The 42,130-nt window shown below is 48.9% G+C and carries 48 protein-coding genes and 1 pseudogene (1 of these 49 running past the window's edge); 11 read left to right on the forward strand and 38 right to left on the reverse strand.

The window, feature by feature from the left end; genetic code table 11:
* From ACO5JD_RS03975 to ACO5JD_RS03990, 4 genes are all read right to left on the reverse strand, one after another.
* Window positions 1-132, reverse strand: the beginning of a protein-coding gene (locus ACO5JD_RS03975) for a vWA domain-containing protein (protein ID WP_021625105.1). 1,629 nt of this gene lie to the left of the window's left edge; the window shows 132 of its 1,761 coding nt (coding positions 1-132); it begins with the start codon at window positions 130-132; its stop codon lies off the left edge, out of view.
* Window positions 133-307: 175 nt separating this feature from the next.
* Window positions 308-931: a response regulator transcription factor gene (locus ACO5JD_RS03980; RefSeq protein WP_021625106.1), complete on the reverse strand. Its 624-nt coding sequence runs from the start codon at window positions 929-931 to the stop codon at window positions 308-310.
* Window positions 924-1,937: a hypothetical protein gene (locus tag ACO5JD_RS03985; protein WP_484987784.1), complete on the reverse strand. Its 1,014-nt coding sequence runs from the start codon at window positions 1,935-1,937 to the stop codon at window positions 924-926. Before ACO5JD_RS03985 ends, ACO5JD_RS03980 begins: the two co-directional genes overlap by 8 nt.
* Window positions 1,937-3,577: a histidine kinase N-terminal 7TM domain-containing protein gene (locus ACO5JD_RS03990; RefSeq protein WP_484987786.1), complete on the reverse strand. Its 1,641-nt coding sequence runs from the start codon at window positions 3,575-3,577 to the stop codon at window positions 1,937-1,939. The genes ACO5JD_RS03985 and ACO5JD_RS03990 overlap by 1 nt, the downstream gene beginning before the upstream one ends.
* Before the next feature lie 136 nt (window positions 3,578-3,713).
* On the opposite strand from ACO5JD_RS03990, the gene ACO5JD_RS03995 reads away from it, so the two are divergent.
* Window positions 3,714-4,445, forward strand: a complete 732-nt coding sequence (locus ACO5JD_RS03995) for a DUF4428 domain-containing protein (protein ID WP_484987788.1) — start codon at window positions 3,714-3,716, stop codon at window positions 4,443-4,445.
* A 78-nt stretch (window positions 4,446-4,523) separates the two neighbouring features.
* Here ACO5JD_RS03995 and ACO5JD_RS04000 read toward each other — a convergent pair whose 3' ends face one another.
* The 3 genes from ACO5JD_RS04000 to ACO5JD_RS04010 form a co-directional block, all read right to left on the reverse strand.
* Window positions 4,524-5,741, reverse strand: a complete 1,218-nt coding sequence (locus ACO5JD_RS04000; RefSeq protein WP_484987790.1) for an iron-containing alcohol dehydrogenase — start codon at window positions 5,739-5,741, stop codon at window positions 4,524-4,526.
* Window positions 5,742-5,774: 33 nt separating this feature from the next.
* Window positions 5,775-6,200 carry a flavodoxin gene (locus ACO5JD_RS04005; RefSeq protein WP_484987792.1) on the reverse strand — a complete coding sequence of 142 codons (426 nt, stop codon included), beginning with the start codon at window positions 6,198-6,200 and terminating at the stop codon, window positions 5,775-5,777.
* 164 nt (window positions 6,201-6,364) lie between these two features.
* Entirely contained in the window at window positions 6,365-6,544 is a 180-nt protein-coding gene (locus ACO5JD_RS04010) for a hypothetical protein (RefSeq protein ID WP_021625112.1), read from the reverse strand.
* Between the two features lie 105 nt (window positions 6,545-6,649).
* Between ACO5JD_RS04010 and ACO5JD_RS04015 the strand changes: the two genes are divergently transcribed.
* Window positions 6,650-7,537, forward strand: coding sequence for an EamA family transporter (locus ACO5JD_RS04015; protein ID WP_021625113.1), 888 nt, complete (start codon window positions 6,650-6,652; stop codon window positions 7,535-7,537).
* 50 nt (window positions 7,538-7,587) lie between these two features.
* On the opposite strand, the gene ACO5JD_RS04020 is transcribed toward ACO5JD_RS04015, so the two are convergent.
* The 5 genes from ACO5JD_RS04020 to ACO5JD_RS04040 form a co-directional block, all read right to left on the reverse strand.
* Window positions 7,588-8,319 (reverse strand): MerR family transcriptional regulator, encoded by a 732-nt coding sequence (locus ACO5JD_RS04020; protein ID WP_484987794.1) that lies wholly within the window; start codon window positions 8,317-8,319, stop codon window positions 7,588-7,590.
* 135 nt (window positions 8,320-8,454) lie between these two features.
* A complete protein-coding gene (locus tag ACO5JD_RS04025) occupies window positions 8,455-9,081 on the reverse strand; it encodes a DNA-3-methyladenine glycosylase I (protein ID WP_484987796.1) in 627 nt (208 codons plus the stop codon).
* Window positions 9,082-9,146: 65 nt separating this feature from the next.
* Window positions 9,147-10,835 (reverse strand): FAD-dependent oxidoreductase, encoded by a 1,689-nt coding sequence (locus ACO5JD_RS04030; RefSeq protein WP_484987798.1) that lies wholly within the window; start codon window positions 10,833-10,835, stop codon window positions 9,147-9,149.
* A gap of 2 nt (window positions 10,836-10,837) precedes the next feature.
* Window positions 10,838-11,158 (reverse strand): rhodanese-like domain-containing protein, encoded by a 321-nt coding sequence (locus tag ACO5JD_RS04035; protein ID WP_484987800.1) that lies wholly within the window; start codon window positions 11,156-11,158, stop codon window positions 10,838-10,840.
* 96 nt (window positions 11,159-11,254) lie between these two features.
* Entirely contained in the window at window positions 11,255-12,307 is a 1,053-nt protein-coding gene (locus tag ACO5JD_RS04040) for a helix-turn-helix domain-containing protein (RefSeq protein ID WP_484987802.1), read from the reverse strand.
* Between the two features lie 236 nt (window positions 12,308-12,543).
* Between ACO5JD_RS04040 and ucpA the strand changes: the two genes are divergently transcribed.
* Window positions 12,544-13,338, forward strand: coding sequence for an SDR family oxidoreductase UcpA (gene ucpA / locus ACO5JD_RS04045; protein WP_021625121.1), 795 nt, complete (start codon window positions 12,544-12,546; stop codon window positions 13,336-13,338).
* A gap of 178 nt (window positions 13,339-13,516) precedes the next feature.
* On the forward strand, window positions 13,517-14,140 hold the full coding sequence (locus ACO5JD_RS04050) for a class I SAM-dependent methyltransferase (protein WP_484987804.1): 624 nt from the start codon (window positions 13,517-13,519) through the stop codon (window positions 14,138-14,140).
* Window positions 14,141-14,383: 243 nt separating this feature from the next.
* Here ACO5JD_RS04050 and ACO5JD_RS04055 read toward each other — a convergent pair whose 3' ends face one another.
* The 7 genes from ACO5JD_RS04055 to ACO5JD_RS04085 all read right to left on the reverse strand — a co-directional run bounded on the left by ACO5JD_RS04055 (window position 14,384) and on the right by ACO5JD_RS04085 (window position 21,442).
* Window positions 14,384-16,495, reverse strand: a complete 2,112-nt coding sequence (locus ACO5JD_RS04055; RefSeq protein WP_484987806.1) for a heavy metal translocating P-type ATPase — start codon at window positions 16,493-16,495, stop codon at window positions 14,384-14,386.
* A gap of 2 nt (window positions 16,496-16,497) precedes the next feature.
* Complete coding sequence (locus ACO5JD_RS04060) at window positions 16,498-16,812, reverse strand: DUF1490 domain-containing protein (RefSeq protein ID WP_484987808.1); 315 nt, start codon at window positions 16,810-16,812, stop codon at window positions 16,498-16,500.
* Window positions 16,813-17,313: 501 nt separating this feature from the next.
* The gene (locus ACO5JD_RS04065; protein ID WP_484987810.1) at window positions 17,314-17,820 is read right to left on the reverse strand and encodes a VanZ family protein; all 507 of its coding nucleotides are present in this window, start codon (window positions 17,818-17,820) and stop codon (window positions 17,314-17,316) included.
* Window positions 17,820-18,047, reverse strand: a complete 228-nt coding sequence (locus ACO5JD_RS04070) for a helix-turn-helix domain-containing protein (protein ID WP_484987812.1) — start codon at window positions 18,045-18,047, stop codon at window positions 17,820-17,822. Before ACO5JD_RS04070 ends, ACO5JD_RS04065 begins: the two co-directional genes overlap by 1 nt.
* Before the next feature lie 9 nt (window positions 18,048-18,056).
* Window positions 18,057-18,563, reverse strand: coding sequence for a hypothetical protein (locus tag ACO5JD_RS04075; RefSeq protein ID WP_484987814.1), 507 nt, complete (start codon window positions 18,561-18,563; stop codon window positions 18,057-18,059).
* 246 nt (window positions 18,564-18,809) lie between these two features.
* Window positions 18,810-19,850 carry a hypothetical protein gene (locus tag ACO5JD_RS04080; RefSeq protein ID WP_484987816.1) on the reverse strand — a complete coding sequence of 347 codons (1,041 nt, stop codon included), beginning with the start codon at window positions 19,848-19,850 and terminating at the stop codon, window positions 18,810-18,812.
* Between the two features lie 44 nt (window positions 19,851-19,894).
* The gene (locus ACO5JD_RS04085) at window positions 19,895-21,442 is read right to left on the reverse strand and encodes an ATP-binding cassette domain-containing protein (protein WP_484987818.1); all 1,548 of its coding nucleotides are present in this window, start codon (window positions 21,440-21,442) and stop codon (window positions 19,895-19,897) included.
* Between the two features lie 351 nt (window positions 21,443-21,793).
* On the opposite strand from ACO5JD_RS04085, the gene ACO5JD_RS04090 reads away from it, so the two are divergent.
* Genes ACO5JD_RS04090 through ACO5JD_RS04100 form a run of 3 tightly spaced genes read left to right on the forward strand, consistent with a single transcriptional unit; the run spans window position 21,794 to window position 23,615 of the window.
* Entirely contained in the window at window positions 21,794-22,159 is a 366-nt protein-coding gene (locus ACO5JD_RS04090; protein ID WP_021625128.1) for a GntR family transcriptional regulator, read from the forward strand.
* The gene (locus ACO5JD_RS04095; RefSeq protein WP_484987820.1) at window positions 22,159-22,854 is read left to right on the forward strand and encodes an ABC transporter ATP-binding protein; all 696 of its coding nucleotides are present in this window, start codon (window positions 22,159-22,161) and stop codon (window positions 22,852-22,854) included. Before ACO5JD_RS04090 ends, ACO5JD_RS04095 begins: the two co-directional genes overlap by 1 nt.
* Complete coding sequence (locus ACO5JD_RS04100) at window positions 22,848-23,615, forward strand: hypothetical protein (RefSeq protein ID WP_484987822.1); 768 nt, start codon at window positions 22,848-22,850, stop codon at window positions 23,613-23,615. The genes ACO5JD_RS04095 and ACO5JD_RS04100 overlap by 7 nt, the downstream gene beginning before the upstream one ends.
* 417 nt (window positions 23,616-24,032) lie before the next feature.
* Here ACO5JD_RS04100 and ACO5JD_RS04105 read toward each other — a convergent pair whose 3' ends face one another.
* The 7 genes from ACO5JD_RS04105 to ACO5JD_RS04135 form a co-directional block, all read right to left on the reverse strand.
* Complete coding sequence (locus ACO5JD_RS04105) at window positions 24,033-24,473, reverse strand: PTS sugar transporter subunit IIA (protein WP_021625131.1); 441 nt, start codon at window positions 24,471-24,473, stop codon at window positions 24,033-24,035.
* Window positions 24,474-24,588: 115 nt separating this feature from the next.
* Window positions 24,589-25,698 carry an SIS domain-containing protein gene (locus tag ACO5JD_RS04110; protein ID WP_021625132.1) on the reverse strand — a complete coding sequence of 370 codons (1,110 nt, stop codon included), beginning with the start codon at window positions 25,696-25,698 and terminating at the stop codon, window positions 24,589-24,591.
* Window positions 25,699-25,718: 20 nt separating this feature from the next.
* Entirely contained in the window at window positions 25,719-26,207 is a 489-nt protein-coding gene (locus ACO5JD_RS04115; RefSeq protein WP_021625133.1) for a PTS sugar transporter subunit IIB, read from the reverse strand.
* Between the two features lie 9 nt (window positions 26,208-26,216).
* Window positions 26,217-27,044 carry a PTS system mannose/fructose/sorbose family transporter subunit IID gene (locus ACO5JD_RS04120; protein ID WP_021625134.1) on the reverse strand — a complete coding sequence of 276 codons (828 nt, stop codon included), beginning with the start codon at window positions 27,042-27,044 and terminating at the stop codon, window positions 26,217-26,219.
* Window positions 27,044-27,853 (reverse strand): PTS mannose/fructose/sorbose/N-acetylgalactosamine transporter subunit IIC, encoded by an 810-nt coding sequence (locus ACO5JD_RS04125; protein WP_021625135.1) that lies wholly within the window; start codon window positions 27,851-27,853, stop codon window positions 27,044-27,046. Before ACO5JD_RS04125 ends, ACO5JD_RS04120 begins: the two co-directional genes overlap by 1 nt.
* Window positions 27,854-28,093: 240 nt before the next feature.
* Window positions 28,094-28,828, reverse strand: a complete 735-nt coding sequence (locus ACO5JD_RS04130) for a GntR family transcriptional regulator (RefSeq protein WP_021625136.1) — start codon at window positions 28,826-28,828, stop codon at window positions 28,094-28,096.
* Window positions 28,821-29,348: a GntR family transcriptional regulator gene (locus ACO5JD_RS04135; protein WP_484987824.1), complete on the reverse strand. Its 528-nt coding sequence runs from the start codon at window positions 29,346-29,348 to the stop codon at window positions 28,821-28,823. Before ACO5JD_RS04135 ends, ACO5JD_RS04130 begins: the two co-directional genes overlap by 8 nt.
* 147 nt (window positions 29,349-29,495) lie before the next feature.
* On the opposite strand from ACO5JD_RS04135, the gene ACO5JD_RS04140 reads away from it, so the two are divergent.
* Complete coding sequence (locus tag ACO5JD_RS04140) at window positions 29,496-29,963, forward strand: hypothetical protein (protein WP_484987826.1); 468 nt, start codon at window positions 29,496-29,498, stop codon at window positions 29,961-29,963.
* A 63-nt stretch (window positions 29,964-30,026) separates the two neighbouring features.
* Here ACO5JD_RS04140 and ACO5JD_RS04145 read toward each other — a convergent pair whose 3' ends face one another.
* From ACO5JD_RS04145 to ACO5JD_RS04175, 7 genes are all read right to left on the reverse strand, one after another.
* Complete coding sequence (locus ACO5JD_RS04145) at window positions 30,027-30,329, reverse strand: aminotransferase class I/II-fold pyridoxal phosphate-dependent enzyme (RefSeq protein ID WP_484987854.1); 303 nt, start codon at window positions 30,327-30,329, stop codon at window positions 30,027-30,029.
* Between the two features lie 100 nt (window positions 30,330-30,429).
* Window positions 30,430-31,062, reverse strand: coding sequence for a hypothetical protein (locus ACO5JD_RS04150; protein ID WP_484987828.1), 633 nt, complete (start codon window positions 31,060-31,062; stop codon window positions 30,430-30,432).
* 264 nt (window positions 31,063-31,326) lie between these two features.
* Window positions 31,327-32,664: a glutathione S-transferase family protein gene (locus ACO5JD_RS04155; protein ID WP_484987830.1), complete on the reverse strand. Its 1,338-nt coding sequence runs from the start codon at window positions 32,662-32,664 to the stop codon at window positions 31,327-31,329.
* Window positions 32,657-33,277: an ABC transporter ATP-binding protein gene (locus ACO5JD_RS04160; RefSeq protein ID WP_484987832.1), complete on the reverse strand. Its 621-nt coding sequence runs from the start codon at window positions 33,275-33,277 to the stop codon at window positions 32,657-32,659. Before ACO5JD_RS04160 ends, ACO5JD_RS04155 begins: the two co-directional genes overlap by 8 nt.
* Before the next feature lie 959 nt (window positions 33,278-34,236).
* Window positions 34,237-34,695, reverse strand: a complete 459-nt coding sequence (locus ACO5JD_RS04165) for a UPF0158 family protein (protein ID WP_021626567.1) — start codon at window positions 34,693-34,695, stop codon at window positions 34,237-34,239.
* Between the two features lie 150 nt (window positions 34,696-34,845).
* On the reverse strand, window positions 34,846-34,995 hold the full coding sequence (locus tag ACO5JD_RS04170; RefSeq protein ID WP_484987834.1) for a hypothetical protein: 150 nt from the start codon (window positions 34,993-34,995) through the stop codon (window positions 34,846-34,848).
* On the reverse strand, window positions 34,996-35,352 hold the full coding sequence (locus tag ACO5JD_RS04175) for a type IV toxin-antitoxin system AbiEi family antitoxin (protein ID WP_484987836.1): 357 nt from the start codon (window positions 35,350-35,352) through the stop codon (window positions 34,996-34,998).
* 194 nt (window positions 35,353-35,546) lie between these two features.
* Between ACO5JD_RS04175 and ACO5JD_RS04180 the strand changes: the two genes are divergently transcribed.
* Entirely contained in the window at window positions 35,547-35,687 is a 141-nt protein-coding gene (locus ACO5JD_RS04180) for a helix-turn-helix domain-containing protein (protein ID WP_084170357.1), read from the forward strand.
* Window positions 35,688-36,251: 564 nt separating this feature from the next.
* On the opposite strand, the gene ACO5JD_RS04185 is transcribed toward ACO5JD_RS04180, so the two are convergent.
* The 5 genes from ACO5JD_RS04185 to ACO5JD_RS04205 all read right to left on the reverse strand — a co-directional run bounded on the left by ACO5JD_RS04185 (window position 36,252) and on the right by ACO5JD_RS04205 (window position 40,535).
* Window positions 36,252-37,094 (reverse strand): nucleotidyl transferase AbiEii/AbiGii toxin family protein, encoded by an 843-nt coding sequence (locus ACO5JD_RS04185; RefSeq protein ID WP_484987838.1) that lies wholly within the window; start codon window positions 37,092-37,094, stop codon window positions 36,252-36,254.
* Window positions 37,091-37,663 carry a type IV toxin-antitoxin system AbiEi family antitoxin domain-containing protein gene (locus ACO5JD_RS04190; protein ID WP_484987840.1) on the reverse strand — a complete coding sequence of 191 codons (573 nt, stop codon included), beginning with the start codon at window positions 37,661-37,663 and terminating at the stop codon, window positions 37,091-37,093. The genes ACO5JD_RS04185 and ACO5JD_RS04190 overlap by 4 nt, the downstream gene beginning before the upstream one ends.
* A gap of 420 nt (window positions 37,664-38,083) precedes the next feature.
* Window positions 38,084-38,311 carry a hypothetical protein gene (locus ACO5JD_RS04195; RefSeq protein WP_484987842.1) on the reverse strand — a complete coding sequence of 76 codons (228 nt, stop codon included), beginning with the start codon at window positions 38,309-38,311 and terminating at the stop codon, window positions 38,084-38,086.
* A 746-nt stretch (window positions 38,312-39,057) separates the two neighbouring features.
* Window positions 39,058-39,903 carry a nucleotidyl transferase AbiEii/AbiGii toxin family protein gene (locus tag ACO5JD_RS04200; RefSeq protein ID WP_484987844.1) on the reverse strand — a complete coding sequence of 282 codons (846 nt, stop codon included), beginning with the start codon at window positions 39,901-39,903 and terminating at the stop codon, window positions 39,058-39,060.
* Window positions 39,900-40,535, reverse strand: coding sequence for a type IV toxin-antitoxin system AbiEi family antitoxin domain-containing protein (locus ACO5JD_RS04205; RefSeq protein WP_484987846.1), 636 nt, complete (start codon window positions 40,533-40,535; stop codon window positions 39,900-39,902). Before ACO5JD_RS04205 ends, ACO5JD_RS04200 begins: the two co-directional genes overlap by 4 nt.
* Before the next feature lie 227 nt (window positions 40,536-40,762).
* Here ACO5JD_RS04205 and ACO5JD_RS04210 point away from each other — a divergent pair, with 227 nt between their 5' ends.
* Window positions 40,763-41,293 (forward strand): helix-turn-helix transcriptional regulator, encoded by a 531-nt coding sequence (locus tag ACO5JD_RS04210; RefSeq protein ID WP_484987848.1) that lies wholly within the window; start codon window positions 40,763-40,765, stop codon window positions 41,291-41,293.
* 371 nt (window positions 41,294-41,664) lie between these two features.
* A pseudogene (locus ACO5JD_RS04215) lies at window positions 41,665-42,130 on the forward strand (hypothetical protein); the annotation flags it as partial.

Raw genomic sequence — 42,130 nt, forward strand, 5'->3', positions numbered from 1 at the left:
TTCTTTCGCTTGCGATACGACAGGCTTAATACCAAACATCGACAACGACATGGCTACAGTCAACGCTGCAGCAGTGACATTGCGGAGTGTTTTGCTTACAAAGCCATGTCTTGCACTCCTACGAATGTGCATTTGATTCCTCCTTACTACATTTAACTTACTACATTTAAGCTAGATTTAGGACTTCTATAAGAATACTTGTTTTTCTTTTACCTGCAGCCCAAAGCTTCAGTAAGCGCATTGTTTTTTTCGGTATAGAACCACAAAAGCGCATTGTGAAAGGTAATTTGCAACGCAGCGCTAAACTTTATACTCCACTAATAACAGCGCCAGAATCAACTGCAGCAACAGCCAGCATTGTTCGCGTAGCAAAACCTGTTTTGCTTAACATACTTTGAATGTTGTTACCCACAGTGCGGTCAGATAAGCCTAGACGCGATGCAATCTTGGCATTGGTTGCGCCTGTTGTCAGCTCGCGAAGGATACGAACTTCCAGCGGCGTAAAGTCACTCACCAACGCATCACCCAGCTGCACCTCAGGTGCAGAAGTAGGAAAAACTCGCTCGCCTGACATTGTGCGATGTATAAGCTCGACAAGCGATATATCACTTGCAGTCTTGTACCAAAATCCATCCACACCAGCGCTTTTTGCCCGCGCAATAAAATCCACTTCGGGTTGGGAGGTTACCACCAGAACCTTTATTTGAGGCATGCTTCTCTTGAGCTTTGATGCTGCCTCGAGTCCACTCGCACGACCTGCCGTCACAACATCCATCAGCACTAAATCCACGGAATGCCCTAGACACCACGCCTCAGCAAGTGCCGCACTAGCAAGTGTTCCTGCAAGCTCGCACTCCTTCGATTCCTGCACAATAAGCTCAAAGAGGCGCGCAGCGATGGGGTCGTCTTCTACTATCAGTACCTTATGCATTATCCGCCTCGCTTTCGTCTCCTTGTAGCAACAACACCAGCAACTTAAACTGAGGCCACACTTCAATCTGCATTGCACCACCCGCAGATTCTATTTTTTTGCGCAACGCCGTAAGTCCACCACCTTCAACAATAGGCCCCTCTGGCACCACACCATTATTAGTAAGTTCACAAGACCAGCCGCTGGTAAGGCGTTTTCCCTCAATAAAAAGTTCGTCACCATGTGCATGTCGCATGAGGTTCGTCAGCGCCTCCGCCCCCGCTGCCAACAGTAGACTTGCCGCTTCACCTTGCTGTGGCAATTCTCCCCATGTCTGCAGCTTTATACCTACCGATTGAGCGGTATCGCGTAACTGCTGCAAAAGGTCGGTTTCTTCAGGCGTTTCTTTTCCCTTTTCAGACAGAACAAGCTCCGCACTAAGCCGCCAGCGATTCCAAATGCCTTCAACGACCGCTACATTGGAGCATTCATTGCGCAGTAGTGCATGGGTCTCTGCCAGCAACCGCCCCAACTCATCATGCACCGCAGCCTTACGGTCAAGGAGCTCGCGTTCCACCATCAAGGATTCAACATCCTGCGCATAGGCATGGAGCTGCTGTCCACGCTTTGCAAGCAAGACGTTTTTCTTTTCGAGCTCACGATTGAGCAGTATAAGTTCGGTAACCTTATACGCAGTAATTTCTATGGCCTCCTCGCCACGATAGGGAATATGGGCTCGATGTAGACGCCAATATTGTCCTCGCAACTCCACGATAACATCCTCGGCATAGAGTTTCGCCAGCTGGGCATCTCCAGAAAATTCTCCCGCTAGCAACATCTCCCAAAAAAGCTTTGCGTTATCAAGCGGAGCACCAAAAAACTCATGGCAAAGCTCATCCATACACACATTAACAAGGATGATTAACCCGTTATTTTGGGCGAAGACTACACCGCTAGGCATCGTATCGATGCCTTCTTTTATCGCAGTTGCGGATGTCCTAATTGTCAGTGGGGATAAGATAGACATTACGAACACCTCCCCAGTGGCATTGCAAGCTCAACGCACCAAGAGTGCCCATCAAGTTGGGTTTGTACCTTTGCACCCAGACGCTCTGCTCGCCTGCGTGTGCGCAAAATACCTTCCGCGGCAAAAGCATCCTCGGCACATTCCAGCTGTAGATTTAACAGCAAATAATCCACTTCTACTGAAAGATTTACCAACAAAGCTGAGAGTGTCGGATAGACCCATTCGACAAGCTCTTCAAAAAAGTCATATGCTACCTCGAGATTTTGCAAGGAGGCCTCTGCCTCACCTGAGTTCAACACCGTAGCACTTCTACCTGCTTCGCTCAGATGATCGCATGATTCTCGCAGACACCAGAAAAGCTCGCTGGTACTTGCCATAGGATGCTGACTTTCGATGATGACAAGATTGCAACGACGCTTGATGTAACAACCCACCACACAGAGCTGTGCTAGGAGTTCGGAACGCTTGTCTACAAGCGCCTCTCCTTCATCAACTAAGTGGTGAATCAGGGCAAATTTATCCGCAAGGTCATGTTCAATACGGCTAAAAAGCTTTGCACGCACATCAAGCTCTGCTCGTCTGCGTTTGATATCAACACGAGCCTGCGCTAGCTCTGCATTTTCCATTAGCTCTGTGCTCTGCTCTTCTAACTGGTGGCGGGCTTGATATTCCAGACTGTTATCTTCAACCCAACAAAAACTGCCTCCTGACACGGAGATACAGTGCACTGATTTGCCGATGGAAGCGCTCTGCTCCCAATGAGTGGACGCATTTTTAGAAGCCACTAACACCTGACCCTGCTCGTCAAGCAAAGCTGCCTGGAGCGAAGATGCTTCAAATAGCTCTTGATAATTACTGTTAGTACGAATAAGCCCCGCTGACATCAAACTCTCATACTCAAACATCACAAGCAGACAATAAAAGCCAGTCATATCTGGGTGCTCAAGCAGCGGATATAAAACCCCATACATAATGCCCACAACAAGCGGAATCAGTGGCATTACCAGCCAATTTCGACTATAGGGAACATGACTGCGACGAATAATGATAACTATGGTTCCAATGGCACACGCAATAATAAATGCTATAACGATATAGCGAAGAGGACCATACGTATAGCCGTATCTATCCCAAAAGGCAGAATCTGAAAAGCAAAACATCAGTTGATGTACGTCATTAGAAAACACACCAAACGCGAGTAGTACTCCAATGACAAGAAGTACTACATGTTGCCAAGTGGGATGCCAAGCCATAGGCTTGTTAATGGAGACAGCACAAACCACGCTGAGAGCTGGTATTAAACAAATAGGCAAATAGTAGGTATACCAAAGGTAGCGAACGAGCGTAGCGTCTTCTACATAGTGCCATTTGATTATGCGTATTATCATCCAAAGCAGCATCAGCGCGACTATGCCTAATAGCAGATAGCGTGTCCATCGCTGAACGATATTGCGCACGCGAAAAAAGCTCCAACCCAAAAGCACGAAAATCAAGTAGAAGCCATATATAAGTCCTGGTGAAGATACAAAGGGTCCTAACCAACTGCCCAAAAATTTCCGTAGTAAAAACCAGATAAAAAATGCAGCTAAAAGCAACGCTGTTGCACGATAACTCCGCAATTTTCTCAGCGCCGTCTGCATCGCTCTCCCATCGTCTTTGTCATTTATTGTGCAATGAGCACCGCAGATAAAAAAGAGTAATTCTGCTCTATGCAACAAGTGGTAGCTCAGGCACGGTAGAGATAACAAATGACCCTCGTTGATGAAGGGAGCAACTATGGGACTGTTTGATCGCTTCAAAAAAAGCAACTGTGAAGTCTGTGGCAAAGAGGTTGGTGCTTTGGGCAAGTGCAAGATAGATGATGGCTATATCTGCAAGGATTGTGCCAATAAGCTCTCTCCCTTCTATCAGGGTCGCAAGAAATCTTCCGTGGAAGACATCAAAGCACAACTAGAATATCGCGAGGCCAATAAAGCCGACGTTGCAGCATTCCAGGCAAATCGCACGCTTGGCTTGGATGAAAAGGTCATGATTGATAGCGTTAAGGGTAATTTTGTCGTTGTGCGCAATGGACGCAATTGGAAAGAAACTAATCCTGACGTTATCCCCCTAGCACAGGTCACCGGTGCACAGCTAGATTTTGATGAAGAGCGCGACGAAGAAACCTACACAGACAAAGATGGTAACCGCAAGCAGTATGTACCTCCTTGCTACACCTATTCATATTCGTCAAAGGTTGTCGTAAACGTCAATAATCCTTGGTTTGATGGCTTTACCATTAATGTATCTAGCGGAAGCACTTCAATGCCGCACTCCTTGGAATCCGAGCAGGCACGTATGGCAGCGCAGGAAATTTGTGAAGCTCTTACCACGGAGCGCGAGCGTATCCACGAATCCATCGAAGCAGATCGCGCACCAAAGACGGCGATGACCTGCCCTCACTGTGGTGCCACAACAACTCCCGATGCAACAGGCTGCTGCGAATTCTGCGGCGGCGCGATGGCATAGCTATGGCTGCAGCCTGACAAGTTGTAGAAGCGTATTGGGGGCATAGGTTCATCGAAAAACGGATTGTAAGAGACAACCCTATGCTCCGCAGCGTATATGCCCAAGCAAATCTATAAAGTCGTGCTCATTCCAAATTTGCGGCACTGGATATGTAGGGTTACCCTCACTCACAGCACGCTTGGCAATTTTGGCAAAATCTTCTTCCCTTAGCGCATCAAGCTTGTTGGGAATACCAAAATGCACATTTAGCATTTCTATCGCCACAATAAAAGCGTCTGCATTGTAAGCATCACTTGCGCCACGCTTTGCCACGCTTGCACAAAACGCCAGTTCAGCAAGGCGTTTTTCTGCTGATTTGCCATACTTGCGAAATACATATGGCATGATAACTGCATTTATATAGCCATGTGGCAAACCGTAAAGTCCACCTATCGCATGAGAAATTGCATGCACATAGCCAATGAAATTACGGTTGATGGCCCAACCCGCATCATAAGACGCTTCAAGCAGAGCAAGTCGCAATTCAAGATTTTGTCCATCATCAAAAGAGCGTGTGAGATTTTGGAAGATTGTTTGCACAGAACGTGTTGCAACAGCGCTGGTCTTCTTTTGGCAGAAGCGATTGGTATACGCCTCGACTGCATGTGATAAGGCATCCATACCTGTATGCGCGGTAATTTTTGGCGGAAGAGTCAGCAAGAGGTATGGATCAAGAATCGCCACATCGGGAACCAGATGCAAATCGTTGATGGGATGCTTGAAATGAATACCATCTGATATATCAGCAATCACTGCACCCGCAGTAGCCTCCGAACCTGTGCCCGCGGTAGTTGGCACTGCAATAAAATACGGTATCTTCCGCCCAACGCGCATCGTACCTGAAATATCTGCAACAGTCTTTCCAGGATTAACCGCCAATGCTCCTGCAATCTTTGCGCAGTCAATAACCGAGCCGCCACCAATAGCAAGAATGGCTTCACAGGAACCTTCTTGATACGTCTGTGCACAATGTGTCGCATGCACAGTTGTAGGGTCAGGCGCAACATCAGAGAACACAACGGGCGTGATTCCAGCTTCATCCAGCATCTTCTGCAGATCATCTAGCGTATTGCGTCGCAGCGTACCTGCTGTTGTTACCAACAACACCCTGCGTATACCCTTATTACGAAGAAGCGTCGCACTCTCAAGCACACTACCCATACCGCTTAGTTTTTTCTGCTTGTCTGGCTGTGCGCTCATGACCACACTAAAAAGAAACTGCCTGCTACGCATCAAGCCATTCATAAAAACCTGCATTCAATTGAATAGTTGCTCGAGCAGAGCATGCTGCTACATCATCTTGCCGGGATTAAACTTTGCATTGGGAGCAGAAGGCTGAAGCTCTTGGTTGCTGCGACCATATCCACTACCACCTGATGTTGCAAAAGGCGAGATTGTTTTACCTGACAGATCATACTGTTCAAGAAAACTATTGATGATATGTGGAGCTACTCCCCACCAAATAGGAAAGCCAAGATAGATTTCATCGTACTGAGCGATATCCTCAACCTTGTTTGCAATCTCAACGCGAGAGCTCTTGTCGTTCATTTCAACAGAACTGCGACTACGCTTATTAGTCCAGTCCAAATCTGCAGCCGTATATGGGTGCAGCGGCTTAATCTCAAAAAGATTCGCACCTTCCTGTTGCGCTAGCTTTTTGGCAGCTCGCTTTGTTACTCCACTTGCAGAAAAATAAGCGACAAGTTTCTTAGTCATTTTCCGCCCCCATTTCGCCTTGCGCTTGCATAGGCACAACTACACTTTAACGCGAAGTAAGATACTCACCCATATTGCCGCGAGCAGTTAACAAAGCCACACCAAAGAAAAAGCGTTCACTAAAGGAGAAATTGCCGCAGACTGGTGATAGCACCAGCATATTATCACCGCATCCTCAACAGGCTATTTTTTACCAAAGAGCGAGGTACATCGGCCATTTTTGCAAGTTCCTCGAAGACATCAGAGTATTCGTCCATAAAATCAATAGCAATATCAAGTACGTTCGACTCAGTCGAAACGAACCGAATAACTACCCAAGATCGATTATTTCTGAGAACTGTCACAGGCCTACCACTCCTAACTTGAAGCGTAGTATACAGGAGTGATTTAGGTAATTAATAAGGAATGCATTAGACACTTTTTCTCGCAGTATTTGAAAGCGTGACATTATGTGGTTGCTAGCAGCTATTGGATCGGCAGTTTTTGCAGGACTCACTTCTATACTTGCAAAATGTGGGCTGAATGATACAGATTCTGATATTGCGACCGCACTACGAACGATTGTGGTTTTAGTATTCGCATGGCTGATGGCAGGTATCGTTGGGTCTGTAGAAAGCATTACCACTATTGATGCAAAATCCCTGCTGTTCCTCGTGCTATCTGGGCTGGCAACGGGTGCATCATGGCTTTGCTACTTCAAAGCACTATCCCTTGGAGACGTGAATAAAGTTGCTCCTATCGACAAGTCTTCTACGGTTTTAACCATACTTGGCGCTACGTTCTTCTTGGGTGAGAACGCACATCTTGCCTTAAAACTTATGCTCACAGCTCTTTTGGCTGCAGGAATTTTTTTGATGATCGATGAGCACCAATCATCCGCACAACAACCAACTTCGCTTCAATCGACCACACGTAATTCTTGGATAATCTATGCGTTATTCTCTGCCACCTTTGCTGCTGCAACAGCAATTCTTGCAAAAGTCGGCATTACACATATCGAATCAAATCTCGGTACTGCTATTCGTACCTGTGTGGTACTTGTTATGGCTTGGGGCATCGTATTTATGCGGGGCAAACAAAACCAGCTCAAATCACTCAATCACAGAGAATTGCTCTTTATTATCCTCTCTGGATTGGCAACTGGCGCATCGTGGCTTTGCTATTACTACGCTATCCAAAATGGCATGGTAAGCATCGTTGTTCCCATAGATAAACTCAGCATCTTGGTGACTATCGCATTTTCAGGAGTTGTATTTTATGAAAAGCTGTCACGAAAAGCTGCTTTGGGTTTGATCCTCATGTCAGCCGCAACTATTGCAATGGCAATATGGTTGTAGGCATAGAGCGACTATAGCTGCACAGTCTGGCTTATCATGCTCACAGTAATCTACAGGGCTACAAACGCAGCAATTGCATCACTAGCGTATTGGGCAGTACCTTCTCCAAATTTATCAATATTCTTCTTAAATTCTGGATTGGCAGAATAACCAGCTCCAATGTAGCCAAAAACCTCACGTGAGCAGTCAAAAACATAAGTGTTCATATGCTCAAAAAGCTGATTTGCAAGCTGCAAATTTTCCTTTGCCGTAGCAGGAATGCCTGCTGCCAAGTTTGTCGCAAAAGCACGAAATACCTGATTGAATGCCTCGGCGATTTCTTCTTCCTTACCCTTTTGACGATGCTGTGACTCATCAATAACTTCGTTACCGTAAAGTTTGCGAGCCTCACTTTCGTATGTTGCATTATCCTTCCAAGAAAAGCCCTGGAATTTCTCTTCTACTGACATAGTGGTCTCTCCCTTATATGCACTAATGGTCTTCTTCAATGTGTTGACAAGCATGTTTAGTTGGTTTTGCTCATTTTGGAGAAGGGAAAGCTGGCTCTCAAGCATCCCTAGGCGATCTTCTTTTGCGCTCTCTAGTAATCCGCAAATCTCTTCCAATGAGAATTTAAGTTGACGATAAAACAGAATACTCTGCAATGTATCAAGGTCTTCATCGCTGTAATAGCGATATCCGTTTTTTGCTCGCTTTGGCACCAGCAAACCGATTTGATCGTAGTGGTGTAGCGTACGAACGGATATGCCCGAAATCCTAGCTGCTTCTTGAATAAAATACATACACCCCTCCTCCGCAAACAGTTATAAAACCTCACACTGCGTAAGGGTCAAGCATATTTTCAATATTTTTTGCTACGAGCTCTATCCTCGTGAATACAAAGCGGACTGTGCCTAACTTTTCTTAAAAGGATCCATCTAATTAGAACCGTAATAGTGAATTGATTGTTCTAGGTATCGGCGCTTGTAAACGATGGGATTTGCGGCATTAATTTCCGCATAGCGAGGGCAATGTTCATCATGATCATTGATAATGCCACAGGCTTGTAAATGAGAATACACCGTGATGGGTCCCAAAAATTTGAAACCGTATGCCTTGAGCTCCTTGGAAATATGCGCGGAAAGACCATTGCTAACAGGAACCCAACCCTGCGCATGTTTGTTATAAAGCACGGTTTTTCCGTCTGTATGAGCCCAGAGCCACTCAGAAAAACTTCCCTGCTCCGCACGTAACATTTGAAAGCAACGCGCATTGCTAATTACTGCCGCGATTTTGCGACGTGAGCGAATCATGCCTGGATAAGACATAATTCGCTCGATATCAGCTTCGTTATACGCCGCGACTTTCTCATAGTCGAAGCCATCAAAACATGTGCGGAAAATCTCGCGTTTCCGCATCATAAGATCCCAAGAAAGTCCGCATTGCATCACTTCCATCATGAGAAACTCAAATTGCTTTTGGTCATCGTGAACGGGCGTACCCCACTCTTCATCGTGGTAGCAAATATTTGCCTCACTCGTGGTATCCCAATCACAATACGACAAAAGTCAGACCCCCTTGATGGAAGCAATGCTTAGCTAATCTAATAGTCGCGCTATCTTGTCACTGTCTAGATACCGCAAGGATAGCGGCTGGCATATGCTTGCTCGTCCAACACGACTGTGCGATAAAAACCAAAGCCTCCCGAGAAGTTATAGCAATCAATACTATTTTGCTTCAAGATGCGTGTAGCAATGTAACTACGCAGACCACTCTGACAAATAAGATACGCAGGCTTATCCGTGTCAATCTCACCGATACGCTCGCGCAGCTCGTCCACCGGGATATTTACAAAGCCATCAATATGGCCGCGTTCATACTCAGCAGCCGTACGTACATCAAGCAAAGTTGCGCTGCCGTCGTGTGGCAAATCGGAAGCCATATCATAATGCCACTGTTTTACCAATCCAGCCTCAAGATTCTCAATCATAAAGCCAGCCATATTGACTGGATCTTTTGCCGAAGAATATGGTGGCGCATAAGCTAAGTCAAGCTCAGCCAATTCGGTGGCCTTCATACCTGCATGAATCGCTGTAGCCAACACATCAATGCGTTTGTCAACGCCCTGCTTGCCCACAATCTGAGCGCCTAGAATATACAGACTGCCTTTTTCGTAGATAAGCTTTAGGGTCATTGCCCTTGCCCCCGGGTAATATGACGCATGTGACACAGGACTAAGAACCACCTTGTCGTAGTTAAGACCAGCGCTTTTTGCTGTGGCTTCGTTGATACCCGTAGATGCAACTGTAAGATCAAAAAGCTTGATGATGGATGAACCCTGAGAGCCCGTAAAGCGCGAATCGATGCCACATATATTGTTTGCAGCAATACGGCCTTGTTTGTTGGCGGGACCTGCTAGGGAAATCAAGACATCAGCACCTGTCACAAAATGCTTAACCTGCACTGCATCACCAACTGCATAAATATCGGGGATGGAAGTCTGCATGTGATCATTGACAACAACGCTGCCCTTGATGCCCAGCTCCAAACCTGCTTCACGCGCCAATGCCGTATCAGGCGTTACACCAATAGCCAAAAGAACCATATCTGAATGCAGTGCTTCTGCATCCTTAAGTAGTGTTGATACACCTGTCTTCGCATCACGAGCAAAACCTTCGACCGTGGTATTCAGGCGCAAGTCAACACCATGTTTACGCAGTTCGGCATGGCAAAAAGCTGCCATATCTGCATCGAGAGGAGGCAATACCTGCGGAATGTTCTGCACAAGTGTAACCCGCACACCCAATTCCACCAAGTTTTCAGCCATCTCGAGACCGATAAAACCACCACCTGCAACAACAGCAGTCTTGGGCTGATGCTCGACAACCCACTCTCTAATTTTAAAGGTATCCTCCACGGTACGTAGCGTAAAGACCTCATCAAGCTCAGTGCCCACAAAAGGAGGCACCGTTGGACGAGCACCAGGTGAGAGCATCAAACGGTCGTAGCTTTCCTCAAACTCCTCGCCCGACTCAAGATTACGGACAAGCACAATCTTGCGTTCAGGAATGATACGCACTACTTCATGGCGCACACGTACATCTAAACGAAAACGCTTGTTGAGACTTTCAGGAGTCTGTACCGCAAGAGCTTTCTTGTCTGTAATTACGCCTCCTATGTAATAAGGAAGACCACAGTTTGCATAAGAAACGTAAGCAGAGCGCTCAAAAATAATAATCTGAGCTTGCTCATCAAGTCGACGAATACGAGTTGCCGCGCTCGCTCCGCCAGCTACACCACCCACAATGACCACTTTCATGGCTACCTCTCAATCTTGCCGCGGTATGTCGCAATACCGCCAATATTGGTGACATTTGCATAACCCAGTTGCTTTAGTTCTCCAAGTGCGCGCCCACTACGAGCGCCCGATGCACAATAGATAAACAATGGTGTGGCTTTATCGGGCACTACAACCTCAATAATTGCGAGCTTGCTCAAAGGCACATTTTTACTCTGAGGAATGTGTCCATCTGCAAATTCATTAGGTTCGCGCACATCAATGAGTTGTGCGCCGACTGTTTGTTGAAAATTGACAACACCCTCATTGATGTCAGCGCCTCGGAATATATCGAATAATCCCATTTTGTCTCCTACTCTTGAAGGTTATGCTAATCTTCCCAAATTTGTAGGGAGACTTTCAGTAGCTGAATCATGGTTTCCGTTAGCGGCAGATAGGTATTAGTTCTTACGCTGGATCCAAGCTCTTAGGGCAACGTATATGGCCGCAAACAAAACGGCTGCAACAGGCCAAATCCCCCAAGAATGAGCCCAATTCCAAGTTGTTATGGCATACGCTAGATAGATAGCAGTCACAAGACACCAATACACTCCAGGGAACCAGCCAATACGACGGCCAATCCGCTTGTTTTCTATGGTGAAGTCTTCCGTTTGCAGTAGTTTGAGATAACTCGAGTGAATCATCCCAAATTTAACGAGGAAAAATACTCCCGCTCCTACAAAGGCAAGAAGCACAGGAAAGCTGAGATACGAAACAAGATCATCTTCAAATATTGACGTTATTACAAACACGGGGAGTGCACCTATAAAAATCAAAATGATGCTGAATGCAACTGCAAGGTGATAAGAGTTTTCAAACGCCTCATTTTTACGCAGGATGGCAGCTTCCACACCATACTGCAACTCGAACTCCTCGCTCTCTAGGTATTCATAGCGCTTTAGCTTGCCACCCTTGACAATAAACAAAGCAATGGCAGCCGCAACAACAATCAATAAAACTGCTAGACCAATTCCTGTAGCGGTGTTCCCACTCATACCCGCAAAATGTTTTTCGCTAAATGCTCCAAGCACAAGCAAAACAATGGGCGACCATATGCACAGAGCGACCCCAAGGGCCATGGCAGAAGAATTTTGTTCCACGAGGCTAGTATATTCACTCGCTTCCTCGAGTGAAACTTTATGCACGGCAGACGATTCTGATGCCACTAAAGCATCAGTGTCGCAACTAGAATTACTTGCATCCGCCTCCATACTCTCTTGATTGCTCACAGCAAAAGATAAATTTTGCTCATCATCAGCATTATCCTTGAGTAGGTAATCAACACTCACACCAAAAAGTTCACTCATCTGCACAACCTTAGTAATGTCCGGCATAGCATTTGTAGCTTCCCACTTTGATACAGACTGACGCGATACGCCTAATTGCTGCGCAAGTTCTTCTTGAGACCAGCCGAGACGTTTGCGTAAACTCATAATTTTTTCTGCGAGAATCATAATCAAAGCCTTTCAGGTAATGATTTTCCTCTTCGTCGACGTGGTTAAAAGCTTAGGAAACATAGCTCAATCCCGCTACCAACTTGGGTTGGAACTTTGTCAACCACTGGTTGCATGGGTCATTTACCTGCAAATATAGCGAGTCATCTCTTTGCATAGATGAAAAGATTTCGCCCACCAACTATCATAGACATATCTTTCCCCATAGGACGTCCAAGCAGAAGGGCGATAAGACAATGACAAAGTTAGATGGCAAAGTCGCACTGATCACTGGAGCTGCAAAGGGCCTAGGTGCAGGCATCGCCGAGGTATATGCACGTTACGGCGCAAAGCTCTGTCTCCTCGATACGGATCCCCTTGTCGAGACGGTAGCCGAGGATCTTCATACGCGCTATGGAACCCAAACCATTGCAGCGGTGGAAAGCGTCACGGACAAGGAACGAGTAAGGGAAACTGCAAAGCTGGCATATGACAGCCTGGGCTCTCTTGATATTGCCTGCTGCAACGCTGGCATCTGCCGTCTTGCTCCATTTGAGAGCTTTCCCGAAGAAGAACTTGATGCGTCCATCAATATCAACATCAAGGGTGTCTGGAACACCTGTCAGAGTGTCATACCCTACATGCTCAAGGAAGGCAAAGGTAGCATAGTTATAGCCTCCTCGGTCACAGGCGATATTGTGGCAGATGCTGGTGAAGCAGCCTATGCGCTCACCAAAGCTGCCCTCGTTGGCCTTACAAGATGCCTTGCTGTCGAGTATGCCCCCCGAAATATCCGTGTCAACTGCTCGCAGCTAGGCTACGCAAGGACCCCAATGGTTGAAAGAATGGCCAAGGAGTCCAACCCTGACAATCCCGAGCAGGCCATTGATGCCATTGCGGCAAATGTTCCTTTGGGCAGACTTGCCATGCCTCAAGAGGTTGGAGAGCTGTTTGCGTTTCTTGGCTCGGACGAATCAAGTTACATTACGGGCGAGAGGATTGTCATTGATGGAGGCGCCACCCTTCCCGAGACCAATTCCATGGGCGTCTAGATCCGAGCGACATCAATAAAATAGACCGCTTCCATTGCATCATTGAATATGACATCCATGTTGACGATGCTGGCTAAAAACCAGCATCGTCAAATAGTTTGGAAAGTAGTACTTAAATCAGATTAATAGATGGATTAGCATGCTATAGTTAGACTTACCTAACTACAAGGAGCCTAATGTGAATCAAAAGACCTGGGACCGATTTGCACCGATTTATACCTTGGCGTTAGGATCTGAGAACCATCTTTTCGAAACAATGTATACGCGAATTGCTCAGGTAGTCGAAGACAAAGATGTATTAGAAATCGCTTGCGGTCCAGGACAGCTCGCAAAGCATATCGCATCATCAGCCAACAAGGTTGTAGCAACAGATTATTCTTCAGGTATGCTTCATGAAGCACAGAAAGGTATGGTACCTACAAATCTTAGTTTTATGATTGCAAACGCCATGAATCTACCGTTTGGAGATGATGCATTTGATGTTGTTGTTATAGCAAATGCGTTACATATAATTCCCACTCCTGAGAAGGTACTTGCAGAAATAGATCGCGTGCTTAAAGATGGCGGTTTGCTTGTAGCGCCTAACTTTGTTGCACATGAGGAAACGCGGGGAACCAGACTGTGGACACGTATCCTCAAAATTGCTGGCGTTACATTTGAGCAGCAGTGGACTGCAGCAGACTACATGACATTTCTTACAGATAATGGCTGGCAGATAGAGCATTTTACAACGATGCATGCTCGAATACCCCTTCTCTATTGCGAATGCATCTCATCAAGCTCTTCTGCGAACATGTCCTAAAGCCACGTTTTTCAGCAGAACTCCACTCGGCAACACTTTTCCTCGAAGTGGACGCAGGAAAAGATATCGAATGAACGGAATTTTTTAGAAAGCTACTTTGATGCAAGCTTTGCAACCCCGGTCCTAAAAATGCCCACTGAACTAGCTGTTACTTTTCACCTGAACACATGTGCTGACATCAAAGTTGGTAGATCAACAAGCCTTTAGTTAGTTAAAACATCAAAGTTGGTGGATCGTCTTTAGTTAGTCAAAGAGGTCGCTTTGCGATGCTGGAGACCTCAATAGCGGGGTAACATTATGCGCCGCAACCGCAAGCGTCGAGAGATTATGCAGATAGGCCGCAGTGGTAATGGTGATAAGCTGCGCCACACCAAGCGCAATAAGCGCAGAGTTGAACATCACAATGAAGTGATACTTACGGTGAATGCGCTGCATAAGTCGCTGCGAGAGCACTCGTAGTTCGACGATAGATTCAAGAGAAGAACCGCGCACCGAAACATCTGCTACGGCACGCGCAATATCACTTGCATCAGCAAGAGCAATCGATACGTTTGCCGCGGCCAGCGCAGGCGAATCGTTGATGCCGTCACCCACCATCGCCACAACATGACCTTCGTCACGCAGCCGCTGCACAAAACCGCTCTTATCCTCAGGAAGTACCTGAGCATGATAGTGGTCAATACCAAGCTCCGCAGCAACTGTAGCAGCGCAATGCTTGGAATCTCCTGTAAGCATCACGATATCCTTGATACCCAATAGCCTCAGTTGGCGAATAATCTCGATTGCTTCGGGACGCAAGGGATCAGAAACACAGATAGCACCAAGTAGGCGGTCACCCATTGACACATAAATGTGAGAGCTGTCTGGCTCCTCGCGAATAAGCCGTTCGAGCAGGACTTCGTTGCACGGCACTCTTTCGTCTTCGAATACAAAATGAGCCGATCCAATCAATACAGCCTGACCATCTATCATCGTTGAAATGCCATGTGCTACTACATAATGTACCTCAGCATGTAGTTCTTGCTCATGATGTAGCCCTCGTAGCTTTGCCTCACGCACAATGGCTCGTGCCACGCTGTGAGGATAATGTTCCTCAACACAGGCAGCATAGCGCAGCAGCGTATCTTCATCTATATCTGCGCATGTCAACACCTGTTTTACACGTGGCTCTGCCACAGTAAGCGTACCTGTCTTATCAAAAACAATGACGTCAGCGGCTGAAAGTGCCTCAAGGTATTTGCCACCTTTGACAATTACATTGCGATCAGCAGCTTCCTTCATTGCACTCATCATCGCAATAGGCGTGGAAACTTTAATTGCGCAGGAGTAGTCCACCATGAGCACAGCCATAGCTCGTGTGATGTTGCGCATATATGCTAAAACACCAAAAAATGCCGCAAAACTCCAAGGTACAAGTGCGTCAGCAAGTCGTTCAGCTCGGCTTTGACTTGCAGCCTTCAACTCTGATGAGCTTTCTACCATCGTAACAAGCTGGTCGATACGCGCACGTCCCGGAGGTGCCATTACTTGTACCTGCAGGTCACCATCTTCAAGCGCTGTGCCCGCATAGACTGTAATACCCTTATCCTTGTGCACAGGTCGAGACTCACCAGTCATACTTGCCTCATTAAGCTCGCCTTCGCCTGCCACAACGACGCCGTCAACAGGCAAAACCTGACCACTACGAATATGCAAAATATGACCTTCACGTACATCTGCAAGCGAGGCTTCAACGTCAATACCATCTACAACTCGCCATACGGTCTCAGCGCGGGTGAAAAGCCCATCTGCTAAAGCAATGCGAGCACGTCTTTGTATGTGCTTCTGCATGATGTCAGAGAGACACAGCAGGAAAATAACAGTAGAGACATCGGCGAAGGCGCCACGCAAAAGCGATGCAGTAATTGCCGTTGCATCAAGAACCTCAACGGTCAACTCACCTTTTGCCAGTCGTCGCAGACCCTCCCAAATGCGAGGTAGAGCGCGAAACACGATCAACACATGCCTGATGGGTCGTGGGAGAAATAGTCTGCAAAGTAGGCGATGCACAACAAGATTGCCTGTTTGGAGGGCAAAATCGTTGTCCGCTATTGCCATGGACAACTCACCCTCATCTGCCTTCCGGGGCAAACGAAGCGTATTGAGATTATCAACTGTCGCCAACACGGCATTACGAGCAGCAGGGCTACCCGTGACCAATATCGACCCGTTAGCCGTATGAACCTCTGCCGAGTACACCCCTTTGATTGCCATCAATGCATGCGCAACACCGCGGGCTTCTTCATCAGAGAAGAGATACTGCCCGCATCTCAGGCGTAACCTGCCAGGAATGTCAGAGACTATGCGATAGTGCATATCTACGCTTTAGTTTCGGTTTCTACAACCTTCGCATCAAGCTGCTGCTCAACCTCAGAACGGATGTCTTTTTCTATCTGTTCAAGACGCTCTTTAACAGCCGCATCGATCTTTGCCTGACGACGCGCCTCAGCGTTGAGATCGGCAGCGCCATCAATTACATTCTGCGTAGCACCAGAAACCGCATCGGACAGGCGCATGCAAGCAGCTGCCGCACGTACGACCCCGTTATGAACCGACTTGCTCTGTGCCGCCGCGCTAGCAGCGCCTGCAGCAGCAACGCCGCCTGCAAAAATCCAAAAGTGCTTCCAGCTCATAGTTATTCCTCTTCCAACAGTACTAAACAGGCAAAGTAAGCAAAACGCTATTCTCACTATTCTTCATTATTTATAGCGGTCTTATTTTTTCTTGTCTAGATATGGGATGCTCACATTGACTCAGTGGCAAAAAATTCCTTACAAGTCCTCGTAACGTAACCACATATTGAGCACTCATACTAAGCTTTACCGAGACCCGCACTACAGCAGAAGGATGGCGGATTGAGCAAGAAGGTCTTATTCGCGCCTCACCCTCTACAAGAAAATTGAACTAAGTAATCTTTTTGTTGTAACCAAAAAGTTTAGGGGTGGGCGCATCTGCTACCTCAGGATAATAATGGGTAAAAAACTCGAAGCCCTGATTACAGAGAAGCACCCAATCAAAAATCCAATGTCAAAGGCCTTGAGCAAATACAATCATTTTCAGCTGCGCTGTCAATAGCTCATGTTGAGCACTGCAGGACGGACCGCTCTCTCCACTCGTGCTGTTTGGCACCAATGTCACTGATTTACGAACAGCAAAAATGCTGCTCCAGCTACCGCCAAAATCATGAGGATCGCTGATACGGCTACGATTGCTTTGTCTAAAACATCACTATTTTTTGTTATTCGCGCCAAGAGGGCATACAACGCAATTCCGAGCGTACCGCCCATCGTATTAGAAATAATATCTGTCACATCCGAGGCTCCAATGCTCAGTACAAACTGCAGAGTCTCAAACGCAAGGCTGATATGAGCAATAATCAAGATGCTTGTACCAATAGGAAGCTTGCGAAATGCTATGCGCATATATATACCAAAAGGAATGAAAATCCATACATTGTCAATAACCTCACGTAAATGACCCGAGGTTTCCTCGTCGTAATAAAAGGGGATCAGATTGATATGACGAATGGTGTCTAGATCTGCAAACGAGAACTGGGTTTTGAGCAACACTACCCAGGAAAGTAGCACCAAGTAAAAAATGAATACAGCGACAATTCCTTTGTTCTGCTTGCTAGTAGACATTATGCTTTGCCTCCCTCATCATCAGACTTGTATTCCAATATGTCACCTGGTTGGCACTGCAGCTCTTCGCACAGCGCACCCAAGGTGCTGAATCGCACCGCGCTAATATGCCCATTCTTTAACTTTGATAGGTTTACATTTGTAATTCCGACTCTTTCAGATAAATCTTTAAGTGATATCTTTCGATCTGCCATAACACGATCAAGCCTGAGCACAATCTTTCCCATCATTACCCCCTACAGTGTTTCGTCCGACTGAAGCTGGAGTTCACAGGCATAATCGAACATAAGAAAGAAGGCAATGAAGGCAATCGTCTCAAAAATAGCGGAAAGCAAATTTCCGCCAAGCAGAACAAGCACTACCGCAATGACTGCTAATGCCAGTAGTTTTTTGCGAACCTCTGCGGTAAATGGTGAGTAACTCTCTGCCACTTGTGCAAACGTACTTTGGAGCAGGGTAAAAAATGCAATAACTAGACCTAGTGCCAATGCGCCCAAAATGGTAAGTGCAAAAATACCTATACCAGACATCAGAACGTCTTGCGTTTTAATGCTAAACCACAGCACATTCATCCTGCCTAAAAACGAAGTAGTAAAGATCTCCGCATGAAGTACTGCATACGCAAACATTCCCAGCCAGAAAAGCGCAAGTATAGCGATTGCTAAAACTTGCAAGATTCTTGCAATGGTGGCGAGGACTTTGCACATCCTCTTGAGTTGTGAGATGTTTTCGGACTCTTGCATGATGACTCGCTTTCACTCCTCTTTGGATACAAATTAGATGTTAAACGCTAATTAATTAATGTTTAACGATAATTATCCTAGGAGCTGAGTTATCGTTTGTCAATAACTTTTTCTTATCCATCAAGTCAACATGACAGGGCATGAACGTGTCTTAAAGTCAGCAAAAAGGTATCTATGTTATTTGTCTCGATGCTTTTCTTGCGTTTTTGGCTCTTATTACATGCCTAAGTCAATATTGGAGAAACACTACTCCCCTGTTGCTGTGCGATATTCAGAAGAGCCCGTGTCGGCCCAATCATGTTTTCCCGAACTGATTACTTTTTCGGTCGAGTATTCATAGGCAAGCATATCGACAATCTGGGGTTCGGTATCGCTACCTGCAAGTTCTTCTTTATAGACAACATACAGAGCGCATTTACCATTATTGGATTCACGATCATAAAGCACATAGGTGATCTGCTTTGCATCCTTATTGAGTACAAGCTTTGGCACGCCCTTTGCAGAGTAAGTAATATCTTTTTCTTCTGCTTTGGCATTGCCATAATGATGGGCTATTGCCACTAAACCCTTATTAATTTGATTATCCTGCTGCATCAGATTATCGTCTGTTTCTTCTATGTCATTACCTGAACCATCGGATGAAAACTCATAATTTTTAAGCTGTTTGTCACTATCAAAATCGATGCTTACCACACGCTGACGAGCATTATCATCGGTAAAAGCGACAAATGTCACCACGTTATTCTGCCAGTACACGCTATAACTTCCTCTAGAAACTGTAGGGAAACCGTCGTTTACTGGAACACTCCCGAACTGACGCCCAATGAATAGTGAATTTTCACGCGCGTAAAAATTCATCGAACCACTTAGTAAAAATGTTGATTCCTCTACGACCAAGATGTGTTTACCACTAGGCGATGAAAACTCATGATAGGAAAAGCCTCCACGCACAAACAGCTCTGCCAACGTTCCAATGAGGATGCCAAAAATCACCATGACCCACGCAAGTACAATGGCAACCTTTGATAATTTGCGTATCGCACGTCTCCAAGCGGTAATAAGCCCCCAAATTATCCAAGCAGCACAAATCAATCCCGTAAGAAAGTAGAGGTCAGTTTCTCTGAGGTATATGCCAATCTTGATAAGCAATATCAATCCCGTGAGCTGCTCGACCGCCAACAGCACGACGCATAACACTAGCCAGCAACCACTAGCAACAAACAGTGCAAGCCTTATGCGGGCGGACTTTGTTTTTCGCACCTTTTCAGAATCAGTCGACATACTCATATCTCTTTTTTTGCTGTCACTCTGACAATTCGGAAGTCCAGACATTACTCATCATTATTAGCAAACCTTGCTTCATTTATTGTAATTTTGTTGCCCATCCGCTCAAGAATGAGTCTTTTGCTCACACACTTGGCGAGAAACCTTTCATCGTGGCTTACCAAAATCAATGCTGCCGGAAACGAAGATAGCGCGCGCTCAAGCGCTTCAATCGCTTGGATATCCAGGTGATTTGTAGGTTCGTCAAGCACAATAAGCTGCGGTGATAACAACATTCCTCGGACAATAGCAAGCTTACGTAGCTCACCTGGACTAGTAGCTGACAATGTAAGAACGCGTTTTGGGTTTGACCCTAGACGTGATAGCCCCTTAAGAACCAGTCCTTTCTCTAGTTCTGGCAGCGCTTCCACTGATTCTAGAAAACGTTTTGCATCATCGGACCCTATTTCTTGGCCGATATAAAGCGTACGAATGCCATCGATCTCGGCACACCACAAACTCCCCGTCTGCTCACTTTGCGAAAGCATATGACGTATCAAAGTAGATTTGCCCGCACCATTTGGCCCGCAAATACCAATATGGTCTGTATTGGCAATAAATAGCTTAGGAACGAGTAGTTCCGCTTCAGGCCCACAGGGGATAATTTGCTCCCGTGTCTTCAGCACAACATGCCTTTTGCTTGGATGAGCATTCAGCCATACATCACCTTCATAACGCTTTGTGACTCGCATCGTGCTCAAACTTTGCCGTGCGGATTTCACGCGTGTGTCCATCCGATCTGCAAGCTTACCCGCCTTGCCATCTTTTCCAGAAACTATGGCAAGTCCAATTTTGTCGCGACTATCGCTATCATGCTTATCGAGCTTGCGCTTACTTCTCATGCCAGAGCTTTTATCTGCAAGCTCCCTACGCCGACGTTGTTCATTTTCTAATTTTCGGAGCTGTTTTTTTGCAACTACCTGACGATGGATTAACCCCTCTCGTTCTAATTCCATCTGGTCGCACGCTTGCGTATATCCACCTGATCGCATGATCACGTGCCCATCCCTAAAATCGAGCACTTGATACACCAAGGAATCAAGCAGTTCTCGATCATGCGAAACAAGAATACCGATTCCACGATACGCTGCCATGGCACGACAAATCTCCTTGCGACAATTTGCATCAACATGATTTGTGGGTTCATCAACAACAAGAATTTCTGGCTGTGCCCAAAGCGCTACTGCAACCTGAATTTTCTTCTGTTCGCCACAGCTCAATTGGGAATAACGCCAAAGCATGTCGTTATCAATACAAAGCGAATGTCTAATCGCAAGCGCCTCTGGTGAATAGTCACAGGCAAAATCGTACAGAGAGGCGGGTTCCCATAAAGGATCCTGAGGACAATATAATCCGCTTATTTTGGGCAAGACAGTTCCAGAATCCGGGCTCATATCCCCACATGCAATACGTGCGATGGTGGTTTTCCCGCATCCATTTGGTCCGATGATGCCTGTCCAACCAGATGCAAAGCTTGCGTTTACTCCATCGAGTATTGTTACCGAAGAGCCTGGATAGGCATATGTAATGTGCGAAAGGTTGAGAAACCTAAACATGAAGCTATTCCTTCTCGTGATGTTTCAAAATGCGACACATGGCAACAAAAGGGTTTGTCACCTGCGCTATTTGAGGCATCACTACAGCTTCATTAATCCTTCTCCTTAAAGTAGGTTCGCGCTTGGCATCTGGGCGCTCACCGTGGATAGATTTCAACTATAGCACCAAATAACAAAAGCAATTGCTGTTCTAATCGACGTGCAAAGGTTGTATTAGGAGACAGCAATAATACTGAGTTGCATACTCAACTAGTTCCAGTTGTACAGCTAACTTTTAAATTGACAGTCTTTCATTAATGTCTTACTGTACTAGTTATATAATACAATAAGACAGACGAAGGGAGGTCAAACGTGCCATGGGAATTTGCAGAGGGATCCCCCATCTGGCGACAGATTGTTGCACGTATCAAAGCTGCTGTCGCAGGTGGTAGGCTCGCTCCAGGGGAAAAGGTCGCCTCGGTACGTGACCTCGCGATGGAGGCAGGGGTAAACCCCAACACAATGCAACGCGCACTTGCACAGCTCGAACAGGAAGGCATCCTACACACTGAACGCACGAGCGGCAGATATGTGACAGAGAATGTCGAGATACTCGAAGGGCTACGTCGCCAACTCGCATCTGAGGTTATTGCCGAACTCTACCATCAGCTGCATGCACTTGGCATAGATGACAATCAAATCGTGACAATGGTCTCTACTTGGAAGGATGAGAACTGATGGCAGTTTTAGAGTGCAAGGCATTAAGCAAGCAATACAGGGAAATTGCAGCACTCGATGCAATTGACCTCTCGCTCGAAGCCGGTCAAATTATTGGTCTTCTTGGCCCAAATGGCTCAGGTAAAACGACTTTAATCAAACTTGCAAATGGTCTTATCAAGCCAACATCTGGCCAAATTCTCATAGAAGGCATGGCGCCATGTGTAGAGACAAAAGCTAAAGTGGCCTATTTGCCCGATCGGAACTTCTTGCCTGAATACATGAGCACAGCACAACTGCTCGATTACTACCAAGACTTCTTTGTAGATTTTGATCGTAAGCGAGCTATAGATATGCTCACAAACCTAGGCCTTGATGTATCGAAGCGCCTAAAAGAGCTGTCCAGAGGCACGCGGGAGAAGGTTCAGCTCATTCTCACGATGAGCCGGAATGCGCATATATATCTGCTTGATGAACCCATCGCGGGTGTCGATCCCGCAGCACGTGACTACATCTTGCGCACCATCATCTCCAACTACTCGCCAGACTCACTCGTACTCATCTCCACACATCTTATTACTGATATCGAGAGCGTGCTCGATGATGTCATTTTTCTCAAGCAAGGTCACATGGTGCTCCACGAGTCTGCTGATGACCTACGCGAACGCACAGGCAAGAGCGTAGATGGTCTCTTCAGGGAGGTATTTGCATGTTAGGTAAATTATTCAAGTACGACTTCCGAGAAGTCGGAAGAAAGATAAGCCCGCTTTACATCGCACTTGCTGCGATATCTATTGTCACGGGAATACTTTTTGCCGTAAGGGGAAGCAAAGTCAATACCGTAAACGACCCACTCGCCGCCATCATAATAATCATGATGCTTGTCTGGTTAGTTCTGTTTGTGGCAACTGGCGTTGTTACACTGATGCTCGTAGCACGCAACTTTCAAGATACGCTTTTCGGGAGCCGTGGTTACCTTACCAACACCCTGCCAACACGCGCCATTGATCACGTAGCAGACAAAACCATTAACGGGGTCATTTGGGCAGTACTCACTACCCTTATGAGCATTGTTGCAGTCGCGCTATTCGTCGCCGCTATCGTCCTCGTAAACCCCGCTGCTCGGGGATCCCTCCTTGAGACCCTCGGATCGACTTCACTCGGATCAGTTTCGTTTCCCCAGTTAGCAATGACGGATATAGCGAAGAACGCCGGTGTGGTCACCGTCTCCTTCCTGACCTTCTCCGCCTTAGTGGTATCGTGGCTCTTCGCGGGCATATCGTTCGGCAGTATAATAAAGAAGCGTCCAGGGCTGGCTAAGGCGATCGCATTCGCCGTGCTCGCGCTCGCATGGTTGCTCACGTCGAATGTCCTGGGTACGACCTATGCGCGCCTCCTGCTAGTGCAGGTAGCTCTCACGATTATCTTCAGCATGTCGTCAACGTACATCTTGAGTTGCCACCTCAATCTTGAATAAGCGTATTTTAGGAGACTAGTCCCCGCAGCGTGGTCTCCTAAGAGGTTGTGCGATGGCGCAATGTCGAAACCGTTATGATAGACGATTCGCTTTTGGGTCTGTACAACTCTCTGCATTCTTCCTTAGAGTGGAAGAGCAAAGCGGCTTTCCACTCTAAAATGCAGACTTTACGAGGCTTACCATTCTATTTGGTAAGCCTCGTAATTGTGGTATACCTTGCATCGCAAGCTAGCTGCAACGATTTTCGTTTTCGTTGCACAAGCAAGGCGACATATCAACAGAAGAGAAAATTACTAATCGTATTATGGAATCAATGTACTTTTGATATATCAAAAGTACTACCAAGCAGACCATTTCTTCAAATACGTACTTGTATTTAGAGAATGAAGCCCAACTCACTCGCAGCAGATGTAGGGGCTACAGGTCTCCCCCGTCATCCTTATCGACTCCCATGTCAAATTGCTCGGGAAGAAACTTGCCCACCTGCTGCTTGCCTGTCTCAACGATAACCCCATCAATCTGCTCAAAAGTCTCACCTAGCATACGATGGTTGACTGTATCGATAAGCATCCCCAAATTGAGTCCAAAATAGAGACTGATACGTTCGGGATCAGCAAGAGTATGCTCCATTGCCACATTAAAGGGCGAGCCAGCAAAGAGATCCGTAAAAATAATCACGTGTTCGCAATCAGCCATGGAAGCTAACACACAGTCGTAAGTATCCTCGAGTTCCGCTTTAGAAGAGTGACAAGGGAAGTCGATCGCCCATATATCTTCTTGCTTGCCCATAATGAGCTCCAAAGAAGACAAAATGCCTGTCGCAAAGTGTCCGTGTCCGCAAATAAGGATGCCGATCATTTTTACCTGCTTCCTTCTTGTAGGAATACCCCTTTAGAAACGAAAGAGCCGAGCTGCTGGTTGTGGGCCAGGCAGCCCAGGCTCTATCTCCATGCAATTGCGTAACAACACTAAGCTAATCTTGTTCCTTCGGAATATGAGAAAGTTCAATCTTAAAGGGATTTATCCCAGTATCGATGTTGGTGCAAGCAGCACCTTTAGCAGCAACAAACTGGAAGGGAACAGTATACATAATAGGCGCTAGATACTTATTTGTCTTAACACTAAACACCATATCGCGCGCATCATGCTCGCATTCCATACAGGTAATAAGATGCACGCGTGGGGTGTACTGACGAAACGCATCGCGAAATTGCAAACAGCGACTCCACTCTTTTTCGTCCGAGCCAATCATAAAGATGGTTTGACGTGGACTAATAGCCATGGTAGGGCCATGGGAGTATTCCTCCAGTTCATAACCAATGGTGGGAAGGCGAAGCATCTCGCCTACCTTAAGCATGCCCTCAAGTGCCGATCCGTAATCGATGCCATACCCTAATACATATATGCGATCACTGTTGACAATGGTAGCGACATTGCGATCAAACCATGCCTCGCTTTCTTGGATTACAGTTTGGAAGGAGTTAACAAAAGCCTCAGCTTCAGCAATTGCGGAATCAAAATCTGTACCCGAAATCGCACCCCTAACCTTACCAGCAGCAAGTGCCCACAGGTAGACTTGAAGCATGGTAACAGTATAGCCACGAGTCTCAGGAGGCGTAAGTTCCTTGCCACATAGCAGGTGAATAACCTCATCTACGTGATGAGTTATCTCACTTTGCAAATCTTCGGTAAGAACTACCGTATGATAGCCTTGGCTCTTGGCCCACTCCATTACTTGAATGGTGGAAATGGAAGTACCAGACTGCGAAATACCCACAAACAGAATCTCATCCTTGGCAAGTTTACCAGTCCAGTCAGCCTTCTCGTAGTTGGCAAAGACAGTAGGATAATTGCCAACTGCGTCAATACCGACGAGATGCTTGAACAAGTATGCCGCAATCTGTGATGCGTTATACGAGGTTCCCGATCCGAAGAAGAGAACCTTCCTGATAGGATAATTCTTAAAAATGTTGGCAAAGGGGTCCATAAAGACTGCACGATTTGCAAAGGTTGCCTGCAAAGCACGTGGCTGGTCGCGCATGTAACCCAATACGGAAGGATGTTTCTGATCAATGTCGCTCATAAATCCCCTTTCTGATATTGCTAGTGCATCGCAAAGAAGTTAGTCAAATCTTGTGGAACGTCAGTAGGAGTTTCACGCAGGACAACTTTGGTGCCAAACTCCATCAACTTTTTGAAGTCTGAAATCATCTCTTGTGTCATATAAGTTGTGCCAGTACCCACATGTACCTGATCATTCTTGACAGGAGATATGTTCCCAATGGTCACCTGAGGGACCACATATCCACACTCCGCCATCTTTAAGATGGGTTTAGGTTTATTGCATAACAGCATGATATTTTTACCTGCAACATCAGTGCGTAAAAGTAATTCAGCTGTTTTCTTAGCGCTATGGAAAGTAAGCTTAACTTTCTGTGGACAGCCAAATCTCAAGGCTGACTTACGCATGCTGTCATGTACGATATCATCGTCAACGATCACGATTTGGTTCAGTGCGTAAAAGGGGATCCAATATCCGCACACCTGACCATGAATGAGGCGATCATCAAGTCGTACATCTACGATTGGCATGGTAGCCTCCTAACCTATTACGCCCAGCGCACCTAACACAAAGGCGATTACCACACCACTGCACAACACCTTGATGACGCTTACTTTTGAGTGCAAAAACTTATAGAAGCCCAACACAGCAAGAAGCGAAAGGAGCTGTGGGCAAATCTGATCGAGATAGTCCTGCAGCACGATTTCGCTACCCGAAATAACAAAGGAAAGTGGTGAGGTAATACCGACCCATGATGCTGTAAGGCAACCAATAGAAGCTACACCTACGATACCTGCACAGTAGGTAAAGAGTTTCATCATGCCAGACTGTTCCATGTCGGCAAGCCAGGAGGCACCTTGCGAATAGCCAATCTTCAAGCCGTAATATCGTGTAAGTAGGTTGGGAATATTAAAGAGAGCCAGAAGTACGATGGGACCAAGAATAGATCCCTGAGCTGCAAAGCTCGCACCAAGTGAGCAGGCAACAACCTTGAAGATGCCCCAGAAGAAAGTATCGCCAATACCAGAGAGTGGGCCCATGAGCGAGACCTTGATGGCATTGATAGACTCCTTATCAAAGGATGGATCATCATGTGCCATCTCCTCCATAGCTACGGAGATACCCATAACGAAGGGCGATGGAGCAACCGTCATGTTAAAAGCAGCCATATGACGATGAAGAGCCTCCTTATAACCTTCTTCGTCATCGCCCCAAATTCTCTTAAGGGAGGGCATCAAAGCATACTCGTAGCCGAGACCTTCCATACGCTCACTATTAAAGGATCCAAGCAGTGTGAAAGAACGCCAAAAAATTGTTTTGAACTCTTTTTTTGAGAGTTCATGAGCGGGTTTTGCTTTATTGCTCATTACAGCTCATCCTCCTCATCGTCAAAGTCTGTAGAGGTGAAACCAGCCAGTTTGTGTTGCAAGATGCTGGTTTTGTTTGAGCGCTCAATGTAGATGATGAAGGCTAGGGCAAAAGCAACTAACGCCACGCCAACCATAGAGACGCCTAAATAAGCCGCTAAAACAAATCCAATGATGAAGTAGGGAACTAGGTTCTTCTCGAGTAACAGGTTCAGCAACATTGCATAGCCAACCGCGGGGAGTACCAATGCAACGGCGGACAGGCCTTTGGATGCCCACTCGGGAATGTTGTTGACAACAACACTGATAGCATCGTTACCTAGGAAGAGCGCAGCCCAAGTAAGTAACCAGTAAAAAGCAAAGGTGATGATGCCACATAGCCAGTGAATCCAAACTATCTTCCTCTCTTGACCACCTTGATCAATCAGATTATCAACGGTATGCATGGGGAGTGAGTATCCCGTGTCAATGAGAGATTGAATGAATTGCAAAAGCACGGAGACAGGAACGCCGAAAGCCATAGCAGCTTCGACACCTGCACCCGTAGAAAGAGCAATGGCTGTACCAATAGTACCGCCAGGGCCAACTGCCAAACCAGCAACTGGACCGATTGATGCAGTACCCATCCAGATGAGTTCAAGCTGGCCGCCAATAATCAGGCCTTGCTTGACGTCGCCTAAAATCAAGCCAACGAGAAAACCTGTCACGACTGGTTCGCGAATCTTGCACTCACCAAACCATCCACCTTCGATTGTCGCGCATGAAAGTGCTGCGACAATACCCACGAGACATGCCTGTAACGCTGTCATAGGGCACTCCCTTCTGGTCAAGCACCATACCACTTATTTAGTGGTATATCACCTATACCTTTTGTAAAGGTATACACCACTTAAAAGATGGAAACAAGCAGAATGAGCAATAAATTCGCCAGAAGGTAAAATGGGTCACCTTGTGGATATAGATCATGCTTTTGCTGGTAGATTATATAAATCTAAGTAATAAAAAGGATCACTCGACCCGAGAAAGCCTTTATTTGCTTCAATCACACCTTATCGAGCAGTAGCAGAAAAAGAAAAACTGGTATATTCAGACCGATAATAGGCACGTGTAAACTCAACCAGTTCATTACTTGCATCATAACTCTCATACTCATAATAAAAGAGCAATCGTCCGGGTTCTATATTGAGCACTTCGAGATAGGGCTGGGGAACGGGGGATGCCCACATATTCGAGATAATACGATCTGGCAGATGACCCTGTATCTCCATATAGGTGTACAAGGACCCATCTGCAAAATCAAAGCGCTCGGGATTCGAGAAAAGTGCTTGCGGAAAGTAACAGATCTGGAGGGCATAGGGCTCCCCGTCGATACTCGAGAGGCGGATAAGCTCATAACAGAAAGTTCCCTGGCCAAAGTGATCAGCAACATCATCTCGGGCCTCTACCTGCTTAAACGAAAGTACTTTACGAGAAGACGAGAAACCTGACTGGCGAAGAACCGCCGAGAGAGAGATGTCTTCATGCTCGCCCATACTCACTCTCTTTTTGTTCTTTGCATCAGAACCCCGTCGGACGAACGTCCCTTTTCCCTGTACTGACACAAGATAACCCTCACGCACAAGCTCACCAATTGCTCGACGTACCGTTAGGCGATTTAGGTTGTAGCGAGACGCCATCTCGCGCTCGGAGGCAATTTTTTGACCTACAGCGTATTCGCCACTCTCAATCTTGCCAAGGATACTGGTCATAAGTTGTTGATAGAGAGGTTGAGAGACCTTAGACATTGCGGTTCACCGTCCTAAAGCGAAAGAAGCTTGGGCGAGCGGTGATTTGAAAGATACGCATCGGTTTTTCTGTCTGAGCAGAATCATAACAAGTGCCCGAAATGAGCATAACCTCAGCGTTAGCAGGAAGGTCAAGAAGACCTGCCTCCTCCTCGGTTGCTCGAACAATCATGATAGATTCCTCGCTCTTCTCTGTAGCCAAGCCATAGCGATCGGAAAGAAACACCGAGAGAGATCTATCCTCAAGATCCGCTTTCTCGATGCCTTTTACCAACTCATAGGGAATGTACTCGTGTTCTATATCGCAGGGCTGACCCTCAACTATGCGAAGTTTACAGTACTCAAAGACCTTGGATGCAAGGGGTATATGAAGCATTCCACTTACGTACTTATTTGCCTCTACCACTTGATGCGTGAGTATACGATATTGATAGACATACCCCTTCTCTTCGAGTTCCTCCGTGACCGATTTTATCTTGTCCAACTCACGTGTGACAAAGATGGTTTCTGTCCTTTTCATACAAGCTCCTCGACAGCTTGATAGATTACTGGTATAGTTTCCAACGTTATAGTATACCAGTTAAACTTCTTATCCCAAAGTCATTCCAAGCTCTTGATATTCAAGATGAACAGCATATAGCTACTTGTCAAAAAGATTGGAGCCACCATGAATGTCATGTTGACAATCACCCTAATACTCATGGCGGCACTCTTTGCTGTCGATGGTTTTTTTCGCTGGAAACAAAAGAAGCAACTCGATGTATTGCTTGGTAAGCTCACAAACAAGCTCGCTGCACATGACTACGACGGTTATGACGCTCTGCTTGATTCCAGTCAGCAAGCCATTCCCCCGTTCAACTTTGCCTTCATGAAGCTCCAAGGAGCCGCCCAGCGTGGTGAAGTCCACATCTTTAAGCAGCGCCTTGCAACCTTTGATAAGCTACGCCTGAACAATCGACAAAAAGCAGCGATTGCCAGTGTTGCCTTTACCTTCTATGCAAACAGGGATAGTAAAGCAGATGCTCTCGTATGGCTTGATGTCATCAACTCCCTACCTGGCGAGGAACGACTCAAGAAGGAAGCTAAGAAACGTATGGCTGAGGTAGAAAAGAGCATTAGGCACTCAGCCTATTAACACAACTCAGAAACTTGATTCAAACATGCTGAGTACGCTGACAAATAAGGTACTCCGATTTTGTCATCTGATGAGACTCCTTGATTGTATACACAAGTGCAAAGACAAACTTGTAACCATGGTATGCGAATCCGTCACCTCAAAGCCCATATGACGTAGCTCAGCGATTGCATGGTCACGTGTTTCTATAATCTCAGCAATGCGCGCCTGGAAATAATCCTCATCCTCAACTGAAGCGATGCCAATCGCTGCAGTTACAGCACTGATATTAAATGGATTAAAGTCAAACTTCACATCGCGCATATCACTTATCAATGGTTCCTGAGCCACAGCAAAACCGATATGAGCACCAGCAAGATTGCGCAGCTAGACACTCGCAACAGACGTTTTTCTTACAATGTCGCAACGCTACACGCGAAATGACGCTTGTTGTCACGTCTCAGCTCTGCTCATAAAATCAAAGACACTAATCGTTGCTGGTTTTATAAACGGTGACTTTGCAGGAGTAAACCCGCCAATTGAAGGTTGGATCTACGGGAACTCCTCCATCTTCACCAAAGCAGTCGCAACCCCTCACTCTACATCGGATTCTTTCAACCGGCTTTCCAGCTACAATAGCTTTCGCAATAACAGATGCTATTGTCTTCCTAAAAAATATGTCATCGAAATCATGATAAGGCTGAAATGGAAGATTGTTGCCGCAAGAATCCTTGAAGAGATATCCCCATTCGCTAGTTTCTTTTGAGCAAGGACACATTTCAAGCATGTCGCCTTCCTTAATAGAAGCAACAGTCTGCTCAAGTCTTAGATCTCTCTGAGACGTACCTTCATGCCATGTGGACTGAAACCAGAGCTCCGCTATCCCCAGCTTCTCAGCATTATTATCAAAACCAGCAGAAAAATCGCCAGGCTCGACACTGCCAATGAAAGCCTCATACCCACGCATCTCTATTGCTTCTTCAAGCGACTTAGCTTCGGGTGAATAACTTAAGTAATCAAATACGTTGAAGCACTCACCTTCGTATTTTTTTGGCTGAGGTAAACCAAACTTTTCTTCGTCGGATGTTGAATTATCGCTTATACCATCCAACTCATGCATATTGGTCTCCTATCTCGCAGTTTCGCTTGGTTGTGTCAACTTTACGAGACTTTTTGGTTTTCAGATGGGTATCTAATTGGACAGCTGAAGTATTGCGTCATATAGCATGCGATCTGCAATTGGCAGAGTCTCCACATCGGGGTGTGCCCCAGACTCATAGCGACTTACATGTGCCAAACATCAAGCATTCAGACCTCCAGCCAGATCCTGATACTAAATATCCCCCACGTGAGACAGTTTTTATGCAGCAGCCCACTTTCCCTGCTAACTTCGGGAAAGCCACTTTCGACAGCGGACACCCAGCGTCAGCACGTAAGCACATCCAACAATGGCCGACAAAACAGACGAAGCCAGCGCGAGGGTTGGCACGAGAACAGCGTATCCAGCAACTGCAAGTTCGAACCTCGGTCCCCCACATACGGAGGTTGCCCCCGCTGGATCCAGACCCCCAGCAAACAAGAGCGTGGCGGACATCGAAAGGACCGTACAAATTGCCGCTCCCCAATGTATCGATACGGGATGTATGCAACCGAGAACTCCGGTCACAACGAGAGCAAGCAACACCACAAAGGCGGTTGCTGGTAAGGAGTCGAGCAACAATAGTTCAAATCTTGGGCACGCAATTGCATCGCTCACTAGCCGCACACGCCCATCGTCCGCAAACACGCGCGTGAGCTCTCGTGCCCGCGGGATAAGCGAAACGGTCGCCATCAGCCACATAAGTAGAATGCCAATATCCCCGGGGGCGGCTGTGAGCAAAGCTCCCAAGGGCACAATACTCGCTCCCCATACGACCAAATCAGCGATACCATCATGTTGCCGCACATGCGAGAGTACTGCCCGAGCGAAGAAAAAGCGTCGACCTTTCAGGTCAGGGAGGGCGAGGAGAGGTCGTCGTGCAGCCATAAGTTTGCGCCGTCGCAGTCTCTCGTAGGCGCCCGGCGCCTGCAGCGCCCGCGAGCGCAGGGGCTGCAACTCTGCATACAGAGCATTGGCCTGCACAAGCAGAGTCATGTCTATGCGAAAGAATCTACCAGCTACACGATAGCGCATAAGACCTACAATCCAGGCGAGCGCAACCGCTCCAAGAAGCGAAACTGCAAGCAAAGTGGCCGTGGCGATTGGTGTGACGATAGACTGGAGCATCGTGCCCACAGCAAACCCGAGAAGTACTCCCGCGACTGCCGCAACAAACCCGTTAACGATGAGTCCTTCCCCCATCCATGTCGAAGGCAAAAGTGCGCTCGTGAGCCATAAAATATCTGGATGCGCTAGCTTCACAGGACAAGACACAAGCCAGTGAGCCGACAACGCGACGCAGGTCATCACTGGAACAATCCAAAGCAGAGCCGCGAGCTGGGCGCAGGTTGTCGCACCCAGTGCCACTCCCACCTTCGCTGCGGAGTTGAGAAAGGCGAGCCACATAAGAACGAACGCACCGAAGATGAGGACGACAGCATAGACTTGGTAGATTCGATCGCTTAGTTTCGCATCCTTCTCGAAATCGCTCCCCGTCACGAGGAGCCAGCGGATGATTTCAGTGCGTCCATGGCGTAACCGCAATCTGAGTAGGAGGGCTATGTCATGCAGGACATCAGGCATAGGAGAGCGCTCCGTCTCTCAAGGCGAGAGTGAAGTTAGGGACGAGATCGGACGCATGAGCATGGCAACTTACAAGCACCGACGAGCCTCTCGCTGTGAGGGACGTTACCTCACGATCAAGTACAGCGGATGCCTCGGCATCAAGGGGACCGTACGGCTCGTCAAGCAAAAGGAGCTTGGGGCGCATGACAAACGCAAGGGAAAGTGCAAGCTTGATCCGCATTCCGCGCGAATAAGATGAGGGATATTGATCTAGAGCGCGCCCGAGGCCAAACTCAGCAAGGAGATCCTGAGCACGGGATAGGCGGTCTTCCATTTTTCCAGCTCTTAACAGCAACTGAACATGTTCACGTGCGGTCAGATCATCGTAGAAAGAGGGTACGTCACTGACGAATGTGCGGGCGCAGCGGATACCCTCGCCAGCAAAGCAGATCTTCCCTGCCGTTGGGGCAATCCATCCGGCAAGACACTTGAGCAGCGTGGATTTCCCCGATCCGTTCCTCCCCACGAGGAATGCGATATCGCCCTCCCCCAGCGAAAACGAGATGTCCTCCCATACAGGTGTCTTCCCATAGGAGAAGGCAAGCTTATCCACATTCAAGATTGCGGCCATGTGACCCCCATCCTCTGTGCAAGGCAGAGCAAACAGGCTCATGCGACAGACTTCATCCGTTCGCCCACGGGGCCCCACGGGCCCCTGCTTCCTTGCAGATAGAATCGCTCTATTATACCTGTGCAGTCTGCCCTGTCCCGAGGAAGACCCTCCTATCTCGAGCTCACGTATGCGGCTCTAAGCCACCTATGAATGGCAGATAAAAGCCTTTCAAAGTGCAGGTAGGTTCTTTCTTCACCATCTTCACCTCCTGAAAGGTTCATCGTTCATCAATACAGCATTTTCATACCCCTATTCGCTCTGAGAGCCGATATGCGCCATTTGCCGAAATTTGTGTTGCAGCACTTAAATGGCGCACATCGGCCCTCAGAGCGAATGGGGGTCAAAAGATAGTTATCGCCCTACTACGGGATGTGCATTGTTATCCTATTGCGGAACGATGCGGTGTTATTTCATTCAAATATCACAGTCTTGCAAATAACCTAGAGCGTGTGTCTTTTAAAACGCTTCATGTTAGAACCGTCTTAATCCTAGTTATGCAGTTGAGTGCACAAAGAGTTTCTCCTTTTACGCAAAAATTTGTGGATGGTTCGCTTTTCGAGTTATAGGAAAACGGGGGCTGCACTTCCAATGGAGCTGATGAATCGTGAACCCTTTTCGCATGTTGCAGTGCCGCGCTGTAGCACGTATTGCATCAAGATGCCACATTACGGTGATTACCTGCTCATTCGCACAAATACGAATGGACAGGAGTAATTGTGGATGATATGCGCGTGCTAGGCGATCTGGGGTTTTGAGAAGGGCTGTTGTAAGGGCGGATCCCTTAGGTGCGGCTGCCTGTTTGCGATACCGGGAAAGAATTCTACGCGATGCCGCTCCCGCGCGGCTCACTGTCAGCAGCCTGCGAGAACGCGAGCAGTGTAAACGGATATCGGGTGATTTGCCGACGCTGGTGCTGCTCAGCTAGCAGGCTCGATGCCGTTCTGCTCAAACCATGTGGACGCGATGTCCCTAAGGCGCTCCCTGCGGTATCCCCACCAAGCATCGAGCACTCCGTGCCGGCGCGCCTCGTCCTTGAACGAGCGATACGGATGTCGCGCGTACGCGGCATCAAGCAGCCATTCGCCCAGGGGATCTGGCTGGGACCGCGCGAAGTCGCGCATCCACCTAAGGTCCTCGATCTCATCTGCACCGGGGAGCGCTATCCAATCGGACGCCTCCAGATCTGGTTCGTCGCCTTGATCCCCCTCCGTGAGCAGCTCATCGACGTCGCCGTAGAAGCCGTCGAGGAACTTGTTGCTGAAGGTACTGTGGAACTCACCCGTCCCGATGTTGTAGAAGTACTGCAAGTCGTCTTCCTCAAGCAGACGGGTGACCGTGCCTACACTGAGGGGCTTCTCGGGCTCTAGCCAGCTCATGTTTCTCTCCGATCCTCTCTGACGCTGTCATGCGCCGGCTTACCTGCCGGAACCCTTACAATCCTCTTGGCTCGCCATGACTATGCAGGGCGACACAGGTCATTTCTAAACCCAGTAACTGACTCTGCGTTGCAGGAACATTCCGCTAGATTATCCATCCTCCCAAGGCAGAGAGGCAAGATTCCACCTCGCGTTCTTGTCGATATCGTCACGCAGTACGGATCCGAAAAAGTCCGAGGCAAGCTCGCACGCCGTATCGAACGTGGCGAACTCCTCCGGCGTCTCGAAAATCTCCCGCATCTAATCCCTCCTCAGATATCGGTAGAGTGGGAAGCCCTCCTCGAACCCACAGCGGACAGCAAGCCCGTCAACTTCCGACGAGAGTCGCTTCTCGTCCCCTATCAGGCTGCGTGACACGGCATCTCCCAGCACGCTCGCGGTGAAGCTCAGTCCTCCCCCCGCTCGAGCAAGGTCAAGCACGGTCCGCGCGGGCGTCGTCGCTGGAACGCCAGAGACGACGGTCACGTCCCTGTCTTCTAGCTCCCTGTCGATGAACGAAAGACCGTTTCTGCGGGTCTGCCGCCTCCCGGGGTGCGAGAAGACTATCGGTGTAGGGCTGAGTTCTCCGATCCCGTGAAGCCACGCGATTGTGTTCATGGAGGCGGTGAAACCACCAGGACCCTTATCTCTCTCGTAGGACGGGGTTTCTGGCTCGAGCGATATCCACACTGCGATGACATCGCCCTCCCTGAGGGAGGGAGTCCCGCTACAGTCAGGGAGAGGATGCCGCGGAAGCACGCGCCAGCGCCGGGCTCAAGCAAGACGAGAGCAGATACCTAAGCGTCTCCAAGGTGGCTGAGTACCTGCAGGTCTCGTGCAACACCGTTTACAAGATGGTCAGGCTCGGACGAATCCCAGCAGTACACGTTGGCAGACTCTTGCGGATAAGCCTCCCCAAGTTCGGCAACGCCCTCTGCGGCGCGGACCGATAGACACGCAAGAGAGATGCTCGTCCTCGACGCACGCTGACTTTCGCCGGCTCCGAACGAAGAATTCGGACCATCAGCCGCAAAACAGACCGGCACTCACGACAACCGCGTTCCGTCCAATGGGCGAAGCGTGCGTCGAGCGAGTGCGGTAAGACAAGTTCACGTGAGCCGATCTCGACCTCTCCGGAATCACCAGGAACGTCTTCGCAAGGACATACGGCTTCTGCCGCGAAGGAGACAGCTTCTACGAGAACTGGTCGGCAACTACCCACTTCCTCGGGATCTCGACTCGCCCGGGACCCGCGCCATCAACAAGCTCACCGACCGGAGGTTGATCGTGCACACTGGCGAGCACACCTTTCCAACGAGAGACATCATGCGGTGCTACTGGATCTCCGGCGATACCATAGCAGCCGCCCGCATGGAGACGGGCAGGGCGATCCTCCCTGACAGGATTTCACCCCCTGACGAGATGTCATCCCATGACACGATGCTCTTTTATTATCAGCCACAATTGCAGGGACTTCGTCTTGTTGCTATCTACGTTGCTCGTTTGAACGTCCTCACTCATATGCTCACTTCCAATATCTCTTTAGTCGTCTCGCAGCACTGTGCCAGCTCGATACCAGATGCATAAGGGTTCTTCTTCATATACTTATCCCAGAACGCAAGCATCGTCTGATCGGATGCAACCTCATCGAGGACCACCTGCCACCGTGCTATTCTCTCGGTGCTGCCGCGCTTCATACACGTGGCCTTGAGTGCCTTTCGCAGTGTGGGGATATCACAGCTATCATTCTTGGTCCGCCAAAGAAGATGTATGTCGTAGAAATCGCGCAGACGCGTATTGGTTACACCGCGGGAGACGACGGTTTCGAGTTTCTCAGCAAGCACTGTCTCGAGTGGGTAGGACATCAACCGAACGCTTCCCTCATCGAACAGGAGCGGGTAGTCATAGCCGATGGGACCCGGAGTTATGCTGTCGCCCGTAGTAACATCGATCGTGAGTGGCACCGACATCGGTGGGTAGACTGCCTTAAGATGCACGCGTATGCCCGGGTAGTCGTCGGTCTCCCTAATGTCCTCGGTGCGGTCGAACTCGAAGCTCCAATCATCATCCGCGCTCTCAGCAGCTACTTCGCGGAAGACTGCCTTGGCAGTCTCGTGCGTCAACGTGAAGCCGATGATTGTTGTATCGAGGTCCATCGTTGTCCTAGATGCCACTCCCACAAGGGAGGAGATGAGCATTCCGCCCTTGATGACGACGTTATCTCGCCATTTGGATCGTGAGAGACGCTCAAGGAGCCTCTCGAAGAGGTAGTTCTGCATCATGGACTGCGCAGGGATACCCGCCTCTTTCACCCGGGCGTTAACGCGCGCCTTAAGTTGCATCGCGTTCTTGGTTCTCACAGCAGCACCTCTAGGTAGTTTCGAATCTTGGGCTCCACACCGAGAGCGCGAGCATAGGCAACGAGCTTCACTGGGTCGCAACTTTTACTTCGCACGTAAACTTTCATCGTTGGAGTGATCAGCTGGGAATCGGGTGTGCTCTGGCCGCGCATGAGGTCGCAAAGCGTCCTCTCAATATTGTAGACCCTAACTATGTTGTTGTATTCCGTCTTGACGGTACAGAGGCCCAGATCGAGAAGGTCGTCAGCGCAGGTGCGGCATATGATGCCAGCTTCTCTGGCAGAAGATGCGTTGTAACCTCTAGGGAAGGTCATTGTGAGCGCAAAGGATGCACGGTCGGTCATGCCGTGGAGGAAGAGCGCTGTGTCATCCGAGAAGATTCCACGCGAGAAGCGATACTGGGCGATGTAGAGAGGGTCCTCCCATACGTCAGGGAGCGCGTAAAGACCTCGAGCGACCTGGATGAGCTCACCAGCGCTCACGGCTTCTGCCAGCTTGCGCCTAGGGATATCGGCATCCGTCGCCTGAGTAGAGGTGACGTAGCCGTTGTTGTTCATGGCTATATCCATCAGGGTGTCCGTGGTGACTCCTCTCTTATTTGTACTAATACGCTTAAAATTATCTAATGTTAAGCATGAATGTACAACCAGCAGCAAGGTTGCCACAAAGTCCTCTGCAATTGTCACTCTCGCATTGCGACTGCCAGTTTTCGGGGGAGGATCGGCCCCGAAATGCCACATTACAGTTGACTACATGATGGCGAACGTTCGAAGCAAGGTAGGGTACTGTCCGGTTAAAGAGTGACAGATTCGATAGAAGAGCAATATGTTTGGGCTGGGAAAATGATCATTTGTGTAACGCAACATTGGGATAACCTACATCAGTACCGGGGTGCTCAGAGCAAACGGTGTCGGGAATAGGAAGCCATAGGCTGGGACAATGGCGATGCACGGGACGAGACGTGTACATTCAGGCAGGCACTCGGGCCGTCAGAGACACATGATAATGGTCTCGAGTATGCAGATTGCGGCCGCCCCGATCAGAATGTCGCCTACGGCGCAGCCAAGCCCGTCTCTCTTCTGAGCCTCAATCTGCTCGTCGGTCGATTCCCAGTTCCCAGCGATGGTTCTATAGCCCTTGCCGCAGATGAGAAGGACTCCCCAAACAATCAAGACGAGGGAGATAACGAGCAGAACTATGACGCCGATGGGCTTCATTCGTGTTCAACCTTTCTCCTCGCATGCAAAATAGAAATCTTTCGGGATTATAGCATGGGTGCAAACAACGAAATAATCGCCCCGGTGGTTGGAGAAGCAAACTGAACCTCGATGCAATAATAGGGTCAAGGCCCTAAGAACACATGCGCAGCTGCAGCGGAGACCTCTGCAGCTGCGCACAAGTATCTGGCTCTAACTCCGACTAAGGATGCGCAAGCTCAATCAGTAGTCGGGGATCAACAGAGTAATCGCCAATCCGGAAAAATAGAAGCAAAGTGACTACCATTTACCACTGCTCTAAACTGGGCTTTCTATTCCCACTCTATCGTCGCAAGGCCCGTTTCCGTGTAGTCAGCAGGATGCGTAAGCTGGGGCTCCCCCTACTCTCCTATCGCGAAAACAGTGTAGTCACCCTGTAGTCAGCGGTGATTACATGCCCTGTAGCCACTTGGGGAGAGTATTTTCACCTAATCGAAGAGTGACACGTTTGACCTGCGGAAACACAGTTCGATTGCGTGCAACTGATTACATGGTCGGAAACGGCGATAAAGAGCTGGGGCTCTCCCCAACCCAAGAGCGACGATTCCCAAGTGAAGAGCGGCAGCTCTGAACTGGGAAAATGAGGCTTTCAGCTCATCGGGTGACCACATGCCTATTGTTCATGATGAGGCTTCGTCGTCGCGGGTAGATGAGTTTCAAATTCACATGCCTCGTCGCAACAAACCCTCGCTAATCGCATGCGCTCCCTAGAGGTTGGCTCTTTTCCCGATTATGCGAACAGCGTCCATGGCATCCACCACCGAGACTGCGGAGGCATACGGATTCAGACGCGTATACGCGCTCCATATGCGGGCAATCTCATCGGAGCCTTCAATCTCTCGACTAACAAGCTCATAGTCTTTCATAATGTCTGAGGAACCACGATGCTCCGAAGTCCGCTGTACGGCCTCCCGCAGCATCTCCCAGTCAATCGTCTGTTCGTACAGTCTTACGAGCGTGGCGAGGTCGTACAGATCTCGAGCACGCGTGGTAGCGACACCACGCTTCACTACCGCCTCGAACTTCTCTGCGATACACGTCTCTAACGGGTACGACATCAAATGAATCGACCCCTCCCCGAACAGGGTGGGGAACTGGTATTCAATCTCCCTCGGGGTGATGACGTCACCCGCCGTGACATCAACCTTCAATGGCGTCCTCATACGCCCGAATGTCGCAGTCAGATGCGCACGCAATCCGCCGTAGTCGTCGTCCTCGCGGATGGGCTCTACTCGCTCGAACGCGAAGGCAATGCCGTCTTCCAGGTCGACAGAGCAAATCTCCTGCATGGCAACAGAGATCGATTCGTCGTCAAGTGGCAGGGCCCTAACAGTTGCGTCCAGATCCATGGTAGTGCGCTGCGCCACGCCCATCATTGAGGAAAGAAGCAGCCCTCCCTTGATGACGAATTGTTCACGGTAGCGCGTCCTCTCTAGTCTCATGAGAAGGTGCTCGAAGAAGTAGCGCTGCATGATCTCCTGGGCAGAGAGGCCGTGCTCCTTTGCCAGGGCCTTCGCTTTGCCTCTCAGGCTCGCATCGTTGAGGATCGTCATGACAGCACCTCCAAGTACGTTTGAAGTTCCGAGGTCACGCCCATCGTCTTCGCGTAGCGCATCAGCTGGGGCAGGTCTTTCCCAGGGGAACCGAAGTACGCGTTCACGGCCTGCCCGAGGAGCTGGGTGTCCGCCCCTCCACGCTTGCGGGCGAGCACGAGGTCGCAGATGCTGCGTTCGCGGTCGTGAAGCAGCAGCGTCGTACCTGTGGGGGACTCGCCTTGCACTACGCCCAGACCATAGAGCCCCTTGCTCTCGTGCGAAACAAGGCAGTTGGGGAACTCCCCTACTATGCCATCTTCCTTGTATCCCCGGGGGAGCGAGACCTCGTACACGCCCGGCACGATGTCGGTCATGCCGTGGAGGTAGAGCGAGCTGCTGCAGCGAAAGACGACCTTCGGCCAGCGAAGCGAGATGACGGCGAAGTCATCCAGCGATGTGTCCGCGAGCGCAAAGACTCCGCGACTCTCCTTGACCGCTACGCCCTGGGCGACGAGCAGCTGCAGCATGCTCGACGAGAAGCCCGCCTCGCGTGCCTGTTTGGTGGTGATGCGACCGGCGCTTTCATGCATGAACTCTATAAGGGCGTCCTTCTTCGTTTTTCCTCCAATGGTAAGACATGCGGCAATCATACTTATAATATCGTATATATTGCCATAGTCTCAGATGCGATTAGGTAATTTAAGGCCTGCATGGGGACGCAGAAAGCACCAGGTCACACCCACTGTCAAAGACATTCGACATCGGAGCAGGCCCTCTTCTGTCGCGATTCCAAAGCCCTTTGGCTGCAACCGGGTTAGAATCGCCGTACCTTCGAGAGCGAGCGGGGCGGCAGACGGACCACCCGGAAAGGAAGTCGATGGAACTCGGGAATCTCATACGGAAGCACCGCACAGCGGCGGACATGTCCCAGGACGACCTCGCGCAGGCAATCTTCGTATCGCGCCAGACCGTCTCCAACTGGGAGACGGGAAGGACCTGCCCCGACGTGCAGAGCCTGCTGCTCATGAGCAACCTGTTCGAGACCTCCATCGACGAACTCGTGAAGGGAGACCTGGAAATGATCGAATCACAGCTGAGCAAGGACGCCAAGGCCATGAAGGCCCTGGGCAGGGTGGTGGCCGCCTCCCTCCTGTTCGCCATCGTCGCGCCTGCCCTCGGCCTGAACCTCTGGGATTGGCAGCTTGCCCCGACCGCCGTCATCTTCGTGATGGGCCGGGGCATCGGCATGGCCACAGCGGTCGGCATCGAAGTGATCAAGCGGCGCCACAACACCTTCGGCATCGAGAGGACGGCCCCGGCCGACCTCGGCCTCACGCCCCGGTGCCTCGAGCGCGAGCGCGCGAAGGGGCGAGGCGCCCCTCGCCTAGCCAGCCCCCTGACAACCTGACGCGTTCCCGTCGGACCGTTCGGCTGGCCTTTGGACGTGCCCCGGACGGCTGGGGACACCCTTGTGCCAAGACTCAGCCGAACGTCCCCTCGCGAGCTCATCATCTGGGAAGACGGTGCCACGGGGGCTCCCGGCAAGACGAAGGGGCGTTCCGATAAGTGCGGGAACGCCCCTTAGAGCTCATTCGTTCGGATGAGATTTAGATTCAACCGGTAGCGGTCTTTTCCGTCCATGTTCTGGCATTCCGCACATTGGCTTTGCGTCTCGCACGCAGATTTAGCTTGCGTTTTTCGGGAGGGTAAAGTATATGTACTTGCATGGGGTTTTATGCCTAAAAGCCGTTTGCGAGAATAAAACAGAAAGGACCACGAATGAGAAAGAAGCTATGTTGCTTCATGAGCGTGGTGCTTGCGCTCAGCATCTGTATGCCCGGAGGGGCCGTCCAGGCGATAGCCGACGACAGCGCTGCTGCTGCGACGGAGCCCGCCGCGACGGCAGAAACGCAAGGCACCGCGGCCTCCGAACAGGCTGCCGGCGAGCTGGAAGACACCCGAGACGCAGAGGAGGACGCGGTATCGGCAGATACCGTAGCTGCGGACGAGGACGCTCAAAGCGTCTTGCCCCTGGACGGCAGCGACGAGGCGCCCGACGAGGGCTCGCAGGCGAACGAGACCAGGGGCAGCCCGGCAGAAGAAGTCGACTCCACTGCCGCCTCCGATTCTGTCCTGCGTGCCCCCGCCGCTCTGCGCGGCGTCGAACTTCCGAATGTCGTCACGAACGCTCACGTGACCACCTCCACCGGCACCACGCCGGTGAACGTCGGTCCTTGGCAGGCGT

It is taken from the genome of Olegusella sp., from assembly GCF_057238325.1.

Excerpts from the sequence above, each read along its gene's own strand:
- ACO5JD_RS03980 (WP_021625106.1), bottom strand. The coding sequence starts at position 931 with ATGCATAAGGTACTGATAGTAGAAGACGACCCCATCGCTGCGCGCCTC.
- ACO5JD_RS03985 (WP_484987784.1), bottom strand. The coding sequence starts at position 1,937 with ATGTCTATCTTATCCCCACTGACAATTAGGACATCCGCAACTGCGATA.
- ACO5JD_RS03990 (WP_484987786.1), bottom strand. The coding sequence starts at position 3,577 with ATGCAGACGGCGCTGAGAAAATTGCGGAGTTATCGTGCAACAGCGTTG.
- ACO5JD_RS03995 (WP_484987788.1), top strand. The coding sequence starts at position 3,714 with ATGGGACTGTTTGATCGCTTCAAAAAAAGCAACTGTGAAGTCTGTGGC.
- ACO5JD_RS04000 (WP_484987790.1), bottom strand. The coding sequence starts at position 5,741 with ATGCAGGTTTTTATGAATGGCTTGATGCGTAGCAGGCAGTTTCTTTTT.
- ACO5JD_RS04005 (WP_484987792.1), bottom strand. The coding sequence starts at position 6,200 with ATGACTAAGAAACTTGTCGCTTATTTTTCTGCAAGTGGAGTAACAAAG.
- ACO5JD_RS04015 (WP_021625113.1), top strand. The coding sequence starts at position 6,650 with ATGTGGTTGCTAGCAGCTATTGGATCGGCAGTTTTTGCAGGACTCACT.
- ACO5JD_RS04020 (WP_484987794.1), bottom strand. The coding sequence starts at position 8,319 with ATGTATTTTATTCAAGAAGCAGCTAGGATTTCGGGCATATCCGTTCGT.
- ACO5JD_RS04030 (WP_484987798.1), bottom strand. The coding sequence starts at position 10,835 with ATGAAAGTGGTCATTGTGGGTGGTGTAGCTGGCGGAGCGAGCGCGGCA.
- ACO5JD_RS04035 (WP_484987800.1), bottom strand. The coding sequence starts at position 11,158 with ATGGGATTATTCGATATATTCCGAGGCGCTGACATCAATGAGGGTGTT.
- ACO5JD_RS04040 (WP_484987802.1), bottom strand. The coding sequence starts at position 12,307 with ATGATTCTCGCAGAAAAAATTATGAGTTTACGCAAACGTCTCGGCTGG.
- ucpA (WP_021625121.1), top strand. The coding sequence starts at position 12,544 with ATGACAAAGTTAGATGGCAAAGTCGCACTGATCACTGGAGCTGCAAAG.
- ACO5JD_RS04055 (WP_484987806.1), bottom strand. The coding sequence starts at position 16,495 with ATGCACTATCGCATAGTCTCTGACATTCCTGGCAGGTTACGCCTGAGA.
- ACO5JD_RS04060 (WP_484987808.1), bottom strand. The coding sequence starts at position 16,812 with ATGAGCTGGAAGCACTTTTGGATTTTTGCAGGCGGCGTTGCTGCTGCA.
- ACO5JD_RS04065 (WP_484987810.1), bottom strand. The coding sequence starts at position 17,820 with ATGTCTACTAGCAAGCAGAACAAAGGAATTGTCGCTGTATTCATTTTT.
- ACO5JD_RS04070 (WP_484987812.1), bottom strand. The coding sequence starts at position 18,047 with ATGGGAAAGATTGTGCTCAGGCTTGATCGTGTTATGGCAGATCGAAAG.
- ACO5JD_RS04075 (WP_484987814.1), bottom strand. The coding sequence starts at position 18,563 with ATGCAAGAGTCCGAAAACATCTCACAACTCAAGAGGATGTGCAAAGTC.
- ACO5JD_RS04080 (WP_484987816.1), bottom strand. The coding sequence starts at position 19,850 with ATGAGTATGTCGACTGATTCTGAAAAGGTGCGAAAAACAAAGTCCGCC.
- ACO5JD_RS04085 (WP_484987818.1), bottom strand. The coding sequence starts at position 21,442 with ATGTTTAGGTTTCTCAACCTTTCGCACATTACATATGCCTATCCAGGC.
- ACO5JD_RS04095 (WP_484987820.1), top strand. The coding sequence starts at position 22,159 with ATGGCAGTTTTAGAGTGCAAGGCATTAAGCAAGCAATACAGGGAAATT.
- ACO5JD_RS04100 (WP_484987822.1), top strand. The coding sequence starts at position 22,848 with ATGTTAGGTAAATTATTCAAGTACGACTTCCGAGAAGTCGGAAGAAAG.
- ACO5JD_RS04105 (WP_021625131.1), bottom strand. The coding sequence starts at position 24,473 with ATGATCGGCATCCTTATTTGCGGACACGGACACTTTGCGACAGGCATT.
- ACO5JD_RS04110 (WP_021625132.1), bottom strand. The coding sequence starts at position 25,698 with ATGAGCGACATTGATCAGAAACATCCTTCCGTATTGGGTTACATGCGC.
- ACO5JD_RS04115 (WP_021625133.1), bottom strand. The coding sequence starts at position 26,207 with ATGCCAATCGTAGATGTACGACTTGATGATCGCCTCATTCATGGTCAG.
- ACO5JD_RS04120 (WP_021625134.1), bottom strand. The coding sequence starts at position 27,044 with ATGAGCAATAAAGCAAAACCCGCTCATGAACTCTCAAAAAAAGAGTTC.
- ACO5JD_RS04125 (WP_021625135.1), bottom strand. The coding sequence starts at position 27,853 with ATGACAGCGTTACAGGCATGTCTCGTGGGTATTGTCGCAGCACTTTCA.
- ACO5JD_RS04130 (WP_021625136.1), bottom strand. The coding sequence starts at position 28,828 with ATGTCTAAGGTCTCTCAACCTCTCTATCAACAACTTATGACCAGTATC.
- ACO5JD_RS04135 (WP_484987824.1), bottom strand. The coding sequence starts at position 29,348 with ATGAAAAGGACAGAAACCATCTTTGTCACACGTGAGTTGGACAAGATA.
- ACO5JD_RS04140 (WP_484987826.1), top strand. The coding sequence starts at position 29,496 with ATGAATGTCATGTTGACAATCACCCTAATACTCATGGCGGCACTCTTT.
- ACO5JD_RS04150 (WP_484987828.1), bottom strand. The coding sequence starts at position 31,062 with ATGCATGAGTTGGATGGTATAAGCGATAATTCAACATCCGACGAAGAA.
- ACO5JD_RS04155 (WP_484987830.1), bottom strand. The coding sequence starts at position 32,664 with ATGCCTGATGTCCTGCATGACATAGCCCTCCTACTCAGATTGCGGTTA.
- ACO5JD_RS04160 (WP_484987832.1), bottom strand. The coding sequence starts at position 33,277 with ATGGCCGCAATCTTGAATGTGGATAAGCTTGCCTTCTCCTATGGGAAG.
- ACO5JD_RS04165 (WP_021626567.1), bottom strand. The coding sequence starts at position 34,695 with ATGAGCTGGCTAGAGCCCGAGAAGCCCCTCAGTGTAGGCACGGTCACC.
- ACO5JD_RS04170 (WP_484987834.1), bottom strand. The coding sequence starts at position 34,995 with ATGCGGGAGATTTTCGAGACGCCGGAGGAGTTCGCCACGTTCGATACG.
- ACO5JD_RS04175 (WP_484987836.1), bottom strand. The coding sequence starts at position 35,352 with ATGAACACAATCGCGTGGCTTCACGGGATCGGAGAACTCAGCCCTACA.
- ACO5JD_RS04190 (WP_484987840.1), bottom strand. The coding sequence starts at position 37,663 with ATGGATATAGCCATGAACAACAACGGCTACGTCACCTCTACTCAGGCG.
- ACO5JD_RS04195 (WP_484987842.1), bottom strand. The coding sequence starts at position 38,311 with ATGAAGCCCATCGGCGTCATAGTTCTGCTCGTTATCTCCCTCGTCTTG.
- ACO5JD_RS04200 (WP_484987844.1), bottom strand. The coding sequence starts at position 39,903 with ATGACGATCCTCAACGATGCGAGCCTGAGAGGCAAAGCGAAGGCCCTG.
- ACO5JD_RS04205 (WP_484987846.1), bottom strand. The coding sequence starts at position 40,535 with ATGATTGCCGCATGTCTTACCATTGGAGGAAAAACGAAGAAGGACGCC.
- ACO5JD_RS04210 (WP_484987848.1), top strand. The coding sequence starts at position 40,763 with ATGGAACTCGGGAATCTCATACGGAAGCACCGCACAGCGGCGGACATG.